This window comes from Changchengzhania lutea (genome assembly GCF_006974145.1).
Taxonomy (GTDB): domain Bacteria; phylum Bacteroidota; class Bacteroidia; order Flavobacteriales; family Flavobacteriaceae; genus Changchengzhania; species Changchengzhania lutea.
In genome coordinates, this window is sequence record NZ_CP039456.1 from 1767399 (window position 1) to 1825069 (window position 57671).

Below are 57671 nucleotides of genomic sequence, written 5' to 3' on the forward strand. Positions count from 1 at the left end.
CCTGTTCTGCGCCATAGCGTTCTGCCGCGCGAATGGCATGGGCTTGACAATACCGACATCCCGTTGCGTTACTGGATACCCAAGCAATCATGCGCTTTAAAGCCGAGGTCACACGTCCATCATTGGCCATAACTGCTTTATTCAAATTTATAAAGGCCTTACTAATGGCAGGTCGGCGTTGCATGGTAAGTACCGAGTTTGGACAAAACCCAAGCGTTTCGTTAAAAAATGCTGCAAGTTCTTTTGTTTCAGCATCGTGGTCCGCAGATAATGGTGTTACTAAAGGCATATTTTGTAGGTTTACGTTTTTTTCAAAGATATAATTATTAACTTTATTAAAGATTTAAAAAACCACATATGGAGATACTATTAAGGGCTTACAAGCTAAAACTTAAACATACGTTTACCATTTCTAGGGAGTCACATGATATTCAGGACAGCCTAATCGTTGGGCTTTCCATAAATAGAAAAACCGGTTACGGTGAAGCGACTTCCAATCCATATTATAAGATCACCGTTGAAAGCATGATGGCAGAAATTAATGCTATTGGAACAGAAATTAAAAATTTCAACTTTACAACACCCGAAATATTTCATGTCTTTTTGGTTGAAAAAAACTTAACAAATTTTGCTATTTGTGCTTTAGATTTAGCGGCTCACGATTTATATGGAAAACTGCAAGAAAAACCACTTTATAAAATTTGGGGAACAACTATAGATACATTCCCAATTACAAATTACACCATAGGTCTCGCAAGCATTGATAAAATGGTTGATAAAATAAAAGAAACCCCATGGCCCATTTATAAAATAAAATTGGGTACCCATAATGACGTTAACATTATTAGAGAACTAAGGAAACACAGCAATGCCGTATTTAGAATAGATGCCAATTGCGCTTGGACCGCAGAAGAAACCATAAAAAATGCGCCATTATTAAAAGAATTAGGCGTTGAGTTTTTAGAGCAACCCTTAAGGGCAGATGATTGGGAAGGCATGAAAAAAGTAATGCAAAATATTGTTTTGCCAGTAATTGCAGACGAAAGCTGTATCGTTGAAAGCGATGTTGAACAATGCGCGAAATTCTACAGCGGTATAAACATAAAACTCACCAAATGTGGTGGACTAACACCGGCATTACGTATGATTAAAAAAGCTAAAGCTATGAACCTTAAAGTTATGGTAGGATGCATGACCGAATCTACCGTTGGCATATCTGCCATTGCCCAATTATTGCCTCAACTGGATTATGTGGATATGGATGGTGCGCTTTTATTAAAAGAAGACATTGCTGATGGTGTGATTATTCAACATGATGCCAAAGTGATTTTTCCATCCATAGGAGGTAGCGGTGTAACCTTAAAAGCATGATAAGTTATATAGATTCTTTTCCTTCTCGAGAAATTAGAATTAAAGGAAAAAACTACCTTTATTTTGGCGGCACCTCATATTTAGGACTTCAAACCGACATTGAATTTCAAGGGTTATTTGTTGAAAACATTAAAAAATTTGGTACCAATTACGGCGCATCGAGAAAATCCAATATTCGGATGTCCATTTTTCATGAAGTTGAGCAATATTTATCAAAGTTAGTTGGTAGTGAAGCCTGTATTACGATGTCGTCAGGCTATTTGGCGGGACAGCTTGTTGCTCAAGTATTAAGCACTAGTGGACTAGCATTGTTTTATGCTCCTAATACGCATTCGGCACTTTATGCATCAGGTATTAAGGATAAGAAGGCTTTTAAAACGTATAGCGCGTTAAATAAAGCCCTTGAAAATCATTTAGCAACTAATAAAAATAATATTCCAGTTGTGTTTTTAGATGCTGTTGATTTTTCTGGAATTAATTACCCTGAATTTGAAGGTCTAAAAACATTGTCCTTATCACAAATAATTTTAGTTGTAGATGATTCTCATGGCATTGGTATTGTTGGAGAAAATGGTGGTGGTGTTTATCGAAAAATTAAAATGCTAAACCCAAAAGAGCTAATTGTTTCTTCTTCTTTAGGAAAAGGTTTTGGTGTTCAGGCTGGTGCTATTTTTGGTTTAAAAAAGCGAATATCCCAACTAGGTAACACTGCTTTTTTTGGAAGTTCTAGCCCTGCTTCTCCTGCTAATTTAGCAACAATACTAAGGGCTGAAAAAATTTATAATGCAAAGCGAAACCTTTTGGAAAGCAACATGCAATTTTTCATCAATCATGTAATAGCACCTAAAAAATTTAGGTTTATGGATGGGCACCCTACTTATAGTTTTTTAAATGAAAATTTAACTGAATATTTAGAAAGGCACCATATTATCGTGACCAGCTTTCAGTATCCTGATGAAGATTCGCCAATTATGAGTAGGATTGTTATTAGTGCTGCACACACAGAAGATGATATTATTAGACTTTGCAATCTTTTAAATTTGTTTTAAAATGGTATGATTCTGATAAAAGTCCTGAATGTCATAACTACCACAGACAAAAACACTTCCTTTAAATCAAATACGTTTATAAAAAAGGGTAACAATTTTAAATTGCCACCCTTTCAATTCCTAATTTTATTAATACTTTATTTTAACCGCTGCTGCATCCATTTTATTGATCCCACCAAACAGGTGTAACCGGTGTTTCTTGATTGGCCAATACATTGGCTTCATTTCTGTTTAATTCAGTAGAAGGATAATTAGCACGTCTAAACCATTGACCAAAAAAGTCATTATCTTCACCTTCTTCCTCAGCACGTATGGTTAAGCCTGTAAATACATCATCTGAAAAATCATATCTTCTAAAATCCACAAATGTTTCAGGGTTTAAGAAATTATGGATATATTTTTCTTTCATAATATGGTGTAGCATTAAAGCACCTGCTCCTACATCAATGGATGCTTCTTCCAAGTAATCAGATCCATCAACCCCGTACATGTCCATGCTAGCTTGAATACCGTCAAGGTAAGCCGTATAAGCAGTTGCACTGGACCCAACACTTGTTGTGGTTCCGCCATTAGCCAAAAAGGCTGCTTCTGCTCTAATGAACAGGGCTTCAGCATAACTAATTAGTAAAAGTGGAGATTCTACACTAGTATAATATCCATTCTCAACAAAAAAAGTATTTGCCTCAGAACCATCAGGAGCTTCGTTAGATTTACCACTAACAAATCCTTTCCATTCATCTCCTCCAATTTCATTCTCAAAATCAAGATCGGTATCAGCGAAAAGCGGTAATCTTGGGTCGATGGTAAACACAAAAGTTGAATCATTGTTCATAGGATCAAAAGGTGTCACGTTATTTGTTATAATAGTATCAGAATATTTACTATTAAAAGGATAGTAATCTCCATTCATTGAACTTACTATCTGGCTTGCTATATCATTATGAGGGTTCCCCGACCTTCTTTCCACTATTTGAGAAGAATACCAAGGATTAATATTCTGGCTGCTATACGACATTTCAAAATTATCCTCATTGGATGTAAAACCATTGACTATACTTGTTAAAACCTCATTTGGAGTAGTTACCCCTTTATTTACTAAATGTAATTGATAACGTGCTTTGATAGTATATGCGGCACGTAACCATTTATCGGAATCTCCTCCGTAAATCAAATCAGAGGTCCCTAAATTGAATCCAGAATTGTCTGGAGCACTCAACGCTGCAATCGCGCCGTCCAAAAGGTCAAAAACCCTATTATAGATTTCCTCTTGGTTATCAAAAGTTGGAAAATTATTATCTGGACCTTCAGTAGCATCAGAATATGGGATATCATCCCATGTATCTGTAGCAATACCAAGATTAATTGCTATTAAAATATCAGAGATGGCACCAATGTGGGGTGCTCGGTTTTCAATTGCTTTTGCCTTAATTACTTTAATATTGGGTAAAATATAAAGGTAAACTTGATTCCAAAGACCACTTGCAGAAGTTTGTCCCGCTGCACCACCGCCTTGTATAACAAAGTATTGGGTGTAATTCCCAAAAGCCAATTCCGCCGAACGCTGCCCTTCCATAGTACTATGTATCACGGGTGCCATTAAATCTTTCATTCCCAGCTGCTCCAATGTCGCTGTGTTGGCTGGAGTGTTCACATCAAAATAGTCGTCACTACACCCCACGAGTGCAATCATAAAAAGTGCTAAAATTGTAGCTTTTATATTATTTTTTTTCATAATTCTTTTTTTTTAAAATATAACATTAAGACCAAATGAATAGCTCTGGCTTAAAGGAATGCTTAAGCCGGCGAACCCATAAACGTTACTTCCTGCGCTATATTGGTTTCCCTCAGGATCAAAACCGTCAAACGGTGTCCAAAGCAATATGTTATTAGCGCTCAAGTTTAAACTAAGCCTGTCTATATTTAAACTTTTGGTAATATTAGATCCAAAATCATAGGTTAATCCAATATTCCTGAGTTTAACCCATGAAGCATCTTGGACTATAACTTCAGAAGCTCTATTATAACGTGTTGAACTTCGATAATAGTTTTGATCGATTAGAACTTCGATGGTATTTGACGTAAAACCTCCGTTCCCATCATCCATAACACCATCAAGTACCGTATTTACATTACGGAAACCAGTAATGCCACGTACCCCATTTCTAATCGTATTACGCATGCTAGAATCGTAGAGGTCGCCTCCTTTTTTGTATTCTAGAACAAAATTAAATCCGAAACCTTTATATTTAAAACTATTTGTAACGGATGAAATAAAGTCTGGGAATGCATTTCCAACAATTACCCGCTCGTCTAAATTCACACGAGGCAATCCGTCTTCTCCTATATAGCGTTCGCCATTTTCGTAGCGCCATTTATAACCATATAAAGTTCCCATTTTATCGTCCTCCCTAACCTCTGAAGTTACTCCCGCAAAACCAGAATCGGCAAAAATAACAGCTTCAATATCATCGGGAATATCTAAAACTTTGCCTTCACTAGTGGACCAGTTTAATATCATGTTCCAGGTAAAGTCTTGTTTTCTGATAATATCAGCACTTAACAAAAGTTCATGGCCATAAACTTCATAATCCCCTGCATTTCTGGTAATAGCAGATAACCCAGACGAATAGGCTGTGCCTACGTTAAATATCTGATCTTTAACCCTAGTTTTAAAATAAGCATAATCTAAACGGATACGATTGTCGAAAAACCTTAAATCTGCACCAAATTCTGTAGATTGATTGCGTTCTGGTATAATATCTAAATCGCCAAGTGTTGTACTTCTTCTATAACCTCCTGCTCCCCCAAAAGGAAAATCACCATCAACTACAAAATATTGTCCTACGTCACCAAAACCAGGGCCTTTGCCAACTTCTGCCCAAGATGCTCTTAGCTTTCCAAAAGAGAAAACGTCGTTATCCCCAAATAGACCAGAGATATCATAAGCCAAACTCACCGATGGATAAAAGAACGATCTGTTTTCTTTTGGTAAAGTTGACAACCAATCATTTCTACCTGTCAATGTTAAGAATAATTTATCTTTGTAAGCCATTTTAAGTTCCCCGAATACACCCATATTACGTAATTGGGTTACCGTATTATCAAGGAAAAAATTCGTGGTGTTTCTTATTTCATTTACCCCAGGGACATTTAAACCTTCGCCACGTGCTTCGTCGTAATCTCTTTTGGAATCGGAAATTTGATGGCCTAATGTTAAATCGGTTGTGAAATTTTCACTCCAATCCTTAGTAAAGGCTACCAATAAGTTAGATTCCAATGCTGTAAAATTAATGTTTTGGTTTACAATAAAACCACCAACACTACCGCCGCCATCTAAATCTGGTCCAACATAACGGTTACGCCTGTCGGAATAATTATCAATTTGTGCAGCATAGGTAACAGTTACCCATTCCTTTGGCACCCAATTAAATGTAGCGTTGCCTACCCAACGGTTTACCTCGTCGGTAAGACCACTGGTTTCCAATAGATATCTTGGATTATCAATAATTCCAAATGAATAGTCACGTTCGGTACCGTCAGGGTTAATATAGTCATTGATTGGAAACGTACCAGAATAGTAAGCTAGGGCACTCATAACCGATCTATCTCCACCATTTGCTCTTCTACCACCAGAGTTTGTATAGGCAATGGAACTATTAATGGTGAAGTTATCAGTAACTTTATAGCCAGCTTTTAATCTAAAGTTGGTTCGATCAAAATTTGTATTTGGTAAAATACCTTCATCACTACTGTTTCCTACCGACAAAAAGTAGTCCATAACATCTGTAGCACCACTAATGCTTAAGTTTATTTGTGTATTGACTCCTGTTCTGAATATATCATACGGACTATAAAACCGGTCGTTGGATAGATCTATAACCTCTCCATCTTCGGTAGTAAATGAATCCTCGGCATATTCTGGTCCCCATGACCAGAATGTCGTACCTCCAAGTCTTGTAAAACCAGTCTCTGTATTTGGAGTGTATAGATTTCGTGGAGCATTATTAAAGCCTTCTCGATATTTGGTTTGCAAATCAGTAGTTGTTTCAACATTTCTAATAGTTGTGGAAGCGGTTAAATTTATTTTTGCTTTCCCTTGTTTTCCCTTTTTCGTGGTAATTATAATGGCACCATTAGAAGCTCTAACCCCATAAAGCGCTGTTGCTGCTGCTCCTTTTAAAACACTATAGCTTTCTATATCTTCTGGGTTAATATCTCCACCTCTGTTTGAAAATGCAAATTGTTCTGAACTATCTACGGAGTTTGATCCGACACTGGGTCTAACCTCCCCAGAGAAGGTGTCGTTATTAAGTGCCAAACCATCCACAATAATTAGCGGTTGGTTGCTTCTAGATGGGTTAACCGAGGTAATACCTCTAATTAAGATATCGACCCCACCACCGGCAGATCCAGAAGTTCTATTAATTTGTAGACCTGCAACTTGACCCTGAAGGGCTTCAAGCGCATTGGTTTGCCCTGTAAGATTAACGTCAGAAGCACTTATTTGCGTCACAGAATATCCTAAAGATTTCTGTTTCTTGGCTACACCAAATGCAGTAATAACAATTTCATCTAGTTTTCCAGTACCTTCTTCTAGACTTACGTTTAGTAGAGAACCGTTTATAGCAAGCTCTTTAGTTTTAAATCCTAAAAAAGAAAAGATCAAAATATCGCCTTGTTTTGCGGAAATTTGATAGTTCCCATCAAAATCAGTCGAGGTTCCATTGCTTGTTTCTTTAACTTGAATATTTACACCTGGTAACGGAATGTTTGAAGTATCCGTAACCGTACCGCTAACAGTAATGTTTTGAGAAAACAATAAACTAAATGCAGCTGTAAAAAAAACAAGGAAAGAGAGGGTAGTTTTTTTTTTCATATAGATTAATTTTGAGTTAATAGTTACTCAAATATATTATTTTTTATGCTGTTTTGTGCAGTTTTTTGCATTTTTTTTGCATTATTAGTTGGTTTGTTGGATATTTATAGAGAAAAAATTAAAAATTATGTTAAAACAAGAGCGCTATCAAATAATTTTAGAGAAATTAAAAGTTGACAAAAAGGTGCTTTCAGTTAAGTTAAGTGAAGAATTATCAGTTTCAGAAGATACCATTAGAAGAGATTTAAAAGACCTAGAAGCTAAAGACTTGATATATAAAGTATATGGAGGCGCTTTATTAAAAGAAAATAGGATTTTATCGTACGACGAGAGAAGTGTTTCAGATATTGCGGAGAAAAAGAAAATTGCAAAGAAAGCGGTAAATTTAATTTGCAATGGCCAAGTTATTATTATGAGTGGAAGCTCAACTAATTTAGAATTGGCTAAAATTATCCCTCCTAAAATTAATGCCACTGTATATACTTATAGCTTACCAATTGCCACGCAATTGTCTCACCACCCTTCGATAGAAGTGATTTTTATTGGAGGAAAATTGAATAAAGAAGCTCAAGTTACGGTTGGTATAGATTTAGTAAATCCAATTTATAATATAAGTGCCGATATTTGTTTTATGGGAACCGATGGGATAGATATTAGTAGAGGTTTAACAGAACCGAACTGGGAAGTGTCACGTATTAAAAGCAGTATGATCCATGCTTCTAACTATGTAGTAGTCATGTGTATTAGTAATAGGGTGAATTCTGTAAAGCGACATTCCGTGGTGCCTATTAAGGAGATTGATGCTATCATTTCCGATATAGATCCAGGTGATGAAATGTTTAAAGAGCTTAAGTCCATAGGTTTAACTGTTATTTAATCTATAAGCATGCCCGTATTTGGAAAAAAAATACTTTTCTTAGCCCTGTTAATAGCTGTTTTACATAGTTGTAAATCTAGCTATATAACTAATAACATCACTAAAAAAATTGAAACCCCTTTTTATGATAATCAATTTACGGGACTCTTAGTTTACAATCCTAAAACAAACGATACCGTTGTTAAGTATCATGCTGATAAATATTTTATTCCTGCAAGCAACACAAAAATATTCACCTTATACACCGCACTAAACACATTACCAAATAGAATTCCTTCTTTTAAATATACTATAAAGGCCGATACCATTACCATACAAGGAACAGGAGATCCTACTTTTCTGCATCCTTTTTTTAATGATAGTACAGCATTAAAAATGGCTAGAAATTACAAAAAGGTCAATTTAGTATGGGGTAATTTAGAGGATGATAAATTTGGACCCGGTTGGGCTTGGGAGGATTATGACACCTATTTTAGTCCAGAACGAAGTAGCTTTCCAATGTACGGGAATGTAGTAACAATTAATGGTAAAGATAGTTTACAAAGTACACCAAAAGCACTAAAGCAAAATATTCAATATTCCGAAACATCCAAAAGAAGGAATTATAACGATAATATCTTTTTTTATAATTTAAAGAAACGACGAGATACGATAGAAATCCCAATGGTGATCGATACTTTTTTAATAGAAAAACTATGGCAAAGTATCTTGCCGGGAAAAATATCAATATCCAATTACGCTGAGAAAAAGATGGAGTATGTTGCTTATAGCGTTCCTTCAGATTCTTTGTACAAACGAATGATGGAAATAAGCGATAACTTTTTAGCAGAACAAATGTTAATTCTTTGTTCTTCTGTATTTTCAGACACCTTAAGCTCAAGTAAAATGAGGGAACGCATTTTAGAAAACGAACTTAAAGACTTAAAACACCCACCTCGTTGGGTTGATGGCTCTGGGTTAAGTAGATATAATTTATTTACACCTACCTCTTTTGTCCAAGTGCTCACAAAATTATACAATGAAATTCCGCAAGAACGCTTATTTAATTTGTTTCCTGTTGGAGGGAAATCGGGTACATTAAAAAAATATTATTCGGGAAACGAAAAACCGTATATTTATGCCAAATCAGGAACTGTTGGAAATAATTATTCTCTAAGTGGTTATTTAATCACAAACTCCGGAAAAATGTTAATTTTTAGTTTTATGAACAATCATTACACCAACCCAACAGGTGAAGTAAAAAAACATATGCAATCCGTTTTAGAATGGCTTCGTGATAATTATTAAAAATTCAAAGGGATCATCTATAGATTAATGCATTTTTAAAATGACTTTCCTTAGTCTTTAAATTAATTAAGAACCCATTAATTAGCGCATATTCAATTTCGTTATTTCTTTCCAATAAAAAGGAAGGGATCACTCCCGGTTTTAAAACAAGTTCAGGTGTTTTATTCCCAACTCTAATTAAATTAATGGGTTTGGAAGTGGCTCTTATATCTTCGGGAAGGTCTTCTATTTGTAAATAGATATACCCTGATTTTAAGAGTCCATAAATATCTAAACTAGAAGTGTATTCTATGGATTTAAATATTTTTGGATAGACGTTCCCCTTAACAATTCTATAACCAGTAGCATCAAAAACTTTATAACCGTAATAATTAGATAAATCCCCTTGATCCATGATTTTACCTAAGTTGTAAAAATCTGTTTGATTATCATTATCTATTTCCAAACGATTAATGCCTAAATCAATTTTATAATCGTTACCTAATAAATTATAAGTTGCTCCTACAATTTTTAAGTTAAATAACTTACCATCATTTGGAGGTATTTTTTTATAATCTTTAAGAGAGATGTTTTTATAATTTTCTTTAGCTATGCTATAAATACCTGACAGTATAGACACATAGTTTAACCTTCTGACTTCCTGTTTTTCTATATCGTTTTTATAACCACCGGATTCAATCAAAATAGTACTTGTTCCCCATTTTTGTATATTATCGCCAAATGCCCTAGGTTCAAAATCATCATCATATCTGCCTACTTGTCCGGGCGCATATTTTTGAACAATACGATTCATGTACACGATGACCTTCATGGCATCTGCACGCACATTATTAATGTCTTTTTCATAATTGTATGCAGGCGCTAAATATGAAATTGTTGCTGGTTTGTCTGTACGTTCGACGTTATAATACATACTTTGATCATGCAAATTGAATCCAAAATCAGCATTAAGACTATCTCTTACTCGTTTTAATGTTTGACTTTCTGGCGATTGTAGCCTTACAGCATCTCTATTAATATCAATTCCTAAAGCATTCCGTCTTGTATATTTTTCAGCACCATCCGGATTTAAAATGGGTAAAAAATGAAGGGTTAAATTACTTAGTACAGTTTCCTTTTCTTCTAGAAATTCAGGACTGTTTAAGAAATTAAAAATATCGAAAATAGCTTGGGTCGCCGTTGGTTCGTCTCCATGCATTTGCGACCATACAAGCACATTTGTTTTGCCCTTTCCAATACTAATCAATGTTAAATCCCTCCCTTCAATAGATTGTCCTACTTTCTTTACTGTGTATTTTGGGTTGTTTTTAATTTTAGCAATTAATGGCTGGATGTCGCTGTGTTTTAATCTTCGTTTACCAATACTGGTCTCTTTATAACTATTATAAGTTTCGTATATTTTTGAAGTAAGCTTACTGTTTTGGCTAGAAACAGACATCGAAATTAATAATACTATAGCTTTTAAAAAGTGATTCATATCAATTGACCAATTTTTTAGGGGCAGATTTTAAATGAAGTTGTTTGGTGCCCTCTTTAACAGCATTTAAAAAATCCTCTCCCGGATCTGTTTTTTCTGTCCTGTAACCAGCATCTTTTTCTAGCCATAACTCATGACCTTCAAAATTTGTGTATTCATAATGTCCAATTAAATACGCAATATCATATTTTTTTGCTAGATATTTCACCAACCAAATATTGGCATTTACTTGCTTTTTTGTTAAAGGAGTCTCTTTTGTCCCACCAACATTTTCAACACCAATGGCACAATAGTTTAAACCAATTACATGTCTAGCCATGATGGTTTCTGGCATTAAGCTATAAATAGTGCCATCTCGATCTACCACAAATTGAGAAGACACATTTAAGCCACTTACAGATTTAATATCCGGTCTCCAATTTGGTAATGCTGGTTTATTAAAAGCTTTAAATGTTTTTTCAAAAGTAGTGATAGCTGTCCAATGTAAAACAATTATTTTTGGTATTATGGTAGGGGATTCTTGTTCTAAACCATAACGATCGGCAAGATAGTCTAAGGTTATTAATAAGAGCATAAATTAGTTCTTATTCTGAAAATTTTACGTATCTTTATTGTATGAAAACAAAGGTGAAGAAGCGTAAGAACCAAGATGCCCAAGAGGAAACACGGTTGCGTGTGGCCGATTATCTCCGCAAGAAATTGGGCACCCAGAGACAGGCCGCCGAGATTTTCGGTATCACCGAGCGTTCGGTAAACAAGATATGGGCGCGGTACAGGGCCGGCGGCAAGCGCGCGCTGTGCAGCAGGAAACGTGGTGTGCAGGGCGGCATGAAACTCAAGAAGGACCAGGCCCATAAGGTGCGGGAACTTATCAGGGAAAAACTTCCCGAGCAGTTGAAGCTCCCCTTCGGACTTTGGACAAGGGAAGCCGTACAGCAGCTGATATCGCAGAAGTTCGGCGTCGAGCTGTCGCGCTGGCAGGTAGGGCGCTACCTGAAAAAATGGGGGTACACTCCCCAAAAGCCCATAAGAAAGGCGTTCGAGCAAAAGCCGGAAAACGTACGGAAATGGCTGGAGGAAGAATATCCGGCGATAGAAAAAAGGGCAAAGGCAGAAAGAGCGATAATATACTTTGGGGACGAGACGGGCTGCAGGAGCGACCACCAGGCAGGCAAGAGCTATGCCCCTAAAGGAAAAACGCCTATAATAAAGGCAACGGGGAAAAGATACACGGTCAATATGATCTCCGCAATAAGCAACAGGGGGCATCTGCAGTTCATGTTGATGGAGAAGGGCTTCAACAGCGAGGTCTTTAAGATGTTCTTGCTACTGATGATAAAGTATAGCAATAAAAAGATATTTTTCATTACCGATAACCATCCCGCCCACAAGACCATCAAACTTGACCAATGGCTAGAGGAGAACAATGATAAGATCGAAGTATTGTTCATCCCGCCCTATTCCCCGGAACTGAATCCCCAGGAATACGTCAACCAAGATCTGAAGACCAATATTATCGGCAAGAAAAGGGCGATCAACAAGGAACAGCTAAAGGAAAATATCAATGATTTTATGAACAAAAGAAAAAAGGACAAACCACAAGTGAAAAAATATTTTCATCACAGACACGCCAGATATGCTGCCTGACAATCTTATAAGAACTAAATAACCTAACGATTAATAACTGTTTTCGTTCTTCATTAAAAATGATGGGCTTAGAAACTATTTTTTTTGATACACTACAGGAAAGTTGCAGCAGGAGGACTAAGCTAATTGTAAAATATTTCATCTTAAAATTATTTCTCTTTAAAGATTGGATAGGTAATATTAAACATGGGTTTAAAGATATTAATTTATCATTATAAATGATGTTTTCCTTTTTTTAACGCGTTCAATATCAAAAGGAACCAAAAACAATAGAAGTTAAAATTATACAAATGTAAGTTTGTATGGTGATTGTTTTAAGTTAATATATGTTATTTTTGAACATATAAGAAACAATTCAGAAAAAATGAAAAGTCAAATTACCACGAAATGGTTGGGAGAGATGAGGTTTGAAAGCACCAATCCGTCAGGGCATAATCTATACATAGATGCCGGGGAAGAAAATGGAGGCAAAGGGGAAGGCTATCGTCCAAAAGCGTTGATGCTGTCTGCGCTAGCAGGATGCTCCGGTTTAGATGTCGCATCCTTAATTAAAAAGATGAAGTTAAAGGTTGATAATTTTAAAATTGATATTGATGCTAATTTAACGGAAGAACATCCTAAGTATTATGATAAAGTAGTGATGCATTTTCATTTTTACGGTTCAGATTTAAATGAAAGCAAATTGCAAAAGGCGGTGGATTTATCTATTGAAAAATATTGTGGGGTTATGGAAATGTTTCGTCAATTTTCAGAATTAAGTATAGAATCACACTTTCATAATAATTAAAAAGTTCATTTCTCAAAAGAGCATAGCATATGCGTTGGACCCTCAAACCAAAACCAGAAGCACAAAAAATTGAAGACCTACAGAACATGCTGCAAGTAGATGCTACTATTGCCGCCTTATTATTACAAAGGGGTATTGAAAGCTATGATAATGCGAAACGATTTTTTAGACCAAGCCTTAGCGATTTACATGACCCATTCTTGATGAAAGATATGGACAAGGCCGTAGCCAGAATTAAAAAAGCGGTGGCCAATAAAGAAAACATCTTGGTTTATGGCGATTATGATGTTGATGGTACCACGGCGGTCGCGCTAATGTCATCGTATTTAAAAACGAAGCATGAACTTGTGTTCACGTATATTCCCAATAGATATGATGAGGGATATGGTGTGTCGTTTAAAGGCATTAACTTTGCTTTGGAAAATGATTTCACACTTATCATTGCATTGGATTGTGGCATCAAGGCTGTTGAAAAAGTAGCATATGCCAAAACATTAGGAATTGATTTTATTATTTGTGATCATCACAGACCATCAGATACCATTCCTGAAGCCGCAGCTGTTTTAGACCCTAAACAAGACGATTGCAACTATCCTTATAAAGAATTATGCGGATGTGGGGTTGGCTTTAAGCTCATACAGGCACTGGCCTCAAAAGAAGGCAAAACTGCCGAGGATTTAGTAGACTATTTAGATTTAGTTGCCACGGCCATTGGCGCGGACATTGTGCCTATAAATGGTGAAAATAGAGTATTGGCATATTTTGGTTTGCAGGTGATTAACAGTAATCCACGACCTGGAATACAGGCTATTTTAAATCAAGTTGAAAAGACAGAACTCACCATTACAGATGTCGTGTTTATTGTAGCTCCTAGAATTAATGCTGCTGGACGTATGAAACATGGCAATTATGCGGTGACCCTGCTGTCTGAAGAGGATACAGAATTAGCTGCCAAGTATGCTTTAGAAATTAACAATTACAATTTGGATCGACGAGAGACGGATAAACAAATTACCGAAGAAGCCCTTCAACAAATTGAAGACAATCAAGAAGGCAACCGGTTGACGACGGTTGTTTATCATAAAGATTGGCACAAAGGTGTTATTGGTATAGTGGCCTCTCGATTAATAGAAACATATTATAGGCCTACTTTAGTGTTTACTAAAAGTGGTGACAAGCTAGCAGCTTCGGCGCGATCGGTAAGAGATTTTGATGTTTACAATGCCTTGGAAGCATGCAGCGAACATCTTGAACAATTTGGAGGTCATAAATATGCCGCAGGGTTAACCTTAAAAGAAGAAAACTACGAAGTCTTTAAGCAAGCTTTTGAAGATGAGGTTTCTAAAACTATAGACAGAAATCTTTTAGTACCAGAAATTAAAATCGACTCTCAGATAGATTTAGAATCCATTACACCAAAATTTTACAGGATTTTAAAACAGTTTGCACCCTACGGACCTAGCAACATGACCCCTGTATTTGTATCTAAAAACTTAGTGGATACGGGTTATGGAAAATGTGTTGGTGCAGATAAAACGCATTTACGATTAACAGTGACGCAAGCATCTACTTCAAAAAATTTGGTGTGTATTGGATTTAGTATGGGTGATAAATATGACTTGGTACGTGATAATAAATCCTTTAAGGCGGTATACTCTATAGATGAAAATGAATGGCGAGGACATGTTAGTTTGCAGCTCAAACTACGAGATATTAAGCCGTAATTGATGACGAAAAAAGATCCTTACGCCGCCTTACGAATAAAAGAATTCAACATCTTTCTACTGGTACGTTTTGTGCTTGTTTTTGGCTGGTCTATGCAGTTTATAGTTATTGAATGGCAGGTGTATAGTTTAACCAAAGACCCTTTATCATTAGGAATCATTGGGTTAATGGAAATTATTCCAGCCTTTAGCATGGCGCTGTTTGCGGGTCATATTGTAGACCAAAACGAAAAGAGAAATTTATTAGCACTTTGTATTGCGGCATTTTCGTTAATAAGCCTAGGCCTATTTTTATTGACCTGGCCTAAAATTGTAGCCGATTGGTCCACGAATATTATTTTATATTCTATTTATGCACTGGTGTTTTTTGGAGGTTTTTTGCGTTCCTTTTTTGGACCCACTATATTTTCTTTAGTGGCTCTTATTGTTCCCAAAAAAATCTATCCCAATGCCGCTACCTGGAACAGTTCTACCTGGCAAATGGCATCGGTTTTAGGGCCTGCTTTTGGAGGTTTTTCTATTAGTTGGTTGGGTGTTCATTGGTCGCTTTGTATCATTTTCGGTCTAGTGCTTCTGTCATTATTTATATTATTTAACATCAAGCGCAAACCTATTTTGAATCCTAAAATAGGAGAACCCGTTATCCAGAGCTTGAAAGAAGGGGTTCGTTTCGTTTTTAAAACAAAGGCCATCTTAGGTGCTATGACTTTAGACATGATCGCTGTTCTATTTGGAGGAGCCATTGCTTTGCTACCCATTTTTGCGCAAGATATTTTAAAAGTTGGTAGCGAAGGTTTTGGTGTTTTACGTGCTGCTCCTGCCGTTGGCGCTTTTATAACCATGTTGGTTACGGCTTATATTCCTATTAGTAAAAACGCCGGTATGAAATTGTTGGCTGCCGTGTTTGGTTTTGGAGTGTGTATTATTGTTTTCGGATTGTCTTCTATATTCTGGATTTCTGTATTGGCTCTGTTCTTTAGTGGGATGACCGACGGCGTTTCTATGGTGATACGACAGACCATTTTACAAATAAAAACGCCCGATCATATGCGGGGTCGTGTATCATCTGTCAATTCTATGTTTGTAGGCTCTTCAAATGAATTAGGTGCGTTCGAAAGTGGTTTGACCGCTAAACTTATGGGCACCGTTACGGCTGTTGTGTTTGGAGGCACAATGACTTTAATAACAGCTGTAACCACCGGATTGGTATCGCCGTCATTTAGAAAGTTAGATCTAACAAAGGATTTGGAAGCGCACGAAAATGATGCTTAGTATTCTTTAAGATGAAAGTGTTCTCCATCAAACACGCCGTAGGTATAATAGGTAATCCAATCGCCTAGATTAATGTATTTTGAGTCCGTGTTAAGATTGATTTCCAAGGGTAAGTGGCGGTGACCAAACACGAAGTAATCACGGTGTTTTTCTGCAAGTTTTCGTTTACTGTATTGCACGAGCCATTCCTTATCTTCACCTAAAAATGTGGCATCATCATCCCCAGAAATTAATTTGTTTTTAACGGATAAATATTGTGCCACTTTCATACCAATATCTGGATGAAGCCATTTAAAAAACCATTTAAAAACAGGGTTGGTAAAAATTTTTTTCATGCGTTTATAGCCCTTGTCATATGGGCCTAAGCCGTCACCGTGGCCAATAAAAAAGGACTTGCCATTATAGGTGAATTCTTTGGGTTTGTGGTATACCGGAATGCCAAGTTCATCTTCAAAATACCCGTGCATCCATAAATCATGATTGCCCACAAAGTAGTAAATTGGAATACCAGCATCGCTAATTTCGGCTAGTTTTCCTAAAGTACGCGTGAATCCTTTTGGAACCACAGTTTTATATTCAAACCAAAAGTCGAATAAATCGCCCAAAAGAAAAATGGCAGAGGCATCTTTCTTGGCATGGTCCAACCACTCAATAAATTTTTTTTCGCGTGGGCGTGAGGCATTTTTTGTGGGTGCACCAAGGTGATTGTCTGATGCGAAGTATATTTTTTTTCCTTCTGGAATTTGCATGTGGCAAATATAAAGAATCTGTTGGTTTTAAAATGACAATTTATTTACCGTAAATTGTAGCTAACAGTTTTTGCGTTAGGGATTGATGCGGCATCCTTTTTAAATTAGCCAGTACGATATTAATTTTCAAGTAAACAATATATAGATAGCCACGTCGCTTACGCTTCGCTATGACGTTTTAAAAAGATATAGCGGAAAGCCCGACCCTTGTGGTAACGCCCTAATTATTATCTGTGGCGTACCATTCGGCAAAAGAGGTATCTGTTTCTTGCAGCTTTAAAGAGTGCAGGGTAATATGATTGGGCAATCGGTTTTTTATTTTTTTTGAAAAATCAATTACCATCATTTCGCTTGTGGGTTGGTAATCTACCAACAAGACACTGTGGTCGCGATCTTGGAGTTCCTTGGCAAGTTCGACATGCGGGGTGTTTTTATTGAAAACGGTCGCATGGTCAAAGACGTCTACAATTTCTTCTTTCACGATTTTTTTTAAGTCACCAAAATCGATAACCATACCGAATTTGACGTGGTTGGAATCTGTAATGGGTTGGCCAATAACGGTGACAGACAATTTGTAGCTATGCCCATGGACGTTTTTACATTTACCATCGTACCCGTAAAGGGCATGACCGGTCTCAAAAGAGAATTGCTTTGTGATGCGAATATTGCTCATTATTTATTTTTTCTTCTGTTTACTATGTAAACGATGGTTAAAACTACGGCTAATAAAAGGAATAATCCGTTGCCGCTTATAAATGACATGATATCCATATTAGTCTTTATTAATGCGTTTTTTGTTGAATTTATAAATCATGTAAGCGATTAAAACCAACACCACGAATGGTAACATGGAACCTATAAAAACCCCGATTTCGTAACCCTTATCTGGGGCATTTTGCACTTTTTCTCCAATATTTACCTGTTGAAGATATGCTAAAAATAAAGTCATATTGGTTATGGATTGCTCAATGCCTATTATTGCCCAAAGTTAACTTTTTTGAGAAAGCGGGATAAAGATTTTTCTAAAATTTATAATTAAAGGAATGCCACGAGCGATAATCCAAACGGTAATACCAATAAAAATAGCATGAAGTTTCAATCCTAAATAATCCAAACCAAATAGGATGGGAACAAAAACCAAGAAGGTAGATACCAAAAGCACGTTTCGTAAGTATTTCATTTTCCCGAGCCCTTTGAAGATGCCGTCAAAAATGAATGCCAAAGCACAAAAGGGTTGCATGATCAGTACAATCCAAAACACATTGTAGAATGTGCTTAATACTTCAGGGTCTTTTGTAAAGAGTAATCCTAATGGATGGTAGAGAATACCTCCAATACTACCTGTAATTAAACCAATAATAATACCATAAATAATGAGCTTATTACTGAGTGCAATTAATAGCGTATAATTTTTTTCGCCTAATAATTTCCCTGATAAAATATTTCCTGCACTGGCATAACCGTCTATAATAAATGCTCCTAAAAACCATAAATTTATTGCTATAGTATAAGCTGCAATATATTCTGCCCCGTAACTTGTAGCAAATGCACTGGCATAATATAACGTGACATTTAGCGCTATGGTACGAACAAACAAATTGAGAATCATGAGCATAAAGCGCTTGATTTCTTTATTAAAAGGGAAGCTCAATTTTAAAGGAATGATGGTCTTAGTCAGCAGGAAATAAGCTGATAATATGGCCATAACACATTGCGCTATCACACTGGCATAAGCGGCACCCTCGATATTCATGGGCGTAACAATATTAGTAATGCCATAAACTAAAATGAAATCTAATATAATATTTAAAGAGGCACCAATAATGGCTATTAGCATGGGGTAATAAGTGTTTTGCAAGCCCCTAAATGCTCCAAATACGGCGATGGTAAATAAGGTAAAAGGGAAACCAAACACGCGTATTCTGTAATAATCTATACTGTATTCCAATATTAAATCTGAGGCGTTGTAGAGTTTAAAAATTTGTCTTGCAAACGGAAAGGTTGCTAGAATGATTAAAATGCTTAAAGACGTGATTATAAAGATAGCTTGCGCCGGGAGATTTTTTATTTGATGCAGTTTATCTGCTCCAAGATATTGCGAAACTATCGAGGAAATGGCACTACGTGTTTGACCTAGTACCCAAATAAGCATAGAAAGAAATGTGGTTACTATGCCAACGGCCGCTAAAGATTCGGTGGCATTTATCGATATATTACCAACAATAGCAGCATCTGTTAACGATAAAATGGGCTCTGATATACCTGAAATTAAAGCAGGGATAGCGAGTTTGTTAATGTTTTTAAAACTAATTGTAGCGCTCAAAGTATTCGTTCGTAACAGTAAAATGGATATTCACTTTGCTTAGGGAAATAAATATTGCCCAATCTTTTATAGCCGCGAAGTTCGTAAAATTTTTGGTTTTTGCTATTCTGTGAAAAAGTATCTAATCGTATGGAGTTAACATTATTATTACAGGCATAGTCTTCTGCAAATTTCATCAGGTTTTGCGCGTAACCCAGTCCTTGATACTCGGGGTGAACTGCCAACCGATGAATATAAATATTATCCAAATTGGGTGTTAACCATCTTATAGGTTTATATTCGGCATCCATAACTATTGAGAGGGTAATACAGCCAACAATATTAGAATCTTTTTCTAAAACGTACAATTCACTTCTGTTGGCGTCATGTATAAAGGCCTGTGGGTTTGGGTAAAATTCATTCCATTGGAAAATGCCCTTAGAAATCATATGGACAGCACAAGCTTTTGTTATTTCAATAATTGAATCAATATCTTCGAGGGTTCCTTTACGAATCATTTTTAATGTTTACTTTTGCAGTATTGTTGCTGTAAAATTAATGTTAAATTTGTTATCATGAAGAATATTTTAGTACCCGTAGGATCTTCAAAAAATGCCGTGAGCCATTTGCAGTACGCTGTAGATTTTGCTGAATCATTTGGAGCTAAAGTTTTTGTTGTACAAATATATAACGTATTTACAAAAGCGGGTACGATGATTAAGGTAGATCACATTATACAGCGTGAAAGTCTGGAGTTTTTAAAGAATTTGGTTGCTAAGGTTGATACTAAAAATGTTGAAGTCGTAGTCAAGTCCTTAAAAGGTCATTTAGTTGATACTCTAGAATTAGCGTGTAAAACAGCGGATATTGATTTATTGTTAATTGAACCAAGAACAAATTCAATTAGTGACGACGTGTATTTGGGGAAAACTTCTGGCAGAATTATTAAGCAAACGGATATTCCAGCTTTGATAGTTCCTGAAGGTTACAAATTCAAATCCATTAATCGAATTTTAATGGCGGTAAAATCGGCCATTATAAAAAAGAAAAATGTACTTAATCCTTTAAGGGCTATACAAAAGCATTTTAAAGCAGAGGTTAATTTACTACTTGTAAAAACGCCGTATTATAATGATGGAGATTTTAAGGTCATAGATGATTTATCTGAAATAATTACGAATCAAAGTACTACTGAAAATGCGACAACTTTTCAAGGTGTGCTTAAGAACTTAGACTCTATAAATCCAGATATGCTATGTGTAGTACGTCGTAAACGTGGATTTTTCACTAAGAAGTGGGAGAAAAACGAAATCATGAAAAAGGATTTCTCTAGTGCCATACCAGTTTTGGTCTTAAAAGGGTTAAAATAAATAAAGGGGATGTAGCTCAGTTGGCTAGAGCGCTTGACTGGCAGTCAAGAGGTCGTCGGTTCGAATCCGATCTTCTCCACAATAATAACAAGGATTTACAAGGTTTCACGCTTTTAAAGTCTCTTTAATTTGCACGCAATTTGCACGCAAAAAAGAAGTTTAAGTCAATTTATATTCATTTGATATAAATTGACTTAAATTGATTTGGTTATTTATTTTTTCTGGAAGTTCAAAGATTTTAATTTTGTCTTATATGATTCTTATAAAGATAAATAAGTTCGCTTTATTCTAAAATAGAATCACTTTTCAAGATATTCATCAATTTTATTAACTAATGAGTTTTCTAAATCATTCTTATTTAAATAGAATTCTTTGTTTTGTTCCATAAATTTCTTTAATGCTTTGTATTTTTTCCACAATAGAACCTTTCCATTTAAAACATTAGCCCCTGAATAGACAAGCATATGCCCTAAAAATAAATCTCTTTCTAACGGCTGTACCTGTAAGGAAAATTGTGAAAAGGACTTATCCTTTTCGCTAAATTCAGATATTAGGTAGTTTTCAGTTCTGTTAATTCTAGCTATTCCAATCAAATTGGTATTATTGATTTTAAATTTCAATTCCCCCAGTTCATTTAATACTTCAAAAGTAATAGGAATCAAATAATTGTTTTTATCCATATAAAACCCTAAATATTCTCCTATTAGAAAATTTACAATTTCAAGTCTATTTAATGAAACAGATAAATCGGAATCTTTGTGAGGTAGAATGCCATCCACCTCCATTCTCTGAGAGTATAAATAATGATGAAAAATCGGGTTAATTTCTTTGCTCCTCACTTTTTCGTTTTGTTCTTCAATATTATCTACCTGTTCAAAAATCAGCTTTCCTATTACAGGGTTATTATTTCTGTTGAAGCCATTATAAGCACCTAGTAATACAGGTTTTGTTTGCATATTGTTTCCATAAAAAATATTAACGAAACATTCTTTATTTAGAGTTGAGTTTTCCTTACTAAAATAAAAGGATAACGCGCTTTCTCCTGTAGGCACACATTTACCGAAATATTTATAGAAAGTAGGTTCAATATTTTTTTCCCAATATAAAATTTCCCAAGACGCACTCTTCATCTTATAAATTGTGAATTTAGATTTAATATAGTATTGTCGGTCTTCTACATAATAACCCACATAGTAGAGCGCATCTACATCATTGGAGTTTTCGTCAATATTACTATCTTCTTCGTTTCTAATATCGGACCCTATAAAGGGCGAGTTTTTTAAATATTCACTATAATTATTATATCCAGTAGCAATAATTAAAAGTGATAAATAATCTCTTCTTAGCTTAATGTTTTTACTGTTACCTTTTTCAATTTCTTTAATCTTATTATATAGGTATTTACCATTAATCCATTGGCCAGTAATTTCAGTTATATATCCTTTTAGATTTGGCCTATTTTCATTGTAGTTTCCGAAACCGTAAAGCTGGAATACGGTGAGGGTTTTAATTTCGATGTTATAATGCCTTGAAAAAACAGTTAAAAGCTCTCTATGAAGGCTAGATATAAAGCCATTTGAAACTTTTATTCCACGTATATTCATTTGTCAGAATTTTATAAACTATGTGAAATTAGTAATATTCCATTTAAATTCCTATAAATAATGAATAACATCAAATAAACAGGAATGATGGAATAAATAATATCTTGTTCATAGATTTACCAAAACAAATGAATAAACTAACTTAAATACTTTTAATATGAAACATGTATTTCTTTGCATTTTATTGATTTCATCGATATTTGCTTATGGACAATCTAAGAAAGATATAGGAGGGAAAATCGTTGATGACTCAGGCAACCCCCTTACTGGCGCTACAGTTATTGAAGGCGGAAATCCAAGTAATGGCGTCATTACTGATTTTAATGGTGAATTTATTATAACTGTTAATGAAGACGCCAAAGATTTAGTAGTATCTTTTTTAGGGTATAAAACAGAAACAGTACAACTTACCAGTAATAATCTAAATATTGTAATGGAATCTGAGGCTAGTCAATTAGATAACGTTGTTGTTAAAGGTTTTTCTTCTGTTGCAAGTAAGGCTCGTGTTAGAGCTCAGGCAATACAAAGCTTGCCAGAAACAACGGTTGCAGTAAATGCAGCCACAATAGAATCTAGCGGGATTGATAATATTCAATCGTTTACGTCTCAAATTTCAAATGTTACTTTTAACGAGGCACAGCAACCTGGAGTAAATTTTCTCACAGTTCGTGGAATTTCACAAATTAGGAATGCGGAATCTCCTGTTGCTGTTGTTATTGATGGAATGACATTGCCAGATGCGAGTGCTATGAATATGTCATTATACGATATTGAGTTATTAGAGTTTGTAAAAGGCCCACAAGGAACACTTTACGGTAAAAATGCCATTGCAGGAGCAATTAATATTACAACAAAAGACCCTACAAATAAAAACAAAACTAAGGTCATACTATCAACAGGCAATGGTGGGTTATTTGGTGCTGGATTATCTTCTTCAGGAGCTATTACAAAGAACAAATTCTACTATAGTGTTACAGGCAGGTACAATACTTTCGACGGTTTGATTAATAATACTTTTTTAAATGAAAAAGTTGATTTTTCAAAAGAACATAACATTAGAGCCAAATTGAAATATAGATTTAGCCCAAGATGGTCTGCAACATTTGTGCAGGACAATTTCAAGGTAGATGCAGGAGGCAATTATTATGTAACTAAAACAGATATTTTTGATCCAAACATTCCTGTACTTGCTGATGATGATTATTCTAGTGAGCCGTTTGGTGATGTTCAAGGAGATTCAGAACTCTCAAACTCATTAAGTAGCCTTAAAATTGAAGGCTCATTGAAGAAGGCAAAAATTCAATCTGTTACCTCTTATAATGCAACTAAAAGATATTACATAGGTGAAAATGACTATTCCCAATATGCATTTAGTAAAGTATCGCAACAATCGGATTCTGATACTTTTAGTCAAGAAATTAGATTAACATCAAATGCCAGCGAAGATTCTAAATTGAATTATACTTTTGGAACACTGTACCAAAATAGTAAGCGTTATTTAAACACTTCAACTTTTCTTAACAGAACATTTTACGAAGGAGGTTTTGTAGATGCATCTGCAGAAAATGCAAATTATAGCACAGACCCATTAGTTGGAAATGATGATGATAATACGATACAAACACTAGCTGCTTTTGGATTTTTAGACTTTAAAATATCACCTAAGTTTACACTATCTGCAGGAGTTCGTGTAGATTATGATAAATTAACTAATGAATCTCGTATATCCAACACATCACAAGAAAACGATATAACAGTTTGGCAGCCAAAATTTTCAATGGCTTATGAAATATCCGAAACCGTATTGGCATACGCTAACTATGGACGTGGTTATAGAAGCGGAGGTTTTAATTCAGACGAAACTGTAAAATTTGACAAGACTTATAAACCAGAATTCACTAACAATTATGAAATAGGTTTAAAAACAAGTTTCTTAAATAACAGAATTATTTTTAACAACTCGTTTTACTTCATAGATTTTGAAAATCAGCAACAATACACTTTTATTCCTGTAACACCTTCAGTACTCGGAATCTATAATTTTGAGGAATCTAAAATCTCAGGATTTGAGTCAGAAATAAAATTTAGAGCAACAAACAATCTTGATTTCTTTGCAAGCGTAGGGTTTAATGATGGTGAAATAAAAAAAGGAAACTACAACAGATTGACCAATGCTGCTGCATTTGATTATGATACACACGAAGATGTAGACGTTAGTGGAAACACATCACCCTTTACCATAAAAAGTACAATTCAAGTTGGTGCAAATGCTAATTTTGAATTAGGAGAAAACTCGAAATTAGGTTTTCATGTAAATGTTGACAATAGGGGTACTCAATATTGGGACCCTCTTGAAGAGTACAAACAAGACCCATATACTTTAGTGAATGCAAGAGTTAATTTAAAATTAAATAAAGTTGGCCTTACACTATGGGCCAATAATATTTTTGATACTGATTTTAATACGGAGTTTTTTCCAACAGCAGAATTTGGGTTTAATAATTTAAGGTTTCCCAATACACCAACTACAATCGGAGTAGACCTATCCTATAGGTTCTAAATTCATTGAAATAGCTCGATAATTAAAAAACTTCTTCCTATCTGAATTTAGGTAGGTAGGGGTGATTAATTAATTTTCTCAAATTTTTAATAAAACATATAAAATGGCATCAGGATTTTATAATATCCCTAAAGTGGTCAATGAGCCAGTTAAACAATATACTCCAAACAGCATTGAGCTTAAAGAAGTACTTAATGTTTATAAAGCAATGAACCATGAAATTATAGATATTCCATTCTATATAGGAGGTAAGGAAATACGAACTGGTAAAACAATTTCTATTTCTCCCCCTCATGAGCATAAACGAAAGGTCGGACAATATCATATTGCCGATAAAAAACACGTAGAGCAGGCTATCACAAATTGTTTGGAAGCCAGAAAAAATTGGTCAAAAACATCATGGGAACACCGTGCTGCAATATTCTTAAAAGCGGCAGAACTTTTAGCTGGTTCATATCGAGCTAGAATGAACGCTGCAACAATGATAGCACAATCAAAAAATGTATATCAAGCTGAAATTGATTCTGCATGTGAAATGATTGATTTCTTTAGGTTCAATGTGCAATTTATGACCGAGATTTATCAAAATCAGCCCCAATCTTCATCAGGAGTTTGGAACAGAATGGAATATCGAGCCTTAGAGGGGTTTACTTATGCGGTAACACCGTTCAATTTTACGGCGATTGCAGCAAATCTACCTGCATCAATGGTTATGATGGGTAATGTTTGTGTATGGAAGCCTTCTAGCAATCAAATATATTCAGCAAAAGTAATTATGGATCTTTTTAAAGAAGCAGGACTACCAGATGGTGTTATTAATGTTGTATACGGAAACCCCGCTTTGATTAGTGATATTGTATTGGCTCATCAAGATTTTTCAGGTATACATTATACAGGTTCTACTAATGTATTTAAATCACTTTGGAAACAAATAGGAGACAATATTTCCAACTATAAATCCTATCCAAGAATTGTAGGTGAAACAGGTGGGAAAGATTTTATTTGGGTGCATCCTTCAGCTAATTCAAAACAAGTAGCAACAGCTATTTCTAGAGGTGCTTTTGAATATCAGGGCCAAAAATGTTCAGCTGCTTCAAGGGCATACCTTCCAAAAAGTTTATGGAAAGAAGTGAAAAGCTATGTTGTAAACGATGTTAATAGTATGAAAATAGGAAGCCCCTATAATACATCCAATTTTATAAATGCCGTAATTAATGAAGCTTCATTTGATAAAATTTCTAGTTATATAGAACGTGCAAAAAAAGATAAAGATGCCGAAATAATAGTTGGTGGAAGTTGTGATAAATCAATTGGTTATTTCATCGAGCCTACAGTTATTTTAACCACCAACCCCAAGTATACAACTATGTGTACAGAATTGTTCGGTCCCGTTATTACAATATATGTTTATGAAGATAAAGATTGGAAAAAAACTCTAAAACTAGTAGATGAAACTTCTGAATATGCTTTAACGGGGGCTATTTTTAGTAATGATAGATATGTAATTGATTACGTTAGTAATATTTTGGAAAATGCTGCTGGCAATTTCTATATCAATGATAAGCCAACGGGAGCAGTTGTAGGACAACAACCCTTTGGAGGCGCTCGAAGTTCAGGGACTAATGATAAAGCAGGTTCTATATGGAATTTGTTACGTTGGGTATCTTGTCGCACAATTAAGGAAACATTTGTGTCTTCCTCGAATTACAGCTATCCATTTATGGGAAATGAAAACAATAATAATAACTAGAAAACATGAAAATTAATTGCAACGTAATACAGTTTCATAAAACAGGTGAGTTAGATGTTTTAAATATGGAAAATGTAACCATAGAAGACCCAGTTAATGATGAAGTCTTATTCAAAGTAGATGCTTTTGCTTTAAATAGAGCGGATGTTCTTCATTATCAAGGTTTTCATACAACCTTACCTACTTTTCCTGCACGTATTGGTTCTGAAGCCACTGGTGAAGTTATTAAGGTTGGTAATAAGGTAACTGATTTTAAAGTTGGCGACAGAGTTACTTCTATACCATTTAATACGTCTAAATATGGTGTGCAAGGAGAATATGCTATTGTGCCACAAGATTACTTGAGTAAAGCTCCCAAAAATTTAACGGTAGAGGAAGCTTGCTCTATATGGATGCAATATTCTACAGCTTATTTTGCCTTATTTCACGTAGGTAGCGTAAAAAAAGGAGATTATGTTTTTATTCCTGCCATTTCTAGTTCAGCGGGCTATGGTTGTTTTGAATTGGCAAGAGAAGTTGGAGCCATTGCTATAGGATCAACTAGGTCAAGCACTAAAAAAGAGGAACTAAAAAGACTAGGTATTAACGATCTTATAATAACAAACGAAGAGTCTGTTGAGAAAAGGTTAAAGGAAATAACAAACGGAGAAGGTGTTAGCTTTGTGTACGACCCTGTTGCAGGAAGTTTTATTCACGAATATTTAGATTCCTTATCAATGGGTGCTGTGGTGATTATTTATGGATTGTTAGATCCAAACCCAACACCATATCCATTAGTTCCACTTATTAGAAAAAAAGCCATAATGGATGCTTATTCCCAATTCAACCATGTAGAGGACATTAATAAACTAAACGAATGCAAGTCTTATATTTTAGATAGAATTGAAAAAGGAGCATTAAAACCTATAGTGAGTAAAGTTTTTGATTTCAATGATTACAAAAAGGCCTATGAATATATGCTTTCAAATCAGCAGGTAGGAAAAATTGTGGTTAGAGTAAATAATAAATAATAATGCATATGAGAGTCGCAACAGATATTGGAGGAACTTTTACTGACCTTGTATTTTTTGATTACGATCGAAAAACTAAAGAGGTTAAAAAGGTTGAGGTGTCAAAATCTAGCACAACACCAGGAGAATTCGAAAAAGGGATTTTAAATACTATAAAAAAAATAGATTTAGATTTAAATACTATTGATTTTTTCGCTCATGGAACAACAGTAGTCATTAATGCCATTACAGAAAGAAAAGGTTCTAAAACAGCATTAATTACCACCGAAGGTTTTAGGGACGTTCTTGAAATAGCAAGAGGTACAAGACCAGATTTATACAACTTTAACTTTAAAAAAGAAGACCCGTTTGTAGAGCGATACTTGAGGCAAGAAGTAAAAGAGCGTATTAATTATTTGGGTGAAATCATTATACCCCTAAATGAGACATCTGTAGATTCACACATCGCAGAGTTTATAAAAGAAGGTGTAGAAGCGATTGCAATCTGTTTTTTACATGGATACAAAAACCCTATTCATGAGAAAAAATTAGCTAGTTATATTCGCTCTAAATATCCACAATTTGAAGTCATAACTTCACACGAAGTCACTAGAGAATGGCGGGAATATGAGCGCACGAGTACTACTGTACTTTCTGCATATGTGAAACCTATAGCTACAAAATACTTAAATAATCTTACCCATCATTTAAAAAAACTAGGTTATAAGAACAATCTATACATCATGCAATCTAACGGTGGAATTACCACTGTTGAAGACGTAAAGGCAAATCCTATTACCTTAATAGAATCTGGTCCAGCAAGCGGTATGCTTGGTGCTGTAGTACTAGGTAAAACAATAGGTAAAGAAAATTTGTTGGTTTTAGATATTGGAGGTACTACTGCGAAATGTTCTCTAATTGAAAATGGAATACCAAAAATTGTAACGACTTATAATATTGAAAAAACAAAAACTCAAAGCGGTTTTCCTATACTTACTCCGGTAATTGATATTGTAGAAATAGGAAATGGTGGTGGCAGTATTGCTTGGTTAGACGATGGTGGTAAGATGCGTGTTGGTCCAAAAAGTGCAGCTGCAAACCCAGGTCCTTCGTCTTATGGAAAAGGAGGTATGAACTTTACAACTACAGATGCCAATGTAGTGTGTAATCGCATTCATAAAGACTACTTTTTAGGAGGTGAATTAAAACCTGATTTTAACAGTTTACAAAAAGCAGCAAAACCACTTTGCGAAGAATTAAATATGACTATGGAAGAAGTGGCACGTGGTGTCATTCGTGTTGCTAATTCTAATATGGTTAATGCCTTGAAAAGCGTTTCTGTAAATAAAGGCTATGATCCAAGAGATTTTTCATTAGTAGTTATAGGTGGAGGCGGACCCATGCATGGAGCATATTTGGCTGAAGAACTACAAATGCCAGAAGTTATAATACCATTAAATGCTGGTGTGTTTTCGGCATTTGGAATGTTAATGTCAGACTTAAGAAGAGATTACATTCGTACAGACGTGATGGATTTGAATGAAGAAAAATTTTCAACTCTAAAGAGTGTTTTTCAAGAAATGAAAAATGAGGCCACTAAAGCTTATGTAAGAGATGATTATCAAAAAGAAGATATCAAATTTGAGTATTATTTAGATTTGCGCTACAATGGGCAAGAACATTCCGTAAAACTTGGTGTCCCTAATTTAGATAATTTGAAAATGGATGAAATTGAAAATAATTTTAATCAATTACATAAAAAGCGCTATGCTTTTAGCCTTACCGATACTAAAATCGAAATCGTTAACTATCACTTAGTAGCAGAAGTAATCGTAAACAAACCAGTTATTGGTAAAGTCGAAGCTAAATGTAACACTATAAAAGATGCATTGATTGCTAGTGAAAAAGTAGATTTTGATGAATCAGGTACTCACGAGAGTCAATTTTTTGATCGGGATGAATTAGATCCAGGGATGACAATTCAAGGTCCAGCAATTATTGTTGAACAATCTACATCAACAGTTGTACCCCCAAAGCATCAATTCAGAATTGATGAATATGCAAACATCATTATAAGCAAAATACAATCATTATGAGTTTAAATAAATTCACATCAGATATCATTCAAGATTCATTAATCTCGATTGGTGAAGCCATGTTTGAAACTATTCAGCGAACCAGTATGAGTCCTATCATTTATGAGGCGTTGGATTATGCGGTTGGAATTACAGATGGAGAAGGTCGTTTACTAGCTCAAGGTAACGGAGTAATTACATTTTTGGCAGCTATGAGTCTTGTAGTAGAAGATACGTTAAAACGATTTGGAGAAGATAATCCTTTAAAAGAGGGGGATGTTGTTATGGCTAATACGCCGTATGCTGGCGGTGGTACACATTTGTCAGATATCGCTTTAATTACACCTATTTTTTATAAAGGAGAGCATGTGGCCTTTACAGTAAATAAGGCACATTGGACAGATATTGGTGGGACAAATCCTGGTTCAGTATCAACCGTATCTACCGAAATTTATCAAGAGGGGATGCATTTTCCATTTATTAAAATAAAAGAAGAAGGAAAGATAAATGATGCTGTTGTTAAAATGATTGAAGCTAATGTAAGATTGCCAAAAAGTACATTAGGAGATTTGTTTTCGGGTATTGCAGCAAATGAAGTTGGTGCAGAAAGAATTATAAGACTCATAGACAAATATGGTTTGGAAGCTTACAAACAAGCTGCCGAAGAATTTATGGAATATGGTGAAAGAATTAGTTTAAAAGAGCTGAAAAAAATTCCAAACGGAGTTTATGAAAATACAGGTTGGATAGAAAATGATGGTTTTGGAAATGGTCCTTTTCCGCTAAAATTAAAAATAACAATTTCAGATGAGAATATGATTTGTGATTTCACAGGATCTCACGAACAATTAAAAGGGCCGTTGAATTTATCTAGAACAGGATTAGAAACAGCCGTTAGAGCCGCTTTTAAATCTATAACCACACCAACACTACCTGCCAATAATGGGTCTTTTAAGCATGTAAAATTAATATGTCCAGATAACACGATTGTAAGTGCTAAATCACCTGCTCCCATATCTGTTTATTATGAAGTGTTTTTAGCAGCAATAGATTTATTATTAAAAACATTAGGCCCTGTAGTCCCAGATAAGCTGCCTGCAGGTCATTTTAGATCAGTATGTGTAACTTATATTTCTGGTATTCATCCTGTAACTAATGAATTTTATGTACAAGCAGAACCACTTTCTGGTGGTTGGGGAGGTTGCGCTACACACGATGGTAATCGAGGTCAGTTCTCTTATGCACACGGTGAATCTTATAATATTCCTGCAGAAACTAGAGAAAGAAAATATGGAGTTGTTGTAGAAGAATATGCGTTTCATAATGAAGGAGGCGGATATGGAGAATTTCAAGGTGGAAATGGACAATATTTAACATTTAAGATTTTATCTGACGAGGCATTCTTAACTGGGGCTTTTCTAGGGTATTCAATACCTACTTGGGGACTTTTTGAAGGTAAAGAAGGAAGCTATAATTATTTTACCGTAATAAGAACAGATGGTTCTGAAGAGACCTATAATGTTGTAACAAACGTAAAATTAAGTAAGGGAGATCGAGTAAAATTAGTTACTGCTACTGGTGGCGGGTATGGAAATCCTAAAAATCGCCCTATAGAAAAGGTTGAAAAAGATATTAAAAACGGATTTATCACAAAAGAGCAAGCTTTAGAATATTACAACTATTCTTAAATAAAATAACTATCAGTAAAAAGATGGAAGTCAAAAAATTAACATTTCCCGAAGTAGATGATTACTATTTAAAAAATATTTTCCAAAAGACTGAAAAAGGTGTTGTAGCACAATGTGGTTCGGTCGTTTTAACCAAAGGTCAATTACTTCCATTTAAAACATTGGACTCTCATGAAGTTACCTATTTAATTTCAGGAAAGTTAAAAGTTTCAACTAAAGATGGAGATGAGAAAGTAATGAACGGCGGCGACTTGATATATCTTAATAAAGAAGAAGTACGAAAAACAGAAACCCTAGAGGATAGTAAAATTCTATTCTTTCTGTTTAACGATATATAAAAGCAATTTTTAAGTGTAAGTTGATTAGTTTGATTTAGTTCTAGAAAAGCGGAGGTAATCTTCGCTTTTTTAGAATTGCAAAATGAAAGGAAATGATAAAGCCAATAATTAAGCTGTTTGATAAACAAGTTTTGTTTTGGGAAAGCCCAAAAATAATACGACGAATTAGTTCTTTCTTGGTGTTATCATTTATAATCTGCGGAATATGCAGTTCCTTGGTTTATTATAAATTAATTTCTGTGGGTCAGTTGAATAATGTTTTTAAGCACCCTTTTTTTGCTATTGAAGTAGCTTTTACCATTCTTCTAATTTTAGAGTTGCTAAGTCTGATTTTTGTATTACCCAAGTCGGTTTCAAGGTCTATGGGTAAACAATTTGAGTTATTATCGCTCATTTTTTTAAGAGATGCATTTAAAGAATTCAGTCACTTGGATAATTTTCTACTATGGGGTGAAACCAAAGAAACCATTATCAGCATGCTTGTTTATTCTTTCGGAGCTTTGGTGATTTTTGGGGTAATGGGATTTACGCAAAAACTAAATCGTCAAATTCGATTGTCGGAAACTTATGTAAATCAATTTCAATTTGTGCGTATAAAAAAACTATTGGCACTGTTTTTATTGATTGCATTTTTTCTTATTGGTATTCGAGACTTAGCAGTTCTTGTCCAGACAGGAACGTATCCACATTCGTTCGATACTTTCTACACCGTTTTAATCTTCACGGATATAATTATTGTTTTAGTTGCATTGCGCTATACCATTAACTACTATCGGGTTTTTAGATATACGGCATTTGTTCTTGCTACTATTCTTATACGAATCTCCCTCACTATTGAACCTTATTATAACGTAGCTCTTGGAGTTTTGACTTCAATTTTTGTATTGATTTTGGCAATAGTTTATAACCATCTACAAAAAGGGCTTACCAAAAGAGAACTAACAACTTAAACTTTTTAATATGGAAAATACTTCAAAAAATTCAAAAGAAAATATAGATTCTGCTTTCACACCTATACCTGCAAATGAACGTCAACCTTGGTATGTTCCAGCTATTATATTTGGTGGACTAGAGTTTTGCATTCCTGTATTATTAATAGGAGGAATTCTAATTGGAAATTTTAGCATACTAGAAATTATAGGAATTTTAATGGTAGGTCTCGTATTTTTCCAATGGATTGGGAATGCTATTCAAGGTTATATCGGTGCTAAAACGGGTTTAACTTCATCAGCTTTGGCTGCTTTAAGTTTTGGAAAAGAACAATCTAGAGTAATTGTAGGTATTGTTATTTTGATGTTAACTTTAGGCTGGTGGGCTATTCAAACCTCAGTTGCTGCAGATGCTTTTGTAGCGTTATTGGGGATTAATAAGCAGGAAGATTTATTATTATATATTTTGAGTACTACTGTTATCGGTTTTCTTTTTGCTATTCCTTCGATATTAGGTTATGGTTCTATAAAATGGGTAGATTATATAGCTATTCCTGCAGGATTGATTTTGGTTACTGTAGCACTTTATTTATCTATTAACAATTTAGGATGGGAAAAAATAGCATCATGGAACCCAGAAGGAAGCATGTCTTTTGTTGAAGCTATTAATTTGGTTATTGGTATTAATGTTGCCCAGTGGCTAATTGCTCCAGATTATACCCGATTTGCAAAGCCTAGGTGGAGAGATAATATTTTAATTCCATTAGGTATTATTATCGTAGGGTTTCCTTTGTTTATAGTTGGTGGTATTATGTCTATGGGATCAGGAAATTCAGATATTGTACAAGTCATGCAAGAATTAGGTTTTCCAGCTTGGGGATTTGTAGTCTTGTGGGTGGCTACTTGGACGAGTCAATTGGTAAGTAATTACACAGGAGGTTTGGTGCTTTGCAATATGTTTAATTTGAATGATGATAAAAGTAGAAAAATAATGACGATGCTATTTGCGGTAGGCGGAATTATATTAGCACTGGTAGGTATTATGAATCAGTTTGTTAATTTTCTTTATGCCTTAGCTCTCATAATCCCTTTAATTGCAGGCGTAATAATGAGTCATTACTTTTTTGTTAATAAAACTGATTTTACACCAAAGCAATCTTGGAATTGGTTAGCGACAATAAGTGTTGTTACTGGTCTTTTAGTTGGTTACTTAACTCAATATCAATACTCAATAGGTGTTCCTGCTGTTCAATCATTAATAGTCTCTGGAGTTGTATATGTACTTTTAAATAATTGGCTGAAACGTAAATAAATGAAGCAAATATTTGACAATACTGAAATTGCACTAGCATTAAAATCAGATTCAGAACTTGATAGGGCTTATTTTCTATTTAAAATGATAAACAAAGAACCACTTGTGAAGATTGGTGCTGCGGTAACTAAATTTGCTTTGAATGCAAATCTTCCAGTTGAAAATTTGATTCGTTCTACAGTTTTTGACCATTTCTGTGGTGGAATAAATGAAGAGGATTGTCTTAAGGGAATTAACAAAATGTATACTAAAAATATGCATACTGTTTTAGACTATTCGGTTGAAGGAAAAGAAGAAGAAGAGCAGTTTGATTATGCTGTTCAAAAAACCTTAAGTACATTAGAATATGCAAAAAATCACAAGGCAATACCTTTTGTAGTATTTAAACCAACAGGCTTTGGAAGATTTGAAATTTATCAAAAACTTACAGAAAGAATTACTTTAAGTGATTTAGAACATGAAGAATGGGATACTATCAAAAAGCGATTTCATACGGTTTGCAAGAAAGCTTATGATAGTGATATTCCCGTTTTAATTGATGCTGAGGAAAGTTGGATGCAAGATGCAGGTGATGATTTAATTGAAGAAATGATGATGACCTACAATAAAAAACGAGCATTAATATTTAATACATTGCAGGCATATCGTTGGGATAGGCTCGACTATTTAAAGAATCTACACCAAAGAGCTAAAATCAAAGGATTCAAAATCGGAATGAAATTGGTTAGAGGTGCTTATATGGAAAAAGAAAGGGAACGAGCTTTCAAAAAAGCCTATAAAGATCCTATTTGTGTAAATAAAAATGCAACTGACAACTTGTATAATGATACTTTGAAATATATAGTAGGAAATTTAAATGATATTGAATTATTTGCAGGAACGCATAATGAAGAAAGTTCATATTTGCTAATGAACTTATTAGAACAAAAAAATATATATCAAAACGATAAACGAGTTTGGTATGGACAATTGTATGGTATGAGCGACCATATTAGCTATAATTTATCTGAAAATGGATATAACGTAGCAAAGTATTTGCCATTTGGCCCTGTTAGGGATGTAATGCCATATTTAATTAGAAGAGCGGAAGAGAATACCTCGGTTGCTGGTCAAACTTCGAGAGAGTTATTTTTAATTAAAAATGAAAAAGAGAGAAGAAGCCAATTAAAAAAGCAGATGTTTTAATAGAAGTTTAAAAAGTTTCGGCTCTTACCTAGTACCTAGTAAGTCCAATGTGCAAACCTTAAATCTCTTGGAATGAAGAAGTTTTAAAGCAACTTTTATAGATGAGCTAATTATTTATTCCAGAAATCATATTAAGTTCAATAATAATTCGATTCGAAATTCTCTTTGTTCTCTCTACTACAATTTTGCAAGGCTTAATTTTATGTATTTAAAAACATATACAATTTGTAAAATCTCCGTTTTCAAATTTCAATATTTCCTAATATTCCTAATCTCTATTGTTAATAACCTAAAACCTGTATCAAAACGACCAATAATTTGCAATTAAGAATAGTGTCATATAATATCATTTACAGGCAAAAAAAATTATATATAGAATGTAGAATAAAATTTAACATTAATTGATTTAATATGTTATTTATCAAATATTTGTGAATAAGTATTTGATTTTCTTTCTTCTTTCAACAGCCACATTTTATACTTTTATTACCATACTCCCATAAGGGAAAACAAAAGCGCTTTTGTTCATTTTATAAATCTTAAAAACATAAGAAATGGACAATTTATTGATACTCGAACGATTAGATCGTTTAGAAAAACTACTCATAGGAAGCAAGGAAGTATTAACTTTTGATGAAGCATGTGATTATACAGGTATATCCAGAAGTTACCTTTATAAACTCACGGCTTCAGGAAGAATTCCCCACTCCAAACCCAATGGGAAAATGCTCTTTTTTGAGAAAGCTAAACTTGTGGATTGGTTACTTCAAAATAAACGCAAGTCTAAACGTGAGATAGAAGCAGAAGTTTCGGCTTATGCTGTGCAACATAAAACAGTATAGGATTTTCAAATTTACATTCAAATGAAATTATTGATATGAAACAGATACCCTATATACGTGTTGGCACCTCCTATTATAAAAATGTAAAAGCCCCAACTATTGCAGGTCACTTTAACGAAATTCTAGTGCATTGAAACATGGAGACCATCAAGCAAGACCACGGTAAAGACCATTTGAGTAAAATCCCAAAATATGATGGGTTTACTTGTATTCCCAGTCACTTAAATTTTAAGCAAGACTACCTCGGGTTTTACAATATATATTCTCCTTTGGGTAAATCTCCTGTGGAAGGGGATATTTCAAAATCCTTAAAATTTGTAAAGCATATTTTCGGGAAGCACTATGAACTGGGGTTGGATTATTTGCAATTGTTGTATTTAAAGCCTATTCAAGTACTACCCATATTATGTTTGGTATCTAAAGAACGTTCCACAGGAAAAAGCACTTTTTTAAAATGGCTCAAGGAAATTTTTGATAACAATCTGACCTATTTAACTAACGATAGTTTCAGTAGTCAGTTTAATGCCGATTGGGCAAACATACTTTTAATCTGCATAGACGAAGTACTATTCAATAAAGAAGAACTTACAGAGCGGATCAAATATTTAAGCACCACTAATATTAATAAGTTAGAAGCGAAAGGGAAGGATAAACGTGAAGTCGAGTTTTTTGGAAAGTTTATACTATGCAGTAATAATGAAGATAATTTCATAAAAATAGATGCCAACGAAACACGATTCTGGGTAATTAAGGTTCCAAGTATAAAACTAGAGGAGACTCATTTTCTGGAGAACCTCATAAAAGAAATCCCTGCCTTTATGCATTTTCTAGTAAACCGAAAAATGAGTTCTAAACATTTAACCCGGATGTGGTTTACAGCGCAACAAATAAAAACTAATGCCTTAACGAAATTAGTTCAAAACAATCGTAATCGTGTTGAAAAAGAACTTGCAAGTATTCTATTGAGCGTCATAGAAAAATTTGATTTGGAAACTGTAAATCTATGTCCCATGGATGCTTTATTATCACTTAATAAAACCCGAGTAAAGACAGATCTAACTCAACTTCGAAAATTACTAAAAATTGATTGGAAATTAACCAACAAAGAGAACTCAAATAAATATCAAAAGTTTGTGATTTGGTCGGATGGAGATATGACTTTAGTAGATGCAAAAGGCAGATATTTTACGGTCGAAAAAGATTTCTTGACCAAAAATTTTGATGATACGATGACAGACTTGTAGAAGATTAGCATTTACAAGGGCTGAAGCTGTCATCAAACTGTCATCATTTTGTCATCAAAAAAAATAATGATGACAGAAAGCAGGTTATAATATAGCAGAATGATGATGTGATGACAAAACGATGATACGTTAAGCCCAATAATGACAAGACTTTAGAGGGTATTGTCATCATATCATCAAAAAAATCATAAAAACACATTGGCTTATGAAAAGAAAAATAAATTGTGAAACAGCCCGAGATTTTTCAGCGGAAAAAGCACTGGAAAAATTAGGACACTTTCCCAAAAGGACAACGGAAAAAGAAGCTTGGTTTCTAAGTCCTTTTAGGTCAGAAACCCAAGCCTCTTTTAAAGTCTCTAAAACCAAAAACCGATGGTATGATCATGGCGAAGGTATTGGCGGAAATGTAATCGATTTAGTTTGTAAAATTTTGAAGTGTACCATTAAAGAAGCTTTAGAGTTTTTAAATGATGGTTTGGTAAATAGGGCATTAAATCAACAGCTAATTTATAACGAAATAGAAACAGGAATTGAGATTATTAAAGTTCAAGAAATAATACACCCAGCTTTAATTCAATATTTAAATTCCAGAAGTATTTCGCTCTCAATAGCAAACAGATATTGCAAAGAAGTTTGGTACACCTCTAAATACAAACAGTTTTTCGCTATTGGATTAAACAATAACAAAAGCGGTTGGGAATTACGAAATAAAATTTTTAAAAACAGCAGCAGCCTGAAATCCTATACTTATTTTCAAAACAACAATAGGCAATCAATCATTTTGGAAGGCATGTTTGATTTATTATCCCTGGCCACTTTAAATGAAACCCAGATTAAAGCTTCAGACATCATTGTTTTGAATTCTATTGCGTTCATAAAAGATATTGAAATACATATTAAAAAATACGAATCGGCATACCTCTATTTAGATAATGACAGAGCTGGACAACGAGCAACAAAATATTTGATAAATAATAACAATCATGTAGTGAACCAAAGTAGTATCTATAAAAACTATAAAGATTTAAATGACCTATTATGTCATGAAAAAAGAAAAGAAATTTGATGTAAAATCAACAAATAAAAAGAAGCAGTATGTAAAGATTCCTGCCGATGTATTGGATACCTCAGATAGCATAGCATTGAATTTGCAAAGGACTTCTGATGAAAACGAAATCATCATAGGAAGGAATTCGAGATGTGTGTCTGTGGACACATTCTCGTTTACTCCCCATGGTCGCAAAGAAAAAAAAAGAGTGTTTAAGGGGAAAAGTGACCTCGTTAAATTTCGATGTTCTATCTACGAAAAGAAGCTTCTGAAAGTTAAAGCAGCAAGAAGCGGATTGAGTTTAAGTGAATACATCAGGCGTAGTTTATTTGAACAAGAAATTACCGAACGTTTTACTGAAGAACATATAGATATTTATAAGATGCTTATCAAATACCATAACAACTTTAAGTCTATTGGTAATATGTTTAAAAAACGAAATCCAAAACTGACTGAGGAAGTCTATGACTTAGCAAATACAATTAAAGTACATCTTAAAAAGTTTCAGAAATGATAGGGAAAGGAAAAAGCATATCACATACTAGAGCTTCCATGTCGTATGGATGGAACCAGGAAAAGGATGTTGAAATTGTACTAAAGGAATTTCTGCACGGCGATTCTCCTGCAGAAATCACAAAAGAGTTTAAGATGCTCCAGGATCAGAATTACCATTGTACTAAGAATACGTTGTCGTTTGTAATTAGTCCGACCATAGAAGATGGCAAACGATTAGAAGCAAAAGAACTGCAAGCAATAACCAAACGTTTTATGCATGAGATGAAACTAGGAGAACGACAGGCGATTGCATTTGTGCACCAGGATAAAGATCATAAGCATATTCATCTATATGTTAATCGTATTGATTTTAAAGGTGTGGCTTATAACGATAGCTTTATTGGTAAACGGAGTCAGTTAGCGGCAGAAAAAGCAGCAGAGCATCTGGGGTTAACAACGGTAAAACAAGTGCAATTTGAAAAGGAATTGAATCTATTAGAAATACGAACAGAAATTAAACGCAGACACGATCTGACTATGAAACAATTCAAGCCCAGATCATTTGATGATTATTTAAAGTCCATGGAAGCTAATGGTGTTAAAGTTATTCCGACGATAAACAATCAAAACAAATTACAGGGTTTCCGTTTTGAATTTGACGGTCATAATCTTAAAGGTAGTGAAGTAAATCGCAATATGTCGCTTGGAAATATAGGAAAGCAGATGTCTGGAATTCAAGGCAAAAGTATTTTAGAAGAAAATAGTGTAAGTATTAATCTTGCCGGAAAAGTGGTGGATTTGATGCCCAGTTTGGCATTGAAAGTAACCAAGTTCATTCTTAAAAAAGCAATACAAAAAGGAATGGGCTACTAAATAAAAATATCATGACAAAACTTGAAGAATTATCGGCATTGATGGTCAATGAAATTAACGACTTTAAAAATGGCTTAGAAAAACTGGAGCAAATCAATACTCAATTAAAAGACACCAAAATCAAGATGGATTTGAAAGAATATAGGATAATGACTGAATCACATCAACAAAAAATGGCATCACATTTATATAAAATGGAACGGATAGAAGATCGTATTGATAGTAAATTGAAGGAAGCAAAGATTTATCCTAATTGGGTGGTTGTGGTATTTATTGTTAGTTTACTGTTTGGGGTGGTTTCAGTCTCGTATATTTTATTAAAATAGATAATATTTCGAAAGAAATTTCAGTAGCTTATCCAAAACTCAAATTTCTTCATTAAATTTATTGTCTACGAATGTACTATATCCAGAGAAGTCTGTGATGGACCACCTTAAATCTTTTTAACGTATTGTAAAACAATGGGTTGATAAGAGAAGTGTTTTGACAGCTCAAATATATGCTCAAACTAATTTTAAGATTTAATTAAAATTCAGTTCATTTTATAATCTAAAAATGTTAAATAAATGTTAAAAACATACAGACCTGTCTGTTAATTATAAAATGTTTATATATTTGACCTATGAAAAAATTAGGAGTTAAAGAACGGATTATAGCAACAGCTTCGGAATTATTTTATAATCAAGGCTACAATCAAACAGGTATAAATCAAATTATATCGGAAGCTGGAGTAGCTAAAGCAAGTATGTATCAGCACTTTAGATCGAAGGAGGATATTGCTGTAGCATATTTGATTGCAAGACATTCAATGTGGATGGGAAAATTAAACGATTGTGTTTCTATTCAAAACACATCAAAGGGAAAAGTAATTGGCTGTTTCGATTATTTGATAGAATGGCTCAATGAAGTTAATTTTAGAGGATGTGGCTGGCAAAATATTATTACAGACTTACCAGATGGGCATGAAAAAATTAGAGAGCAAGCAAGTTACCATAAAAATGATGTTAGAAATTGGATACATAGCCTCCTTAAAAAAGAAAGTGATTATGACGGAGTGCAGGCGGAAGAGTTAGGAGATGAAGTATTAATTCTTATTGAAGGTGCTATTATTTTATCACAGATTCAAAAAGATGAATGGCCAATTAAATCAGCGAAAAGGGCTTGCGTTAAGCTATTAGCTTAATAAATAATAGAACAAACAAATTAGTTATCACAAATAAAAACAGACTTGTCTGTATGTTTTAGTGATTTTGTTCGACAAACATTTGAATAAACAAATAATAAATATAAAATAATGAAAAAATTAGTGCCACCATTTACAATGGAAACAGCAAAACTAAAAGTGCAGGCCGCAGAAGACGCATGGAATAGTAAAGACTCAGAAAAAGTATCTATGGCTTATTCCATTGATTCTATCTGGCGAAATAGAGATTTATTCTTTAAAGGAAGAAAAGCAATAGCCGAATTTTTATCGGATAAATGGAAAAATGAGTTGCATTACAAACTGAAAAAATATTTATGGTCATTTACTGAAAACAGAATTTCAGTACGCTTTGAATATGAATGGCAAAATGCAAAAAATGGTAAATGGATGAGAACTCATGGAAATGAGCATTGGGAGTTCGATGTTGATGGTTTAATGAAGATCAGAGATATGAGTGCGAATGATATTGAAATAAAGGAATCCCAAAGAAAATTCAAATAGATCGAAAACATAACTTAAAATATGAAGTGTAAAATAAAAATTGATAATCTGTAAATGAAACATAAAGTAAGAGATTAAGAAACTATCTCCTCTAAAAAGAAACATATACTGAGAAAGTATTAATTACTAAATAAATAAAAGTAAGTATAACCCGTCAATTATGGCACAAATTAAATTAAAAATGAAACTAAGTGACAATACAAAAGTAGCATTAGGATTAATAGGTTTATTCTTAACACTACCATTATTAACTGGGATTTTATTACTAATCCTTTTAAAATAGAAGAACCAAACGAAAATTCACAAGCAATTTAATACCGTAAAAGAAAAATAGTTATGGCTCCTAGCCTTTAGGCTGCAATGGGCATAACTGACAAATTATTAGGAGCTTATTACAAATAAGATATACGTAGTATTAAGGTCGTTTAAATAAAAGAACCTGAAAGAAAAATTTAAGTATTAATCATAAAAACAAAATAAAATGAGAACATTAAATAGCAATCAAATTTCGAGTAAAACTAAAAACACAAAGAGTTATGTTTGGAATAGTAAAAGAAGAAACAGATAAGATCGTCTTATCTAAAATTATTAAAACAAAATAGAATGAACACATTAAAACCATTATCATTAGAAGAAGCAAACGAGAACTCACAAGCCATATTGAAAGCTGTAAAAGGTAAAATTGGTATGGTACCAAACTTATATGCAACGATGGGCGCTTCAGATAAATTATTAGGCGGATTTTTAACGTTTACAGAAACACTTAAAAGTGGTGAGTTTACAAATAAAGAGTATGAAGCTATTGCATTAGCAACATCTCAAGCAAATGAATGCGCTTACTGTTTATCAGCACATACAACATTAGGGAAAATGAACGGATTTACTGAAGAAGAAACACTTCAATTAAGATACAATACAATAGAGGATACAAAACTAAATGCATTGGTAACTTTAGTTAGTGAAGTCGTAAACCAAAAAGGTCACCCTTCTCAAGACGCAATTGATACCTTTTTTAGTACTGGATATACGAAGACTGCTTTTGCAGAATTATTAGGTGCAGTCGCTCTAACGACTATTACAAATAACGTGTATCACAATGGTGGTTTTGAAATAGATTTTCCTAAAGCACAAAACATAGAACAATTACAAGAAGTATAATCAACATATTAATCAATAAATTCAATATTATGAAAACAAATTTAAAAGTATCTGTATTTAGAATTGCTTTAATGGCAATATTATCCTTAACCATTTATTCGTTTAATACGGCAAATGTGGACTTAAATAAAAATGAAGTTAATCTAGAAGAACAAGCAACCTTTCATAAAAATGTAACTGTCAATGGGCTAAACATTTTTTATCGAGAAGCTGGTGATGTAAACAAGCCAACAATATTATTATTACATGGATATCCAACATCATCGCATATGTTTCGTAATTTAATTACAGACTTGTCTGTTCAGTATCATGTTTTAGCTCCCGATTATCCTGGATTTGGTAGAAGTGATCAGCCAAAAATGAAAGACTTTGAATATTCATTTGATAATATGGCAAATATTGTAGAAGGCTTTCTAAAAGAAGTGAAAGTAGAAAAATACAGTATTTATTTAATGGATTATGGTGCTCCAATTGGCTTTAGAATTGCTGCAAAATATCCTGAGAGAGTACAATCGCTGATTATTCAAAATGGTAATGCATATGATGAAGGGCTGAAAGACTTCTGGATTCCAATAAAAAAATATTGGAGTGATTATACAATTGAAAACGGTAAGCCATTAGAAGGTTTTCACTCACCAGATGGCTTAAAATGGCAATATACACATGGTGTGCAAGACACATTAAAAATAAGTCCAGATAACTGGAATATAGATCTACAGCATTTAACAAGAGAGGAAAATAACGAGATTCAATTAGCAATGTTCTATAGCTACAGAACAAACGTGCCTTTGTATCCAGAATGGCAACAATATTTTAGAGATCATCAACCACCAACATTAATTGTTTGGGGAAAGAATGATTATATCTTCCCAGCAGATGGTGCTTATCCTTACAAAAAAGATTTAAAGAACCTAGAATTTCATTTATTGGACACAGGACATTTTGCTCTTGAAGAAAAAGGAGATGAAATCGCTAACTACATTCTTAAGTTTCTCAAGAAAAATAATATTAAATAATAGTGTGATTAGTAGTTTTTTATGCCAGTTTGGGTGACAAACAATTGAGATTAATAGCACTACTCAAGCTGGTAATCACACTAAAAAAGAATCATATAAAAAACAAGTAAAAATGAAAATAATAAATTGGAAATACTCAATACTAGCAGGGTTCTTAGGAACAATTCTATTTGACCTTGTCGGATTATTAATAACTGGAAACTGGTGGGACATTCCTGGTATTTTAGGAGCAAAAACGGGATTAGGTTTAGCTTATGGAGTCATAGGACATTATGGGAACGGAATATTACTCGCCATATTATTTGCAGGGATAGCGCCTTCTCTATGGGGTCCAAAATGGATTAGACCATTAATTTTTGTAGCTGCTGAGACAGTCGCCTTAGTATGGCTTTTTATGCTTCCTTTATTAGGAGCTGGAATAGCTGGTACAGATATGTCACCGATGATGCCAGTAATTACATTATTACGTCATTTTGCCTATGCAGTGCCTTTGATCTTTTTAATCCAGTATGATTATAAAGCAATTATAAGTAAATAAAAGCATGGAGTATTAGGAAGTTAAATATTTCTAATACTCCTAAATTTTAATAAGAATGGGACGTCCAGCAACAAAGCAAAAAGCATTACGAAATGGTTTTTACATCGAAATAAGAAATAAAAATTCGAATACCGGTGTGAAAATTAGAAGAGATAATAAAGAGCAAATGTTACTTGCTGCCAAGAATTATGAACGAAGTAGAAAAGTTATCCTGTTAGGTGAGATTAAAAACGGGAAATTCATAAACCAATTAAGCACAAATAAATAAAAAAAATGAATACTATTAAAACAATGACTTTAGAGCCAAAAACAATTGAAAATTCTGATTCAATATCTAGTAAAATTCTAAAAACTGCATAGAATGAAATGGGAATGATTCCCAATATGTATGCAGGTATGGCAAATAACACAGCTTTATTAGAGGGTTATTTTTATGCATACAATTCATTTAGAGCAAATTCAGGATTTTCATCTAGAGAGCAAGAAGTTATTTTCCTTTCTGTGGCTTATGAAAATGACTGTGATTATTGTATGGCTGCGCACAGTTTTGTTGCAGACAATTGGAGTAAAGTACCTGTTGAAGTGACAAATGCTATTAGGAGTAATTCAGAAGTCCCGAATGAAAATCTGAAAGCATTGAGCATCTTTTCTAGACAGATGACAGAAAAAAGAGGACTTCCTTCCGAAGATGATATTAATAATTTTCTAAGTGCTGGTTATACTGAAGAAAACATTTTAGGAGTAATTTCTGGCATAGGGGTTAAAACCATGAGTAATTATTTTAATCATATGTATAAAACAACAGTAGATGAGGCTTTTCAAGGGCGAGCTTGGAAAAAGTCATAATAAGTAAACAAAAAAGAGAAATCTAATTATCAAATCAAACACTAACTAACTAAATTTTGAAAAATTCAATCATTACAAAAATTTAAAGATGGCAGAAAAGGCTTATTTGAAAGCGATTGAATTCAATCCAGATTTGAAGTCTTCAATTACAAATGTTGAAGAAAATAAAGGACTATAAAAATTAACATGAGAACACATATTCATCATATGAAAAAGTGTATTGATTTAGGTAAGGAAGCCATGTTGGATGGTAATCCACCTGTTGGATCAATACTGGTAAAGAATGATCAAATAATTGGACTTGGTAAAGAAGCAGGGAAATCTCTTAATGATGTTACTAAACATGCTGAGATTGAAGCCATAAAAGATGCCCTTGCCAACAGCTATCAATCATTAAGCGACGCCACTCTTTACACAACTCATGAACCATGTATCATGTGTTCTTATGTAATAAGACACCACCATATTAAAACCATTGTGTATGGAACAAAATCTAAATATGTTGGCGGTTCAAGCTCGAGCTTCAAAATATTAGAAACAAATAGTATTCCTGGTTGGAAAAAACCACCAGAACTAATTGAAGGTGTATTAGAAAACGATTGTCTCAAACTTTCTGAAACATATAATCTATTAATTAACAAGTAAAATATCCAAGTAACATTGTTTGAATGGTAGCAGTGAAAACTTTTTAATAAATAAATAATAAATCATGGCTAAAAATTTTGCGGAAATAGCATTTACCGATGCAGTAAAAAAACTGCAGGAACAACATGGAAGTCGCAAGGCTTACGAGCGCATGGAGAAATTCAGCGTGATTGATGGATTGACTGAAAATGAAATATCATTTATTAAAAATCAAAACAGTTTTTATTTAGCTTCAATAGGTGTTAAAGCGTTCCCTTATATACAGCATCGCGGCGGATCAAAGGGATTTTTAAAAGTACTGGACTCTAAGCGAATAGGTTTTATTGATTTTGTAGGAAACAAACAATATGTTTCCGTAGGAAATATGGTAACCAATAATAATGTTTCACTTATTATGATAGATTATCCAACGAGAACACGACTTAAAATTTATGCCAAATCTGAAGTCATTGAGCTTAAAGTTAAGCCAGAACTATACGAATTGCTAGATTTAGATGATTATAAATTCCGTCCAGAACGCATGATGATATTTCACATTGAAGCCTACGATTGGAATTGTCCTCAACATATTACACCTAGATATACTGTTGATGAAATAAATGAAGCTTTTTTACCTCAACAAGAATATATTACCTCATTAGAAGAAGAAATTAAAGTACTAAAAGAAAAAATCAAATTTTAAAAATCATATAAGATGAAAATAGCAATCAATGGAATGGGACGTATCGGTAGAGCTGCCCTAAAAGTAATATTAGAGACACCAGAATTAGAATTAGTAGCTATAAACGATATTGTTTCAGCGGAAAACATTGCGTATTTACTAAAATATGATTCGGTCTATGGAATCTATGAAAAAACAGTTTCATTTGACGATAATAGTTTAGTAGTTGATGGCAAAAAAATTAACTATACATCTATGAGGAATCCTGAAGAATTACCTTGGAAAGAGAATCAAATTGATTTGGTTATTGAAGGTACAGGATTATTTACAACCATTGAAAATGCCGAAAAGCATATCCATGCTGGTGCAAAAACTGTTGTGATTTCCGCACCAACAAGTAGTATTGATGTACCGACTGTGGTTCATGGTGTTAATTCAGAACAAGGAAATACCAGTGTTTTTTCATGCGCAAGTTGTACCACCAATAATATTAGTCCGGTAGTTGAGATCTTGGGTCGTAGAATCGGAATTAAAAAAGCAATAATGACCACAGTTCATGCGTATACAGCATCTCAAGGTATTGTAGATGGGCCTTCAAAAAAGAACTTTAGAATGGGTCGTGCTGGATCAGTAAATATAGTACCAACTACAACAGGTGCAGCTATTGCAACTACAAAAGCCTTACCTCAATATGCTGGGAAATTTGATGGTGTTGCTATACGTGTTCCAATTCCTGTAGGATCAATTTCAGATATGACTTTTGTTACAGAGCGAAAAGTTACTGTAGAAGAAGTAAATGCAATCTTAGAAGAAGAAGCTTCAACATCGCGTTATGCAAAGGTTTTAGATACTACAACAGAGCCAATTGTTTCCTCAGACATCGTTAAGAGTCCTTATGCTTCGGTTGTAGATTTTGGAATGACAAAAGTTGTGGATGGTGACTTACTAAAAGTCATGGCATGGTATGACAATGAATGGGGATTTACAAATCAAATGATTCGACAAATTTTAGAAATAAAAAATAATTAGAAATAATGAAACAATTTAATAAAATGGAAAACACAAAAAAACTAATTCAAATTTTAACTCGAATTCAAATCATAAGTAGCATTGTCTGGGCTATTGTACTTATCGTTTGCTATCAAGTATTGGGTGATACAAATAAGCAGATTAGTCTTATACTTATTTGCGGTTTCTTTCTTGAATTTTTGCTTATAAGTTCATCTAAAAAGAATTTGAAAAAGCAAATTGTGAAACCCGAAATATAATTATTAATCGTTAGGTTATTTAGTTCTTATAAGATTGTCAGGCAGCATATCTGGCGTGTCTGTGATGAAAATATTTTTTCACTTGTGGTTTGTCCTTTTTTCTTTTGTTCATAAAATCATTGATATTTTCCTTTAGCTGTTCCTTGTTGATCGCCCTTTTCTTGCCGATAATATTGGTCTTCAGATCTTGGTTGACGTATTCCTGGGGATTCAGTTCCGGGGAATAGGGCGGGATGAACAATACTTCGATCTTATCATTGTTCTCCTCTAGCCATTGGTCAAGTTTGATGGTCTTGTGGGCGGGATGGTTATCGGTAATGAAAAATATCTTTTTATTGCTATACTTTATCATCAGTAGCAAGAACATCTTAAAGACCTCGCTGTTGAAGCCCTTCTCCATCAACATGAACTGCAGATGCCCCCTGTTGCTTATTGCGGAGATCATATTGACCGTGTATCTTTTCCCCGTTGCCTTTATTATAGGCGTTTTTCCTTTAGGGGCATAGCTCTTGCCTGCCTGGTGGTCGCTCCTGCAGCCCGTCTCGTCCCCAAAGTATATTATCGCTCTTTCTGCCTTTGCCCTTTTTTCTATCGCCGGATATTCTTCCTCCAGCCATTTCCGTACGTTTTCCGGCTTTTGCTCGAACGCCTTTCTTATGGGCTTTTGGGGAGTGTACCCCCATTTTTTCAGGTAGCGCCCTACCTGCCAGCGCGACAGCTCGACGCCGAACTTCTGCGATATCAGCTGCTGTACGGCTTCCCTTGTCCAAAGTCCGAAGGGGAGCTTCAACTGCTCGGGAAGTTTTTCCCTGATAAGTTCCCGCACCTTATGGGCCTGGTCCTTCTTGAGTTTCATGCCGCCCTGCACACCACGTTTCCTGCTGCACAGCGCGCGCTTGCCGCCGGCCCTGTACCGCGCCCATATCTTGTTTACCGAACGCTCGGTGATACCGAAAATCTCGGCGGCCTGTCTCTGGGTGCCCAATTTCTTGCGGAGATAATCGGCCACACGCAACCGTGTTTCCTCTTGGGCATCTTGGTTCTTACGCTTCTTCACCTTTGTTTTCATACAATAAAGATACGTAAAATTTTCAGAATAAGAACTAATTTATGCTCTTATTAATAATTATCAGAACGGCTTATGACGAATTGCAGAATAAAGGTTTTATGACAGAATTTGTAAGTGGAATAATTGAATGGGCTAAGACTCAATCTGAAATAAAAGTAATTGTTGCTTCAACAGGCAAAACTAATCCTGCTTCTTTCAAAGTAGTAGCAAAAAATAGTTTCAATAAAATTGGAGAAACTGAGGCATTATTTAATTGGAGATTGTTACTAAACGTGAAAACAATAACTAATAAAAGTCACAAATTTTATGCGGCTTGTATATGGTTTTTGTTATGAATTATTGCAGTCAGATAGTTGTAGCATAACTGTCATAACTATGCCTTATCTATTTCAAATTCAAAGACAGGATAGTATATACTTTTGATAAATAATTTTAAAACAAAAATAATAATGAATTCAAATACTATTAATTTAAGAGCTATTAAAAAAAGCGAAAATTGTATACAGATTTAAGGAATATAACAACAGCTAAAAAGATTGCTGAAGGAGTAATATTAACTTTAGAATAAATCTTTTGAGGTTCAAGTAATTTCAAAAAACTAATTAAATCAAAAAATATGAACACAAAGATATTAATGACAGTAAGTGCGGTTCTTTTAGGAGTTTTAGGAATAGTAGTCTCATTTTTGCCAGAGGAAATTATGACCTATCTAAATGTTGAATCGAATCCAATTACGCTATTATTGCTTCAACTTTTAAGTGCATTTTATCTTGGATTTGGAATTTTAAATTGGATGGCAAAAGGAACTATTATTGGTGGAATTTATAATAGACCTATTGCTATTGGGAATTTAATGCATTTTGGAGTAGGTGCAATTGCATTGATAAAAATAATCTCAAGAATACAAATAGGATCAGAAACTATAATAGTTCTAACGGTTTCTTATGTCATTTTAGGGTTATGTTTTGCATATGTTTTTTTTAATAACCCGAGTAAAGTAAGTGACAAAAAATACTAATTATTTGTAATAAAACTGACTAGGAATCATATAAAAGATAATACAATGAAAAATAACAATTTAACTTTAATATTAGTATTAATAATCTCAATTTCAGGATATTCTCAGAACCTTGAACAAGAATTCTATCTTTTACTGAGCAAAGATTATCCAACTTCAGGTCCAGATGCTTCAGCTTTAGTAGCAGTTAATGGAAATATCATCTACAAAAAGGCTTTTGGAAAAGGTAATTTAGAATTAGGTGTAAATATGACACCCAACAATATATTTGAAATTGGATCAATATCAAAGCACCAATAGTATTTATGGAAGACCTATCAACGCTAAATATGCCGAAGGTTTTACTGTGAATAGATATTTGGGAGTGCATAATTTTTTTCAATTGAAATAGAATCAATTAAAAAATTAAAATATGAATCTAATAGATAATCTTAAGAAACATAAACTTGAACTTCCTGAATTAACAGTTCAGGGAGGTTCTTATGTTTCCGTAAACATAAGGGTAAATATTGCATATGTTGCCATTCAATTTCCTATAAAAAATAAAGTTTATCTCTATCAAGGAAAATTAGGCAATAACCTAAGTACTCAAGATGGCTATAAAGCAATGGAACTTTGTGCTTTAAATGTAATAGCACAAATACATGCTAAGATTAGCTTTGAAAATGTAATTGGATTAAATCATATAGACGCATATTATCAATCTTCTAAAAATTGGGATGATGCTCCTACAGTTGTTAATGGAGCATCTGATGTATTTGTTAATATCTTAGAAGAAAAAGGTGAACATTCGAGATCGATTTTTGGTGTTCAAAATTTACCTAGAAATTTCGGTGTTGGTTTAACAGCAACATTTACTATAAAAACATAAAAAATGCTAAAGATTCACCATTTAAGAAATGCCACAATGGTTGTGGAAACAGAGAAAGATGTCATTTTAATTGATCCAATGTTAGGTGACCAAGGAATCATGCCTTCTTTTACTTTATTCAGACATAAAGCAAGAAGAAATCCAACAGTTCCTCTTCCCGTAAATTCTAATTTGATATTAGAAAAAGTAACACATTGCCTCATTACGCATCAACATCCAGATCATATTGACAGTAAAGGTGTTGCTTTCTTAATTGAAAAGAATATACCCATTATATGCAGTGTAAAGGATGAAAAAGCATTAAAAAAAAGAGGGTTAAACGTCGTTCAATCTTTAAAATATTGGGAGAAACAACAATTTTTAGGAGGAGCCATTGAAGGTATTCCTGCCAAACATGGTTACGGATTTGTAGCAAAACCAATGGGAAATGTAATTGGATTTTACTTAACATTACCCAATGAAAAATCTATCTACCTCAGTTCTGATACTATTTACACGGACTCAGTAGATAAAGTTTTAAAAGAGTATAGTCCAGATATTAGCGTTTTAGCCTGTGGGACGGCTCAGTTTGATATCTTTAAACTGCTGATTATGAATGTAGGTGATATTGTCAAGTTTGTAAAAAATTCATCAGGAATGGTAATTGCAAACCATATGGAATCTATAAATCATTGTCCCTTAACTAGAAAAGAACTAAAAAGAATATTGACAAATAATAAATTAATAAATAAGGTTATAATTCCTGAAGATGGTGAATTAATAAACATTTAATTAAATATGAAGGTAAATATAACCTATAATTTGAACAAAAATGAAAATAGCAATCTACGTTTATAATGGAATAACAATGCTTGATGCTATTGGCCCATATGAAGTTTTAAGAAATATAGAAGGAGCCAAAGTGTATTTTGTAGCAGAAAATAAAGGTGAAATAAAAGCAGACTCTGGTTTTGTCCATTTAAGCATAAAACATGATATTAATGAAATTGAAAGTGCTGATATTTTATTAATTCCAGGTTCAACTATTACTTTTATTAAAGAAATGAAAAATAAAAAGGTTTTAAATTGGATTAATAAAATAGACAAAACAACTAGATGGACAACATCTGTATGCTCAGGTTCATTAATTTTAGCGGCAACAGGATTACTTAAAAATAAAGAAGCGACTTCACATTGGAAACCAAAAGGGTTATTAAAAGATTATGGGGTAACACCAAAAGACGAAAGAATAGTTAAACAAGGGAAATATATAACTTCTGCAGGAGTTTCAGCAGGAATAGATATGGCATTATACTTATCAAACGAAATTGTTGGGGAAGTAGAAACTAAAATTATACAACTTATGATTGAATATGACCCAAATCCAATTTACGATTCAGGAAGTATTGCCAAAGTATCTGATGAAATTATTAAAATGGCAAAAAGAAAACTTACTAAAGATGCTAAAAAAGAAATAGGACTAATGGATTTATTAAAGTCTGGAAAAACATTGATGAAAATAAAAAAATTAAATAATAACCTTAATTATCAAATCCAATGATTTCACTAAGTGTAAAAGATTGATTCAATTCTTTTGCGTCTTCAATAGACAATTTTGTATACTAAGTACCATAAAGATATTACTTAACATTTAGGAAAAAGTGAATTCTCTAATTATTCTATCAAATAGTAAAAATAGTACGCTCAAATGTATATCAGTACAAATTAACACAATATATAAAGCTCCTGGAGGTACCTGAACATAATAATTAAAAGCATAATATTCAATCGATGCTCAAACCTTTATACATCTATATTACTCCATATTACTGTTTTCACAAATAATTAATTACTAAAAACCCCCGTATTACTTCACATGGCTCTCTAATACTATACTATAGATAAGTACAAGTGGGACTACATTATTTAATAACACTTGTACCAAACAAGAATGAATTTAATATAGATTTACTTTAAATTTAATATTTGATGCAGTAGAGTAGTCTAAATGTGATTAGGTTCGGTGTAATGGTTATATTTGTAACGTGATAGTCACTTGTGAATTCTTTTACCTACCTAAAGAATACAGATAATTCCTATAAAAAATGGCACCTATTTGTACCTCAAATATTAGAAAGTATTATAGACGTTGAGATAATACTTTTTGTATCGGCAAATAATTCTACATTTTATTTGATATCATTTGTTGTCAAATAACTATATGTCAGTTATATATAAAATCTACTATTTTCTTTCTCTTTCCTTTGTAAGATTATAAATTCAATATTTATACCTCGTTTAGATTTTGTGTCACTTAATTAACTTTAATCTATAGAATTCCTCGAGGTTCTACCTCGGGGTTAAGTGGAAAGTTTGAAAACCTAAGGTTTTCATAAAACTAAAATAAGTTTTTTTTCCGCTTGATACCTCGATGGCTCTGCCTCGGGGTAGTTCATTATATAACATAAAAGAAAGATCGGACATGTTATTATTCAAACATAACTATTCTAGTTTCCAATAGTTCCAAATATTTTATTTTCATATCACTAGATAGAAAAGAAATATCAAGCAATTCCTTCCAAACAGGAGTTGCTTTTTTTATTTGTTCTAGAATTATAGTTATTGTTTTTTCATTGAGTTGCAACCTCTCTTTTGCGAAATAGTCAATAAAATCTGTTGCTTTTAAATTACTTTTTTTTCCTTTCATGGTTAGCGCTATTTCTTCATCTGGATTTTTAATAGCTATAGTAGAATTTAGAAAATCATAAATGGGTGAGAGGGTCGTTTTACCATTTTTAGTAATCAACGAAAAGTTTTTCAAGTGCATATCTTCATTTCCAGTTAGATAACAAAAAAGTATTCTTTTGAAAAAATTAGCTTTTTCAATAGCAGGGAATGAACAATATTCGTCAAGTACCGGAATGAGTTTCTCCATTGTAAAACGGTATTTTGTATCTCTGGTATTTCCGGTTAATTGTGCAAAATCTTCTGTAGCCCATTTTTTTCCTTTACCATAACGGTCAAAACGTTTGATAAAATAGGATAAACTACCATCTTTACCATAAAGCATTCCGTGAAAAGGAACTTCTAAACCAAATGCTTTTGCCATGTGCATGGTTACATCTTCGTTTTCTGGTAATTGTGGAAATAAATCATTTTGTGGCTTTATGATATAGGTTCCAAATTGATCAACAATTTTAAATTCTTGATCCACAATAGAAACAGATGCACTAAGCTTTGGTTGTACGCCTTGAATCGATAGCTTTTTAGCTCTATTAGCGGCCTCTTGCCGTAATTCTACTGCTGTATAAGGTAAATCGTTTAAGTGCGTTAATTTAGGTGCAATCATACGCATTCCTTTTTCGCTATAGGTATTCGTACCGCATAATTCGTATGTAATGGGACATCTATTCATTTTCCAATAATTGAACTGTTACAGATCCTACTAAATCATTTCCTGTAGCAATTAGTTGAGAGAAATAATCTTTTTTGTCAAGTTTGGCAATCCGCAATAATCCTTCCAACATGACACCTTCAGGCAATAACCCTTCGAAAAAAGGAGGGAAGGATTTGTAGCCATATTTTTTGAGGTTTGTAGGCATAGTTAATGATACCGCTTCACCTTCATAATTTTGATCGTACTGAAAATTATAGTCGTCGGCAGCTATTTCTGTTAAAATTCCAGCTCTTTTTCCGTGAGCCAATATTATTGCTTGTCTCATGATTATTTAGTTAATGGACTTTTGAATTCTACTTTAATGTTGAGTACTTGGAGTACTGCAAATAGATTATTTAATCGTATCGTTTCTTTATTCTTTTCAATATCAAAAACAGTTGTTTTACCAACTCCTGCTAGATTAGCTAGTTCCAATTGGGTAAGTCCTGCTTTTTTTCGATGGTCTTTTATCAAAGCACCTAAATCAAAATCATTCATTATATACTGTTTAGGCGGTAAAAATAAGCAATTTAATTATGTAAAGTTGCATTTTATGTATAAAATTGTATTTTATTACTGCTATGGCAGTAAATTATAGTAGAGACATTAGTTTTTACGAATGAAAAGACATAAAAAGCACTGTATTACTGCTAAGGCGGTAATATATTAATTAAGAACTGAAGATTTGTAGCTTTTTTTTGAGTTACTTTTGATATTTTAAATAAATTGATGCTAAAAACTTGTAAGATAGATACTATAACAATATCAAAAGAAAACAAAATATTACACCATATTTACACCTCGAAAGCTGTTAAGTACCATGTTTAAGTGATAGTTACTTATTGTATTGAAGAGTGGCGATATAGTTTTTGAAGCAACATAATTTACAATTGACTAAACGTAGTTTAAATCATATGGAAAATTGAAGACATCCTTGTTTTTATTTACTTTTGGCTAATATTTTGTCCAAAAAGAATTACTTTTGGCTATTACAATAGCATAAAGTTATGATAAATAGAGTTATATCAACAATTTTAAATGAAAAAATAGGTTCTGGAAAGGCCATTATTCTAATAGGTCCTAGACAAGTAGGTAAGACAACCTTAATAAAATCATTGTTAGAGGGCACGGACTATTTGTTTCTAGATGGAGATGACCCTACAGTAAGAAATATTTTAACAAATCCAAACACAGAACAATTAAAAAGTATTGTAGGAAACTATAAAGTTGTTTTTATAGATGAAGCCCAACGTATTGAAAACATCGGAATAACATTAAAAATAATTACTGATCAATTTAAATCAGTTCAATTATTCGTGAGTGGGTCATCAGCTTTTGAGTTAAACAATCTAACTAATGAACCACTAACAGGTAGAAAATGGGAGTATAAACTCTTTCCAATCTCATGGCAAGAGCTGGAAGACAATGTTGGTTATGTGAAATCTACACAACAATTAGAGTTAAGATTGCTTTATGGCATGTACCCAGATGTAATTAATAATCCAGGAGATGAAATAGAAGTTTTAAATCAATTAGTAAATAGTTATTTATACAAAGACATACTTGCTTTTAGTGGTATAAGAAAACCCGATGTTCTAGAAAAATTATTGAAGGCATTAGCACTTCAATTAGGAAATGAAGTAAGCTATAATGAACTTTCTAGATTAATAGGTATTAATAAGGGAACTGTTGAAAGTTATATTGATTTGTTATGTAAAAGTTATGTGATATTTAAGTTGCCGAGTTTTAGTAGAAACTTGAGAAACGAAATTAAAACAAACCAGAAAATATATTTTTATGATACTGGTGTTAGAAACGCGATCATAGGGAATTTTACGCCTTTAAACTCTAGAGCAGATACAGGCGCAATTTGGGAGAATTTTTTAATAAGTGAAAGGCTTAAAAAATTGAGTTACGGTAAGCTAAGAATAAGTCAATATTTCTGGCGAACAAAACAGCAACAGGAAATAGATTATGTAGAAGAAGCATCAGGTAATATTTCAGGTTATGAGTTTAAATGGAATCCTAAAGCAAAAATAAAAATCCATAAAAGCTTTATTGAGACTTATGATTCACAAATAAAAGTGATTAATACTGATAATTTCAGGGAATTGATAGGGTCTGTCTAAATTATAGATCTTCTAAAAGAGCTAAAATTGAACTAATTTTTTATTATAATCATCTAATACCTCACTAGGTAATGATTTAAGATAAATTTGAGTAGTAGTTAAGCGGTTATGCCCTAACATAGCAGAAATAGCCAGTAAAGGAACATCTTGTAGCATGGCTTGTGTTGCGAAACTATGACGAGACACATAAGATGTCACTCGTTGTTCAATATTACATTTTTCTGCAATTTGCTTTAGTCCCTTATTATAAACTTTACGAGCCCATAAAACATCTTTATATTGAAGTTCATAGGTGTCTCTTTTTATAATAGGAAAGATAAAATCGGACTTTTCTTTGTCTTTTGTGTAAAAATCAAGTATCTCTTTTAATGGAGCTGTGATTTTAATATCATACGGTTTAGATGTTTTACTTCTAAAAAATTTTATACGATTATCTATAATGTTTTCAAGTTTTAAAAATGCCATATCAATAAATGAAACGCCATAAAGCATGTAGGATGCCAAAAAGTAATTCCGAAAATGAAAAAGATTGTCCGATTTGTCCAATTTCAATAGCATGATTGATTTTATACTATTAATATCTAAAGCTCTTTTCTCGGTGGGCGTTGTTTTTATTTTATAATTTACAAATGGATAAGATTCTTTTGAAACAAGACCAGATTTGATGGCTTTATTATATATAGCCCTGATGGTCTTCATATAAACAGCTAATCCATTAGTAGAATTTCCTCTAGAATAATGAAATTGCTCAAACTTCTTAAGAAACTCGTAATTAACTTCGTTAAATTTTAAATCATTCTCATTATTGAATTTTTTCAATATTTTAGTGATTGCGTAATAGGAATTGGCATTACCATAGCGCTCAACCTTTTTAAGATCTTCTATGATGCTATTACTGTATTCAAAAAAGGAATTGACCGTAACCTTTTTTGTAATTTTATTTTTTATTTGTGAAATAGATAAATAGTTAAGTTCTTCCTTTTCATTTAATTGGTCAATAATATTTATTGCACGCACTTTTGCTTTTAATAGTTTATTGTTTAATTTCTTTACGGTCATAGAATCACTATAAGGTTTTTTTATTTTCTCACCACTTTCATCCCAAAAATTTAATTGCACAGATACTCCTAGTCGTATTGACGTGGTTTTTCGAAAATGACTTAACCTTAAAATTATGGGAAAGGTGTTGTCTTTTTTCTTTCTGCGAGTGTCTAAAGAAAGTTTTATATTAGTATTCATGATACTCAAAGATAAAAAAAATTTGCACGCAATTTGCACGCAGATGGATGATATCTAATGATATCATTTAACATCAAAATCAATTAAATATCTGAAAATCAATATTATATGTGTTTGCATGGTGGTGTTTGATGTGCTAATTCCAACTCTGGCAGTCAAGAGGTCGTCGGTTCGAATCCGATCTTCTCCACAGTAATAACAAGCCATACAGAGATGTGGGGCTTGTTTATTCTCTTTTGGGCTAGAGCATACGGTAAACATTTTGTAATTTTCTTATATTTCATTTAAGTACAGTTAATAAACCGTAATATCACTCTATATATTAGATAATTTCAACATTTGAATCTATGTCATTTAGTAACTCCACGAGCCA

57 protein-coding genes and 1 tRNA gene (1 of these 58 only partly in view) are annotated in these 57671 nt (G+C 33.5%); 42 read left to right on the top strand and 16 right to left on the bottom strand.

Going from position 1 to position 57671, the window contains the following annotated elements; all coding sequences use genetic code 11:
* Nucleotides 1-289: the 5' portion of a carboxymuconolactone decarboxylase family protein gene (locus FAF07_RS08140; protein ID WP_142784630.1), read on the bottom strand. It extends 302 nt beyond the left edge of the window; 289 of the gene's 591 nt are visible here — the first part of the coding sequence; the start codon lies at nucleotides 287-289; its stop codon lies beyond the left edge, outside the window.
* A gap of 68 nt (nucleotides 290-357) precedes the next feature.
* Here FAF07_RS08140 and FAF07_RS08145 point away from each other — a divergent pair, with 68 nt between their 5' ends.
* Nucleotides 358-1371 (top strand): dipeptide epimerase, encoded by a 1014-nt coding sequence (locus FAF07_RS08145; RefSeq protein WP_142784631.1) that lies wholly within the window; start codon nucleotides 358-360, stop codon nucleotides 1369-1371.
* Nucleotides 1368-2420, top strand: coding sequence for an aminotransferase class I/II-fold pyridoxal phosphate-dependent enzyme (locus FAF07_RS08150; RefSeq protein WP_142784632.1), 1053 nt, complete (start codon nucleotides 1368-1370; stop codon nucleotides 2418-2420). Before FAF07_RS08145 ends, FAF07_RS08150 begins: the two co-directional genes overlap by 4 nt.
* A 163-nt stretch (nucleotides 2421-2583) precedes the next feature.
* Here FAF07_RS08150 and FAF07_RS08155 read toward each other — a convergent pair whose 3' ends face one another.
* Together FAF07_RS08155 and FAF07_RS08160 are read right to left on the bottom strand one after the other, a co-directional pair.
* Nucleotides 2584-4152, bottom strand: coding sequence for a SusD/RagB family nutrient-binding outer membrane lipoprotein (locus FAF07_RS08155; protein ID WP_142784633.1), 1569 nt, complete (start codon nucleotides 4150-4152; stop codon nucleotides 2584-2586).
* A gap of 12 nt (nucleotides 4153-4164) precedes the next feature.
* On the bottom strand, nucleotides 4165-7296 hold the full coding sequence (locus FAF07_RS08160) for a SusC/RagA family TonB-linked outer membrane protein (RefSeq protein ID WP_142784634.1): 3132 nt from the start codon (nucleotides 7294-7296) through the stop codon (nucleotides 4165-4167).
* Nucleotides 7297-7423: 127 nt separating this feature from the next.
* Here FAF07_RS08160 and FAF07_RS08165 point away from each other — a divergent pair, with 127 nt between their 5' ends.
* Together FAF07_RS08165 and FAF07_RS08170 are read left to right on the top strand one after the other, a co-directional pair.
* Nucleotides 7424-8173 carry a DeoR/GlpR family DNA-binding transcription regulator gene (locus FAF07_RS08165; RefSeq protein WP_142784635.1) on the top strand — a complete coding sequence of 250 codons (750 nt, stop codon included), beginning with the start codon at nucleotides 7424-7426 and terminating at the stop codon, nucleotides 8171-8173.
* A 9-nt stretch (nucleotides 8174-8182) separates the two neighbouring features.
* Complete coding sequence (locus FAF07_RS08170) at nucleotides 8183-9460, top strand: D-alanyl-D-alanine carboxypeptidase/D-alanyl-D-alanine-endopeptidase (RefSeq protein WP_142784636.1); 1278 nt, start codon at nucleotides 8183-8185, stop codon at nucleotides 9458-9460.
* A 13-nt stretch (nucleotides 9461-9473) separates the two neighbouring features.
* Here FAF07_RS08170 and FAF07_RS08175 read toward each other — a convergent pair whose 3' ends face one another.
* Entirely contained in the window at nucleotides 9474-10937 is a 1464-nt protein-coding gene (locus tag FAF07_RS08175) for a M14 family metallopeptidase (RefSeq protein WP_142784637.1), read from the bottom strand.
* A 1-nt stretch (nucleotide 10938) separates the two neighbouring features.
* On the bottom strand, nucleotides 10939-11511 hold the full coding sequence (locus tag FAF07_RS08180) for a peptidoglycan recognition protein family protein (protein WP_142784638.1): 573 nt from the start codon (nucleotides 11509-11511) through the stop codon (nucleotides 10939-10941).
* Nucleotides 11512-11552: 41 nt separating this feature from the next.
* On the opposite strand from FAF07_RS08180, the gene FAF07_RS08185 reads away from it, so the two are divergent.
* From FAF07_RS08185 to FAF07_RS08200, 4 genes are all read left to right on the top strand, one after another.
* A complete protein-coding gene (locus FAF07_RS08185; protein WP_142784028.1) occupies nucleotides 11553-12584 on the top strand; it encodes an IS630 family transposase in 1032 nt (343 codons plus the stop codon).
* Between the two features lie 364 nt (nucleotides 12585-12948).
* The gene (locus FAF07_RS08190; protein ID WP_142784639.1) at nucleotides 12949-13371 is read left to right on the top strand and encodes an OsmC family protein; all 423 of its coding nucleotides are present in this window, start codon (nucleotides 12949-12951) and stop codon (nucleotides 13369-13371) included.
* A gap of 29 nt (nucleotides 13372-13400) precedes the next feature.
* On the top strand, nucleotides 13401-15095 hold the full coding sequence (gene recJ / locus FAF07_RS08195; protein ID WP_142784640.1) for a single-stranded-DNA-specific exonuclease RecJ: 1695 nt from the start codon (nucleotides 13401-13403) through the stop codon (nucleotides 15093-15095).
* A 3-nt stretch (nucleotides 15096-15098) separates the two neighbouring features.
* Nucleotides 15099-16367: an MFS transporter gene (locus tag FAF07_RS08200; RefSeq protein WP_142784641.1), complete on the top strand. Its 1269-nt coding sequence runs from the start codon at nucleotides 15099-15101 to the stop codon at nucleotides 16365-16367.
* Here FAF07_RS08200 and FAF07_RS08205 read toward each other — a convergent pair.
* The 5 genes from FAF07_RS08205 to FAF07_RS08220 all read right to left on the bottom strand — a co-directional run bounded on the left by FAF07_RS08205 (nucleotide 16364) and on the right by FAF07_RS08220 (nucleotide 19936).
* A complete protein-coding gene (locus tag FAF07_RS08205; RefSeq protein WP_142784642.1) occupies nucleotides 16364-17116 on the bottom strand; it encodes a UDP-2,3-diacylglucosamine diphosphatase in 753 nt (250 codons plus the stop codon). The genes FAF07_RS08200 and FAF07_RS08205 overlap by 4 nt on opposite strands.
* A gap of 220 nt (nucleotides 17117-17336) precedes the next feature.
* Nucleotides 17337-17789 carry a 6-pyruvoyl trahydropterin synthase family protein gene (locus tag FAF07_RS08210; RefSeq protein ID WP_142784643.1) on the bottom strand — a complete coding sequence of 151 codons (453 nt, stop codon included), beginning with the start codon at nucleotides 17787-17789 and terminating at the stop codon, nucleotides 17337-17339.
* Nucleotides 17790-17888: 99 nt separating this feature from the next.
* Nucleotides 17889-18065 carry a hypothetical protein gene (locus tag FAF07_RS18535; RefSeq protein ID WP_185956545.1) on the bottom strand — a complete coding sequence of 59 codons (177 nt, stop codon included), beginning with the start codon at nucleotides 18063-18065 and terminating at the stop codon, nucleotides 17889-17891.
* 39 nt (nucleotides 18066-18104) lie between these two features.
* The gene (locus FAF07_RS08215) at nucleotides 18105-19439 is read right to left on the bottom strand and encodes an MATE family efflux transporter (RefSeq protein ID WP_142784644.1); all 1335 of its coding nucleotides are present in this window, start codon (nucleotides 19437-19439) and stop codon (nucleotides 18105-18107) included.
* Nucleotides 19436-19936: a GNAT family N-acetyltransferase gene (locus tag FAF07_RS08220; protein ID WP_142784645.1), complete on the bottom strand. Its 501-nt coding sequence runs from the start codon at nucleotides 19934-19936 to the stop codon at nucleotides 19436-19438. The genes FAF07_RS08215 and FAF07_RS08220 overlap by 4 nt, the downstream gene beginning before the upstream one ends.
* 57 nt (nucleotides 19937-19993) lie before the next feature.
* Between FAF07_RS08220 and FAF07_RS08225 the strand changes: the two genes are divergently transcribed.
* Both FAF07_RS08225 and FAF07_RS08230 read left to right on the top strand, forming a co-directional pair.
* On the top strand, nucleotides 19994-20788 hold the full coding sequence (locus FAF07_RS08225) for a universal stress protein (protein WP_142784646.1): 795 nt from the start codon (nucleotides 19994-19996) through the stop codon (nucleotides 20786-20788).
* 5 nt (nucleotides 20789-20793) lie between these two features.
* Nucleotides 20794-20867 (top strand) — tRNA-Ala (locus tag FAF07_RS08230).
* A 220-nt stretch (nucleotides 20868-21087) separates the two neighbouring features.
* Here the strand turns inward: FAF07_RS08230 and FAF07_RS08235 are convergent.
* Complete coding sequence (locus tag FAF07_RS08235) at nucleotides 21088-22392, bottom strand: hypothetical protein (protein ID WP_142784647.1); 1305 nt, start codon at nucleotides 22390-22392, stop codon at nucleotides 21088-21090.
* 157 nt (nucleotides 22393-22549) lie between these two features.
* Here FAF07_RS08235 and FAF07_RS08240 point away from each other — a divergent pair, with 157 nt between their 5' ends.
* From FAF07_RS08240 to gap, 25 genes are all read left to right on the top strand, one after another.
* A complete protein-coding gene (locus FAF07_RS08240; RefSeq protein WP_142784648.1) occupies nucleotides 22550-24952 on the top strand; it encodes a TonB-dependent receptor in 2403 nt (800 codons plus the stop codon).
* 103 nt (nucleotides 24953-25055) lie between these two features.
* The gene (gene pruA / locus FAF07_RS08245) at nucleotides 25056-26702 is read left to right on the top strand and encodes an L-glutamate gamma-semialdehyde dehydrogenase (RefSeq protein WP_142784649.1); all 1647 of its coding nucleotides are present in this window, start codon (nucleotides 25056-25058) and stop codon (nucleotides 26700-26702) included.
* A gap of 5 nt (nucleotides 26703-26707) precedes the next feature.
* Nucleotides 26708-27712 (top strand): zinc-dependent alcohol dehydrogenase family protein, encoded by a 1005-nt coding sequence (locus tag FAF07_RS08250; protein WP_142784650.1) that lies wholly within the window; start codon nucleotides 26708-26710, stop codon nucleotides 27710-27712.
* An 8-nt stretch (nucleotides 27713-27720) separates the two neighbouring features.
* Entirely contained in the window at nucleotides 27721-29787 is a 2067-nt protein-coding gene (locus FAF07_RS08255) for a hydantoinase/oxoprolinase family protein (protein WP_142784651.1), read from the top strand.
* Nucleotides 29784-31454 carry a hydantoinase B/oxoprolinase family protein gene (locus FAF07_RS08260; protein WP_142784652.1) on the top strand — a complete coding sequence of 557 codons (1671 nt, stop codon included), beginning with the start codon at nucleotides 29784-29786 and terminating at the stop codon, nucleotides 31452-31454. The genes FAF07_RS08255 and FAF07_RS08260 overlap by 4 nt, the downstream gene beginning before the upstream one ends.
* Nucleotides 31455-31477: 23 nt before the next feature.
* Nucleotides 31478-31792 carry a cupin domain-containing protein gene (locus FAF07_RS08265; RefSeq protein WP_142784653.1) on the top strand — a complete coding sequence of 105 codons (315 nt, stop codon included), beginning with the start codon at nucleotides 31478-31480 and terminating at the stop codon, nucleotides 31790-31792.
* 92 nt (nucleotides 31793-31884) lie between these two features.
* Nucleotides 31885-32742 carry a hypothetical protein gene (locus FAF07_RS08270; protein WP_142784654.1) on the top strand — a complete coding sequence of 286 codons (858 nt, stop codon included), beginning with the start codon at nucleotides 31885-31887 and terminating at the stop codon, nucleotides 32740-32742.
* A gap of 10 nt (nucleotides 32743-32752) precedes the next feature.
* Nucleotides 32753-34033 carry a cytosine permease gene (locus tag FAF07_RS08275; protein ID WP_142784655.1) on the top strand — a complete coding sequence of 427 codons (1281 nt, stop codon included), beginning with the start codon at nucleotides 32753-32755 and terminating at the stop codon, nucleotides 34031-34033.
* Nucleotides 34034-35218 (top strand): proline dehydrogenase family protein, encoded by a 1185-nt coding sequence (locus FAF07_RS08280; protein WP_142784656.1) that lies wholly within the window; start codon nucleotides 34034-34036, stop codon nucleotides 35216-35218.
* A gap of 554 nt (nucleotides 35219-35772) precedes the next feature.
* Nucleotides 35773-36060 (top strand): helix-turn-helix domain-containing protein, encoded by a 288-nt coding sequence (locus tag FAF07_RS08285; RefSeq protein WP_142784657.1) that lies wholly within the window; start codon nucleotides 35773-35775, stop codon nucleotides 36058-36060.
* A gap of 137 nt (nucleotides 36061-36197) precedes the next feature.
* Nucleotides 36198-37304, top strand: coding sequence for a primase-helicase family protein (locus FAF07_RS08290; protein ID WP_317130346.1), 1107 nt, complete (start codon nucleotides 36198-36200; stop codon nucleotides 37302-37304).
* Nucleotides 37305-37509: 205 nt separating this feature from the next.
* On the top strand, nucleotides 37510-38370 hold the full coding sequence (locus FAF07_RS08295) for a toprim domain-containing protein (RefSeq protein ID WP_142784658.1): 861 nt from the start codon (nucleotides 37510-37512) through the stop codon (nucleotides 38368-38370).
* Nucleotides 38348-38866 (top strand): mobilization protein MbpA, encoded by a 519-nt coding sequence (gene mbpA / locus FAF07_RS18870; protein WP_246067814.1) that lies wholly within the window; start codon nucleotides 38348-38350, stop codon nucleotides 38864-38866. Before FAF07_RS08295 ends, mbpA begins: the two co-directional genes overlap by 23 nt.
* Nucleotides 38863-39720, top strand: a complete 858-nt coding sequence (locus FAF07_RS08305; protein ID WP_142784659.1) for a relaxase/mobilization nuclease domain-containing protein — start codon at nucleotides 38863-38865, stop codon at nucleotides 39718-39720. The genes mbpA and FAF07_RS08305 overlap by 4 nt, the downstream gene beginning before the upstream one ends.
* Before the next feature lie 11 nt (nucleotides 39721-39731).
* Nucleotides 39732-40046 carry a DUF6730 family protein gene (locus FAF07_RS08310; RefSeq protein ID WP_142784660.1) on the top strand — a complete coding sequence of 105 codons (315 nt, stop codon included), beginning with the start codon at nucleotides 39732-39734 and terminating at the stop codon, nucleotides 40044-40046.
* A gap of 296 nt (nucleotides 40047-40342) precedes the next feature.
* Nucleotides 40343-40903, top strand: a complete 561-nt coding sequence (locus tag FAF07_RS08315; RefSeq protein ID WP_142784661.1) for a TetR/AcrR family transcriptional regulator — start codon at nucleotides 40343-40345, stop codon at nucleotides 40901-40903.
* Nucleotides 40904-41014: 111 nt separating this feature from the next.
* Nucleotides 41015-41425, top strand: coding sequence for a nuclear transport factor 2 family protein (locus tag FAF07_RS08320; protein WP_142784662.1), 411 nt, complete (start codon nucleotides 41015-41017; stop codon nucleotides 41423-41425).
* 603 nt (nucleotides 41426-42028) lie between these two features.
* Nucleotides 42029-42583, top strand: a complete 555-nt coding sequence (locus FAF07_RS08325) for a carboxymuconolactone decarboxylase family protein (RefSeq protein WP_142784663.1) — start codon at nucleotides 42029-42031, stop codon at nucleotides 42581-42583.
* Between the two features lie 29 nt (nucleotides 42584-42612).
* Nucleotides 42613-43599, top strand: coding sequence for an alpha/beta fold hydrolase (locus FAF07_RS08330; RefSeq protein WP_142784664.1), 987 nt, complete (start codon nucleotides 42613-42615; stop codon nucleotides 43597-43599).
* Between the two features lie 112 nt (nucleotides 43600-43711).
* Nucleotides 43712-44137, top strand: coding sequence for a DUF2938 domain-containing protein (locus tag FAF07_RS08335; RefSeq protein ID WP_142784665.1), 426 nt, complete (start codon nucleotides 43712-43714; stop codon nucleotides 44135-44137).
* Between the two features lie 55 nt (nucleotides 44138-44192).
* Nucleotides 44193-44405, top strand: coding sequence for a hypothetical protein (locus FAF07_RS08340; RefSeq protein ID WP_142784666.1), 213 nt, complete (start codon nucleotides 44193-44195; stop codon nucleotides 44403-44405).
* Nucleotides 44406-44509: 104 nt separating this feature from the next.
* Nucleotides 44510-44983 (top strand): carboxymuconolactone decarboxylase family protein, encoded by a 474-nt coding sequence (locus FAF07_RS08345; protein WP_221930776.1) that lies wholly within the window; start codon nucleotides 44510-44512, stop codon nucleotides 44981-44983.
* Between the two features lie 186 nt (nucleotides 44984-45169).
* A complete protein-coding gene (locus FAF07_RS08350; protein ID WP_142784667.1) occupies nucleotides 45170-45628 on the top strand; it encodes a nucleoside deaminase in 459 nt (152 codons plus the stop codon).
* A 64-nt stretch (nucleotides 45629-45692) separates the two neighbouring features.
* A complete protein-coding gene (locus tag FAF07_RS08355) occupies nucleotides 45693-46310 on the top strand; it encodes a pyridoxamine 5'-phosphate oxidase family protein (RefSeq protein ID WP_142784668.1) in 618 nt (205 codons plus the stop codon).
* Nucleotides 46311-46322: 12 nt separating this feature from the next.
* Nucleotides 46323-47318 (top strand): type I glyceraldehyde-3-phosphate dehydrogenase, encoded by a 996-nt coding sequence (gene gap / locus FAF07_RS08360; protein ID WP_142784669.1) that lies wholly within the window; start codon nucleotides 46323-46325, stop codon nucleotides 47316-47318.
* Between the two features lie 276 nt (nucleotides 47319-47594).
* Here the strand turns inward: gap and FAF07_RS08370 are convergent, their stop codons facing one another.
* Nucleotides 47595-48626, bottom strand: a complete 1032-nt coding sequence (locus tag FAF07_RS08370; RefSeq protein WP_142784028.1) for an IS630 family transposase — start codon at nucleotides 48624-48626, stop codon at nucleotides 47595-47597.
* A gap of 41 nt (nucleotides 48627-48667) precedes the next feature.
* On the opposite strand from FAF07_RS08370, the gene FAF07_RS08375 reads away from it, so the two are divergent.
* The 6 genes from FAF07_RS08375 to FAF07_RS08400 all read left to right on the top strand — a co-directional run bounded on the left by FAF07_RS08375 (nucleotide 48668) and on the right by FAF07_RS08400 (nucleotide 52055).
* On the top strand, nucleotides 48668-48961 hold the full coding sequence (locus tag FAF07_RS08375; protein WP_142784670.1) for a GNAT family N-acetyltransferase: 294 nt from the start codon (nucleotides 48668-48670) through the stop codon (nucleotides 48959-48961).
* Between the two features lie 281 nt (nucleotides 48962-49242).
* Nucleotides 49243-49644, top strand: a complete 402-nt coding sequence (locus FAF07_RS08380) for a hypothetical protein (protein WP_142784671.1) — start codon at nucleotides 49243-49245, stop codon at nucleotides 49642-49644.
* Between the two features lie 45 nt (nucleotides 49645-49689).
* The gene (locus tag FAF07_RS08385) at nucleotides 49690-49944 is read left to right on the top strand and encodes a serine hydrolase (RefSeq protein WP_142784672.1); all 255 of its coding nucleotides are present in this window, start codon (nucleotides 49690-49692) and stop codon (nucleotides 49942-49944) included.
* A 112-nt stretch (nucleotides 49945-50056) separates the two neighbouring features.
* The gene (locus FAF07_RS08390; RefSeq protein WP_142784673.1) at nucleotides 50057-50515 is read left to right on the top strand and encodes a RidA family protein; all 459 of its coding nucleotides are present in this window, start codon (nucleotides 50057-50059) and stop codon (nucleotides 50513-50515) included.
* Nucleotides 50516-50518: 3 nt separating this feature from the next.
* Entirely contained in the window at nucleotides 50519-51286 is a 768-nt protein-coding gene (locus tag FAF07_RS08395) for an MBL fold metallo-hydrolase (protein WP_142784674.1), read from the top strand.
* A 40-nt stretch (nucleotides 51287-51326) separates the two neighbouring features.
* Nucleotides 51327-52055 carry a DJ-1/PfpI family protein gene (locus tag FAF07_RS08400; protein WP_142784675.1) on the top strand — a complete coding sequence of 243 codons (729 nt, stop codon included), beginning with the start codon at nucleotides 51327-51329 and terminating at the stop codon, nucleotides 52053-52055.
* Nucleotides 52056-52982: 927 nt separating this feature from the next.
* Here FAF07_RS08400 and FAF07_RS08405 read toward each other — a convergent pair.
* Genes FAF07_RS08405 through FAF07_RS08415 form a run of 3 tightly spaced genes read right to left on the bottom strand, consistent with a single transcriptional unit; the run spans nucleotide 52983 to nucleotide 54428 of the window.
* On the bottom strand, nucleotides 52983-53909 hold the full coding sequence (locus tag FAF07_RS08405; protein WP_142784676.1) for a HipA domain-containing protein: 927 nt from the start codon (nucleotides 53907-53909) through the stop codon (nucleotides 52983-52985).
* Complete coding sequence (locus FAF07_RS08410) at nucleotides 53902-54216, bottom strand: HipA N-terminal domain-containing protein (protein ID WP_142784677.1); 315 nt, start codon at nucleotides 54214-54216, stop codon at nucleotides 53902-53904. Before FAF07_RS08410 ends, FAF07_RS08405 begins: the two co-directional genes overlap by 8 nt.
* Nucleotides 54217-54218: 2 nt before the next feature.
* Nucleotides 54219-54428, bottom strand: coding sequence for a type II toxin-antitoxin system Y4mF family antitoxin (locus tag FAF07_RS08415; RefSeq protein WP_142784678.1), 210 nt, complete (start codon nucleotides 54426-54428; stop codon nucleotides 54219-54221).
* Between the two features lie 509 nt (nucleotides 54429-54937).
* Here FAF07_RS08415 and FAF07_RS08420 point away from each other — a divergent pair.
* Nucleotides 54938-56059 carry an ATP-binding protein gene (locus tag FAF07_RS08420; RefSeq protein WP_142784679.1) on the top strand — a complete coding sequence of 374 codons (1122 nt, stop codon included), beginning with the start codon at nucleotides 54938-54940 and terminating at the stop codon, nucleotides 56057-56059.
* 21 nt (nucleotides 56060-56080) lie between these two features.
* Here FAF07_RS08420 and FAF07_RS08425 read toward each other — a convergent pair whose 3' ends face one another.
* Nucleotides 56081-57298, bottom strand: a complete 1218-nt coding sequence (locus tag FAF07_RS08425) for a tyrosine-type recombinase/integrase (protein ID WP_142784680.1) — start codon at nucleotides 57296-57298, stop codon at nucleotides 56081-56083.
* Nucleotides 57299-57671 lie beyond the last annotated feature (373 nt).

Bases quoted from the DNA above. Each gene is read 5' to 3' on its own strand.
- FAF07_RS08145 (WP_142784631.1), top strand. From the start codon at position 358: ATGGAGATACTATTAAGGGCTTACAAGCTAAAACTTAAACATACGTTT.
- FAF07_RS08150 (WP_142784632.1), top strand. From the start codon at position 1,368: ATGATAAGTTATATAGATTCTTTTCCTTCTCGAGAAATTAGAATTAAA.
- FAF07_RS08155 (WP_142784633.1), bottom strand. From the start codon at position 4,152: ATGAAAAAAAATAATATAAAAGCTACAATTTTAGCACTTTTTATGATT.
- FAF07_RS08160 (WP_142784634.1), bottom strand. From the start codon at position 7,296: ATGAAAAAAAAAACTACCCTCTCTTTCCTTGTTTTTTTTACAGCTGCA.
- FAF07_RS08165 (WP_142784635.1), top strand. From the start codon at position 7,424: ATGTTAAAACAAGAGCGCTATCAAATAATTTTAGAGAAATTAAAAGTT.
- FAF07_RS08170 (WP_142784636.1), top strand. From the start codon at position 8,183: ATGCCCGTATTTGGAAAAAAAATACTTTTCTTAGCCCTGTTAATAGCT.
- FAF07_RS08175 (WP_142784637.1), bottom strand. From the start codon at position 10,937: ATGAATCACTTTTTAAAAGCTATAGTATTATTAATTTCGATGTCTGTT.
- FAF07_RS08180 (WP_142784638.1), bottom strand. From the start codon at position 11,511: ATGCTCTTATTAATAACCTTAGACTATCTTGCCGATCGTTATGGTTTA.
- FAF07_RS08185 (WP_142784028.1), top strand. From the start codon at position 11,553: ATGAAAACAAAGGTGAAGAAGCGTAAGAACCAAGATGCCCAAGAGGAA.
- FAF07_RS08190 (WP_142784639.1), top strand. From the start codon at position 12,949: ATGAAAAGTCAAATTACCACGAAATGGTTGGGAGAGATGAGGTTTGAA.
- recJ (WP_142784640.1), top strand. From the start codon at position 13,401: ATGCGTTGGACCCTCAAACCAAAACCAGAAGCACAAAAAATTGAAGAC.
- FAF07_RS08200 (WP_142784641.1), top strand. From the start codon at position 15,099: ATGACGAAAAAAGATCCTTACGCCGCCTTACGAATAAAAGAATTCAAC.
- FAF07_RS08205 (WP_142784642.1), bottom strand. From the start codon at position 17,116: ATGCAAATTCCAGAAGGAAAAAAAATATACTTCGCATCAGACAATCAC.
- FAF07_RS08210 (WP_142784643.1), bottom strand. From the start codon at position 17,789: ATGAGCAATATTCGCATCACAAAGCAATTCTCTTTTGAGACCGGTCAT.
- FAF07_RS18535 (WP_185956545.1), bottom strand. From the start codon at position 18,065: ATGACTTTATTTTTAGCATATCTTCAACAGGTAAATATTGGAGAAAAA.
- FAF07_RS08220 (WP_142784645.1), bottom strand. From the start codon at position 19,936: ATGATTCGTAAAGGAACCCTCGAAGATATTGATTCAATTATTGAAATA.
- FAF07_RS08225 (WP_142784646.1), top strand. From the start codon at position 19,994: ATGAAGAATATTTTAGTACCCGTAGGATCTTCAAAAAATGCCGTGAGC.
- FAF07_RS08235 (WP_142784647.1), bottom strand. From the start codon at position 22,392: ATGAATATACGTGGAATAAAAGTTTCAAATGGCTTTATATCTAGCCTT.
- FAF07_RS08240 (WP_142784648.1), top strand. From the start codon at position 22,550: ATGAAACATGTATTTCTTTGCATTTTATTGATTTCATCGATATTTGCT.
- pruA (WP_142784649.1), top strand. From the start codon at position 25,056: ATGGCATCAGGATTTTATAATATCCCTAAAGTGGTCAATGAGCCAGTT.
- FAF07_RS08250 (WP_142784650.1), top strand. From the start codon at position 26,708: ATGAAAATTAATTGCAACGTAATACAGTTTCATAAAACAGGTGAGTTA.
- FAF07_RS08255 (WP_142784651.1), top strand. From the start codon at position 27,721: ATGAGAGTCGCAACAGATATTGGAGGAACTTTTACTGACCTTGTATTT.
- FAF07_RS08260 (WP_142784652.1), top strand. From the start codon at position 29,784: ATGAGTTTAAATAAATTCACATCAGATATCATTCAAGATTCATTAATC.
- FAF07_RS08265 (WP_142784653.1), top strand. From the start codon at position 31,478: ATGGAAGTCAAAAAATTAACATTTCCCGAAGTAGATGATTACTATTTA.
- FAF07_RS08270 (WP_142784654.1), top strand. From the start codon at position 31,885: ATGATAAAGCCAATAATTAAGCTGTTTGATAAACAAGTTTTGTTTTGG.
- FAF07_RS08275 (WP_142784655.1), top strand. From the start codon at position 32,753: ATGGAAAATACTTCAAAAAATTCAAAAGAAAATATAGATTCTGCTTTC.
- FAF07_RS08280 (WP_142784656.1), top strand. From the start codon at position 34,034: ATGAAGCAAATATTTGACAATACTGAAATTGCACTAGCATTAAAATCA.
- FAF07_RS08285 (WP_142784657.1), top strand. From the start codon at position 35,773: ATGGACAATTTATTGATACTCGAACGATTAGATCGTTTAGAAAAACTA.
- FAF07_RS08290 (WP_317130346.1), top strand. From the start codon at position 36,198: ATGGAGACCATCAAGCAAGACCACGGTAAAGACCATTTGAGTAAAATC.
- FAF07_RS08295 (WP_142784658.1), top strand. From the start codon at position 37,510: ATGAAAAGAAAAATAAATTGTGAAACAGCCCGAGATTTTTCAGCGGAA.
- mbpA (WP_246067814.1), top strand. From the start codon at position 38,348: ATGAAAAAAGAAAAGAAATTTGATGTAAAATCAACAAATAAAAAGAAG.
- FAF07_RS08305 (WP_142784659.1), top strand. From the start codon at position 38,863: ATGATAGGGAAAGGAAAAAGCATATCACATACTAGAGCTTCCATGTCG.
- FAF07_RS08310 (WP_142784660.1), top strand. From the start codon at position 39,732: ATGACAAAACTTGAAGAATTATCGGCATTGATGGTCAATGAAATTAAC.
- FAF07_RS08315 (WP_142784661.1), top strand. From the start codon at position 40,343: ATGAAAAAATTAGGAGTTAAAGAACGGATTATAGCAACAGCTTCGGAA.
- FAF07_RS08320 (WP_142784662.1), top strand. From the start codon at position 41,015: ATGAAAAAATTAGTGCCACCATTTACAATGGAAACAGCAAAACTAAAA.
- FAF07_RS08325 (WP_142784663.1), top strand. From the start codon at position 42,029: ATGAACACATTAAAACCATTATCATTAGAAGAAGCAAACGAGAACTCA.
- FAF07_RS08330 (WP_142784664.1), top strand. From the start codon at position 42,613: ATGAAAACAAATTTAAAAGTATCTGTATTTAGAATTGCTTTAATGGCA.
- FAF07_RS08335 (WP_142784665.1), top strand. From the start codon at position 43,712: ATGAAAATAATAAATTGGAAATACTCAATACTAGCAGGGTTCTTAGGA.
- FAF07_RS08340 (WP_142784666.1), top strand. From the start codon at position 44,193: ATGGGACGTCCAGCAACAAAGCAAAAAGCATTACGAAATGGTTTTTAC.
- FAF07_RS08345 (WP_221930776.1), top strand. From the start codon at position 44,510: ATGATTCCCAATATGTATGCAGGTATGGCAAATAACACAGCTTTATTA.
- FAF07_RS08350 (WP_142784667.1), top strand. From the start codon at position 45,170: ATGAGAACACATATTCATCATATGAAAAAGTGTATTGATTTAGGTAAG.
- FAF07_RS08355 (WP_142784668.1), top strand. From the start codon at position 45,693: ATGGCTAAAAATTTTGCGGAAATAGCATTTACCGATGCAGTAAAAAAA.
- gap (WP_142784669.1), top strand. From the start codon at position 46,323: ATGAAAATAGCAATCAATGGAATGGGACGTATCGGTAGAGCTGCCCTA.
- FAF07_RS08370 (WP_142784028.1), bottom strand. From the start codon at position 48,626: ATGAAAACAAAGGTGAAGAAGCGTAAGAACCAAGATGCCCAAGAGGAA.
- FAF07_RS08375 (WP_142784670.1), top strand. From the start codon at position 48,668: ATGCTCTTATTAATAATTATCAGAACGGCTTATGACGAATTGCAGAAT.
- FAF07_RS08380 (WP_142784671.1), top strand. From the start codon at position 49,243: ATGAACACAAAGATATTAATGACAGTAAGTGCGGTTCTTTTAGGAGTT.
- FAF07_RS08385 (WP_142784672.1), top strand. From the start codon at position 49,690: ATGAAAAATAACAATTTAACTTTAATATTAGTATTAATAATCTCAATT.
- FAF07_RS08390 (WP_142784673.1), top strand. From the start codon at position 50,057: ATGAATCTAATAGATAATCTTAAGAAACATAAACTTGAACTTCCTGAA.
- FAF07_RS08395 (WP_142784674.1), top strand. From the start codon at position 50,519: ATGCTAAAGATTCACCATTTAAGAAATGCCACAATGGTTGTGGAAACA.
- FAF07_RS08400 (WP_142784675.1), top strand. From the start codon at position 51,327: ATGAAAATAGCAATCTACGTTTATAATGGAATAACAATGCTTGATGCT.
- FAF07_RS08405 (WP_142784676.1), bottom strand. From the start codon at position 53,909: ATGAATAGATGTCCCATTACATACGAATTATGCGGTACGAATACCTAT.
- FAF07_RS08410 (WP_142784677.1), bottom strand. From the start codon at position 54,216: ATGAGACAAGCAATAATATTGGCTCACGGAAAAAGAGCTGGAATTTTA.
- FAF07_RS08415 (WP_142784678.1), bottom strand. From the start codon at position 54,428: ATGAATGATTTTGATTTAGGTGCTTTGATAAAAGACCATCGAAAAAAA.
- FAF07_RS08420 (WP_142784679.1), top strand. From the start codon at position 54,938: ATGATAAATAGAGTTATATCAACAATTTTAAATGAAAAAATAGGTTCT.
- FAF07_RS08425 (WP_142784680.1), bottom strand. From the start codon at position 57,298: ATGAATACTAATATAAAACTTTCTTTAGACACTCGCAGAAAGAAAAAA.